Source organism: Nonomuraea sediminis, from assembly GCF_018531495.1.
GTDB lineage: Bacteria > Actinomycetota > Actinomycetes > Streptosporangiales > Streptosporangiaceae > Nonomuraea > Nonomuraea sediminis.
On record NZ_JAHDTI010000005.1, the window covers coordinates 55,817 to 111,088 of the forward strand.

The following is a 55,272-nucleotide window of genomic DNA, read 5'->3' on the forward strand; positions in this document are numbered from 1 at the left end:
GAGCGGGCTCGCTCTTTTCGTGGCACTCTACTTTACTGGTATCGCTACGTACAGATACGTAGCTCTAGTGAGCGCTTAGTAGTAGTACTTCTAGCGTCGTCTCCATGGAGTTTGGCCCTGATGACCAGATCGACTACGACGGTCCCGTCACGCCGTACAAGCAGCTCGCAGCGATCCTGAAGGCGCGGATTCTGCGCGGCGACTGGTTGCCGAACCGTCCAATCCCCTCTGAAGCCCGACTCGTGCAGGAGTACGGCTTGGCGCGCACTACAGTGCGGCGCGCAATCCAGGTGCTGGTCGACGAGGGGATCTTGTTCGTCATGCCGCAACGCGGGACGTTCGTCTCCCCACCTAGTACGCCTGCGCAGGGGTAACGCTACACGCGTGCACGGGCAACGCCCTGCGTGTTCCCGCAGGCCAGGATGACTTTGACCGCTCTAGGTTGCGTGTGTACAACCCGACTTCGTAGTCCACGTACACCGTTCGCGCTTCCGGCTGGAGCTGCCACGACGTCGACCGAGCGAAGCCACACTGCGAAGGCCAGCGAACGGTTCACAATAAGTCTCCATGAAGGAAGCGCTGTTGGCGATCCTCGGTGCCGCGTTGGGGTATGCCGGACATTGGGGTCAGACATGGCTCGCGCAGAGAACTGAAGAGAGGCAGGCACAGCGAGATCTCATCGCGGGGATGCGTAAGAAGCTGATCGAGTTGAGGGAGTGGCCTGCTGGCCACGACCGATGCAGGACGCTCATTAAAGAGACCGCCGCTGACGCTGGTCTCTTGGTGGACAAGAGGCTCCGCGAGCGGGTGGCGGAGGACATGCGCTACGCCCTCAGGGGCCGCACCGATGTGTGGGCTTTAGCGCCTTGGACGTTCGGCGGAGACGCCTTCGAGTGCCTCTCGGCGAGACTGCGTGGCGACCGCCGTCTCCCCGGGTTCAGCCCCAACAGGGAGATGAGTCAGTTCCTCATGGACCAGGAGCCGCCACATGCTCACATCGATGATCTGGCGCGCAGCCTCATGGTGAGGGAGGACGGGCGGGAAGTGTTCCTGGCTTGGAGGGCTCGCCGTACCAAAGGCTGGAGACGCGCCTTGCCCTCTGGATTCCGGCGCGGACGCCTGTAAGGCCGACTGCGACTCCGGCCAGGAAACCGGCAGCCCCCTCGCCGCTGTCTGGCCAGCCGCCAGAACGTGTCCGCGTTGGCCACTGGCGAATCTCACTGATCTCAACTCCATACAGGCTCTAGCCCTCTTGCGGTCCTGCTGCAAGAGACGGGCGTTGTCGGATCGTTTCGGAGCCAATCTCGCGGGACCCACCAAGATCACGTTCCGGGGGCCAGGAGGGTAGTTCTGGGGGCAGGGGCGATGCCCCTCCTCCATTGGCGGACCAGCGTAATGGCCCCCGGACCGTGATCTTGCCCACGAGATCAGCACCACCGCAACGATCCGTCAACGCCCTCGCGAAGTAGCTCATTTACTCAGGTCAAACCCCAATGCGGTTCATATCAAAGGCGTCACAATCCAGCAGTGGGCTTGCCCGCCCCGTTCGGCCCGAGCAGGCCGAAGATCTCCCCCTGGGCCACGGTCAAGTCCAGGCCGGCGACGGCCTCGGTCCTGCCGAAGGAGTAACGCAGGCCGGTGCAGGTCAGCGCGTCATCGCTCAACGAGAGTCGCCTCCAAACCATCAGCGAGCCTGCGCAGTGCGGGGATCGCGGCTTCCAGAGCGTCCCTGTCCTGTACGGCCAGCAGCTCCAACTGCTCCTTGACCAGCGTGATCCGCCGCTCGTGCCACAGGTTCAGCCGCGTCTCGGCCTCAGGGGTGAGCAGCAGGCGGGCCGACCTGCGGTCCTGGCCGGTCTCCCTGCGCAGGAGGCCGCGCCTGGTGAGCTGGTTCACCAGGGTGGAGACCGAGTTTCCCGCCAGGAACAGCTCGCGCGCCGCGGCGGAGACGCCGATGCCGGGGCTGGCGCGCACCAGGCGCAGCAGCTCGACCTCGGCGCCGCGCAGAGGCGGCTGTTCGACCCCTGTGCGCAGGTTGCGGCGCATCAGCCGCTGGATGCCGGACAGGAGCCCCGCGAGAGTCTCAGGAAGGTCGTCCGTCCCCATACCAACCACATTAGCTCTGCTAACGAGCTATTGGGAACCCCGGGCAGGTCAACCGCGCATCCGGCCGATCATCTGGCCGGCCACCCCGGTCAGGCGGCCGCAGCGCCGGATCGGGTCGGCGGAGCCCTCGGGCTGCTTCGGGTCGGACAGCGTCAGCGCCACCACGAAGCGGCCCTTCCTGAACACCAGCGTGCCGGGCGACCTGGCGAACTTGCGGGTGACGCAGTACGCCTCCTCCCCCACCTGACGGCCCACCGGCCTGCCGATGTCGATGCCCTTGCCGAAGTGCAGGTTGTTGGCGGCGGCGGCGTCCGCGGTGTAGCTGGTGACGTTGGCGGTCAGGACGTAGCGGTCGACGGAGTCGTCGCCGGTGAAGCGCTTGCAGGTGGTCTCGACGTAGGCGTACTGCTGCCTGTCCTTGATGTCGGTGTTGATGCTGAAGTCCACCCGGCCGACCGCGGTGGCCAGGTCCTCCTCGACGAACGGGGCGGCCGGCCGGTTGAAGACCGCGCGGAAGTCCGCGGCCCTGGTCAGCGCGCAGGCGGAGGCGGGCTGGGCGGGCAGCAGCGGGCTGTCGTAGCTCAGCGCCGGGTTGCCGATCGGGTGGGCGGTGCGCCGCTGCAGGTTCGCGGCGATGATCCTGAGCACCTTCCTCCTCGCGGGCTCGGGGAGCGAGGTGTGCACGGACACCACGGTCCGCCCCAGGCGCAGCGCGTAGGAGCCCATGTCGGAGCCAGAGCTCCTGCTCTGCAGGACCTTCACCCCGCCGATCGACGGCCTGGGCCGGTACCTGTCGAAGCTGTAGACCATCGCGCCGGGGTTGGTGTAGCTCTCCTGGAAGACGTCCATGCTGACCGAGTTCTTCGGCTCCAGCCCGTAGCTGCAGGAGTTGGACGGCCTGATCGGCACGAACAGGTCGCTGCCCCGCTCGACCTGCCCCGTGCCCTGGTTGTCGAAGTAGGCGCGCGAGTACGGCCCGGCCAGCGGGTTCGGGAACAGCCTCAGCCCCTTGCCCGCCAGGTCGGCGAACGTCAGCAGCGTGCACGCCGGGATGACGGGGGCGCCCGCGTGCCGTACCTGCGTGGTGCTCTCCTTCTCCACCAGCGGTGCCGGGTCGGCCACGCCGTCGCTCTGCTCGCCGTACCCCTTGCGTGGGACGTTCTTGAGCTCGCCGCCGCCCTTCCCCGTGGCGTCCTCGCCGGTGGCGATGGTCGGCGTGGACCTGGGCGACAGGAGGCGCGGGAGCAGCACGACGCAGGCCGCGGCGACGAGCGCGAGCACCAGCCCGATCACGAGGAACCATGGCCATTTCGGCTTCTTCGGCGGCGGGCCGTACCGCTGGTGCGGGTAGTAGGGCTGTGGATACTGCGGCGGCGGCGGATAGTGCTGGTACGGCCCGCCCTGTGGCGGCCAGGCCCCCTGCCCAGGCGGTGGCGGCTGAACCACGATGACCCCCCGTCCGTGATCGAAGGCAGAGCCTACTGATCCACCGCATGCGCGACCACGTCAGGTGGTGGACGTTGTCGTTTCCGTGACATCGACGAGGTCCGCGATGTGAGCGGCGAACTCGGGCCAGAGCTCCCTGGGCAGGCTGTGGCCCAGGCCCTCGATGATCACCAGTTTCGCGCCGGGGATGGCCGCCGCCGTGGCCCGGCCGCCGCTGACGTCGATCATGAGGTCGGCGGTGCCGTGGATCACCAGGGCGGGGACCCGCAGCCGCCGCAGCCGTGCGGTGCGATCCCCCGAGGCCAGGACCGCGACGCTCTGCCGCATCAGGCCCAGGGGGTCGAGCCCGCGGTCGTAGGCCTGTCGCGCCCGGGCGGCCACCGCGGCCTCGTCGAAGGCGAACGCCGGGGAGCCGACCGCCCGCAGGACGCGCACCTGCCATTCGACGTAGCCCTGGCGGTCCTCCGGCTGCGCCCCCAGCGGTCCGATCGCGGCGAAGTCCGGCCGGCCCACCGCGGGGTCGCCGGTGGTCGAACTCATCGACGTCAGCGACAGGACCCGGCCGGGGTGCTCGATCGCGATCGTCTGGGCGATCATGCCGCCCAGGGAAAGGCCGACGAGGTGGGCGCTGTCGAGGCCGAGCGCGTCGAGCAGCCCCACGGCGTCGGCCGCCATGTCCGACAGCGTGTAGGACGCCGACGAGACGTCCCCGGCCATCGCCGCCTGGATGTCCGGCACGGGCGCGTCAGGGAAGTGGGACGACCGGCCGGCGTCCCGGTTGTCGAACCGGATCACCTGCAGCCCGCGATCGACCAGCTCGGCGCAGAACCCCTCCGGCCAGTTGATCATCTGCCCGCCGCCGCCCATGATCAGCAGCACGGGCGGATCCGCCGGATCGCCGAACCGCTCGTAGGCCACCTCGATACCGCCCGGCCCGACATTCCGCGCGATCTCCTCGCCCATGCCCACCCCATCTCCTCGCCGCTGGTTCCCCCGTCGGTGTATCCCCTTCTGCCTGCGGGAATCATCTATCCGACGACGAATCTGGGACGCCGGAACGACGGCTGTGCCAGAGAGGGGGGCAGCCCTGATGTCATCGCAAACGACGTTCACCGTACGGCAGGCCGCGTTCATCGGCGTCGGCGCCATGGTGGGAGCCGGGATCTTCGCGCTCCTCGGCGCCGCCGGCGAGGTGGCGGGCTCGGCCGTGTGGCTCTCTTTCGTCCTGGCGGGCATCGTCGCGATCCTGCAGGGCTACTCGTTCGCCAAACTCGGCGCCAAGTACCCCTCCGCGGGAGGCCTGCTCGAGTACGTGGCCAAAGGCTTCGGCGAGGGCCACGTCACCGGTGTCACCGCCTGGCTCATCTACGTGGCCAACGCCATCGTCACCGCGATGGTGGCGGTGTCGTTCGGCAGCTACGCGAGCGCCATGTTCGCCGGCGGGAACGCGGGCTGGGCCAAGGCGTTCTCCGTGCTCATCCTGCTCGCGATGACGGCCGTGAACATCGTCGGCTCGAAGCTGGTCGCCAAGGCGCAGACGGTGATCGTGTACGTCGTGCTGGGGATCCTCGTCATCTTCGCGGTGGTGACGATCGCCAACATGCAGCTGTCGCTGCTGGCGCCGTCCGGCTACCCGCCGTTCCGCGACATCGTCTCCAGCGTCGCGCTGACGTTCTTCGCGTTCCTGGGATTCGGCATCATCACCTTCACGGCGAAGGATCTCCCCGATCCCGGGCGCCAGCTGCCGAAGGCCATGTTCCTCGCGCTCGGAATAGCCACCGTCATCTATGTCGCCATCGCGGTGGGCGTGTTCGGCACGCTCACGGCCGAGCAGGTCATCGCCTCCGGGGGCACCGCGCTCGCCGTCGCCGCCGAGCCGTCACTGGGCGCGGCCGGCTACTGGATGATGAGCGTGACCGCCCTGTTCGCCACCGCGGGCGCGACCAACGCCGGGCTCTATCCGGCACCGGGCCTGTGCGAGCGGCTCGCGCAGACGAGACAGTTCCCGCCGCTGATGGCGCGCAGGCTCGGCGGGCGCGCATCGGCCGGGCTCCTGATCGTGACGGCGATCTGCATCGTGCTCGCCCTGGCCTTCAACCTCGACGCGATCGCCTCCATCGGTAGCGCCGTCGCGCTCCTGGTCTTCATGTTCATCACGATCGCGCACTTCCGGGTGCGGGCCCAGACCGGCGCGAACGTCGTCATGCTGGCGCTGGCCGTCGGGACGGCCGGCGCCGTCCTGCTGACCTTCATCTTCACCACGCTCATCCACGAGCCCGCGTCGATCCTCACGCTGCTCGTGATCCTCGCGGTCAGCATCGCGCTCGATCTCGGCTGGAAATACAGGTACACCCACCGGGCGGGCCCGCTACCTGGGGCGCCCTAGCCCGGGCGAATCCGGTAAGGCGGCGTTCCCGAAAGTGAGCGAACCTCACAAAGTTGCCAAAACGGTACATATGTTACCGCGGGAAACACGTGACGGTGCTCGCGCGGAGACTTACCGTCACGTTTACCCGGATCGCACCGCGGACCAGCCCGACTCCCCCGGGTCGGACCTCTGAGATCGCCGAAGTCATGCTGGTGGGCCCGCTCAGCCGCGACGCGACATCCCGGGACACGACCTCCGGCCGGAGCAAGGCGGCCGGAGGTCATCGGGCCTCGTCTCGGAGCGGCGAGTCTGCGACCCCCGTCCCCGTGGGGGCGAGACGAGGCCCTCACGTGTCCAGGCGGCTCACGGCCTCCACCGTGTCGGGGAAGGTGTCGACGAACGCGTCGACACGGTACGGGTGGAAGTCGGCGGGCCGCCTGAGGCCGCTCTGCATGCAGGCGATGAAGCCCAGGCCCGCGCCGTTGGCCGCCTGCGCGTCGCCGGGTGAGTCGCCGACGTACACGCACTGCCGCGGCTGCAGGCCGGCCGCGCCGAGCAGCTCGTCGAAGGCCCGCGCGTCAGGCTTGCGGAAGCGGGTGTTGCCGGCGTGGTAGACCGCGTGCACGCGCCCCGCCAGCGCGTGGTCGGGGGCCATGAGGTGCGCCATCTCGGCCCCGGTGCGCGAGGTGAGCAGCATGACGGTACGGCCGGCCGCGGCGAGCCGGTCGATGGCCGCCAGGTTCTCCTCCGGGATGGCGTCGAGCAGCCCGGCGGCCACGTACCGCCGCAGCACGCCGTCGTAGGCGGCGGCGAACGCCTCCAGGTCGACGCCCGGCGAGCGCTCACGCATCGCCTCCAGCAGGGGCTGCCCCCAGGTCGCCACGTGGACCTCGCGCGACATCGGGCGCCGCCCCAGGCGCGCGAGGACCTCGTTCTCCAGCTCGAAACAGACGGCCTCCGTCAGGCAGAGGGTGTCGTCGACGTCGATGGCCACAGTACGGATCACAGTGGGCCATCATGCCCGGCAGGCGGAGGTGTGTCAGCGACGCTTGACGGCCTTCTTGACCTTCTCGACCGCCTGCCTCACCTTGCTCTCGGCCACGTCGAGGTGACCCTCGACCATCAGTTCCTTGTCGCCGGTCTCACGGGCGACCCTCTTCTTGGCCTTGCCCTTGAGTTCCTTTGTCTTGATGGCGATCTTCTTGTAGATGCCCACGGCGTCCCCCGTTGGGTGAATCGGTCAGAACCGATCTCTATCCGAGGCGTGCGCCGACCGACCTCCGGTTCAGTCGTCGACCGTCAGCTCCCGCAGAGCGAGTTCGTCGAGGTAGCAGTCGCAGTTGCCGCAGCCGGGCGTCTCAGTGATCATCATGGCATCACCGTAGATCACCCGTGCGACCGCGATCCCTCCCCGTAGGGGTAAGACCTCCCCTCCCGTCCTCCCGCACCAGCCGATGTGCGTCGGCTGGCACGAGACGGCGAGGACGGGTGTTCAGGTGCCACCCATGGCAGGACCACCCATGGCAGGACGCGCTCCCCCGGCGGGGATCTCGAGCTGCTCGCGGATGAGCAGCCAGCTGGCGGCCAGGACCCACAGCGCGGTCAGCACGCCCGCGATGATGGCGATGACCGGGCTGTCAGGTGCCAGCACGCCGCCCGTGCTCCCCACCGCGAACGCGGCCAGGAGCCTGACCGCGGCCACCACCATGGCGCACCAGCCCATCCACATGGGCAGGACGTGGCCGCGCATGATGGCCCAGCCGGTGACGGCGAACGTCGCCGCCACCGCGACACCCGTGATCGCCCCCACGACCACCAGCGCCGTGTACGGCCCCGCCGCGATGAGCAGCAGCGGTCTGTGCACGCTCACCGCGTACGTCATCCCCGCGAAGACGGAGATCCCCATGAACCCGATCGCCGAGACCAGGATGTACCCGGCCATGACCAGCGCGGGCAGGTCGCTGGTCTCGTCGGCACGCCGGAAGGCATGGGACAGTCCGACCCCGAACCACAGGAACAGCACCGTGGCGATGGCGAACAACAACGCCGCCATCAGTACCTGGGACCGGTACTGCGCCAGGTATGCCGCGATGGTCATCGGCGTGTCGGTGATCCGCGGTAGGTTCCCCAGTACCAGCCGGCCGATGATGGCCACTACCAGGGATCCGACTCCGGCTATGCCGGCCCAGCGAAAGTCGTGATTCTCTTTCACGTGAATCACCCCCGGATTCCATCATCCGCCCAAACCGTCACAACCCAAAGGGCTGGGGCTCCTGAGCTGCCGAAATGTTCACCCTTCGATCCCGAACGGGGCCGCGTAGCCGATCGTGCCGGCGGGCAGCGGGTCCGTGAAGGACGAGGACCATCAGCGCCTCATCGGGAACGTCGAAGCTCACCCTGATCCCGTGGGCGGAGGCACGCGTGAACCCGAAGCGCGGGTAGTACTCCGGGTGCCAGGCGCGCCTTAGGTATGGAAGTTCATACTTTGGTCTTCGATTCGGCGCCGGGCGACGCGGCGAGGGGCCCGGTCGCGATAGACACGTAGGTCATGAAGGCAGGTGAGCGTTCCGTCGTCCGCGAGTCGGCCACGGTCGTGCTGGTGGTCTGCGTCGGCGGCGGCGCCGTGGTGGGCTGGCTGGTGCGGCTGGTGGCACGGTGGTTCGTGACCCTGCCGTGGGCGCCGTTCCAGGGCCCTGCCAGGCTGCTCAACTCCTTCCCCGAGCCGTGGGTGACGCTCGGCCTGATAGCCGTGGGCGTCGTGGCGGGCGTGCTGCTCGCCCTGACCGCGCTGCACGAGTCGATCACCGTCGCCGTTTCCGACACCCAGGTGACGATCACCACCAGGGACGAGACCCAGGTCGTCGAGCGCGACGAGCTCACGCTGGCCTTCAAGGAGGGCAAGCAGCTCGTCCTGCTCGGCCGCCACGGCACGGAGCTGGCCAGGGAGGAGACCGACCTGAGCGCCAAAAGCCTGTCCAGGGCCTTCACCGGTCACGGGTACGGCTGGGCCGACGCGGACCCGCACGCGGGCGACTACCGGCTCTGGGTCCCCGACGCCTCGGGCCTCCCCGAGGGGGCGAACGCCGTCTTCGCGGCCCGCGAGCAGGCGCTGAAGGCGGGCAAGAAGGACGACCTCAGGGAGCTGCGCAAGGAGCTGTCCAGATTCGGCGTCTTCGTGCGCGACAAGGACAAGCGCCAGTACTGGCGCACTCCCTGAGAGATTCCCTCCACGGGCTCGATGAGTCGGGCCGATGCCGCCGGTATGTACGCGTGAGCATCGATCGAAGGGAACCTCGTCATGAGCGTCATCGTGATCCAGTTCATCACCCTGGACGGCATCGTCACCGACCCCGACGGCTCGGCGGGCACCCCGGGCGGCGGCTGGGCGTTCCGTCACGGGCCCGAGACGGTGGCCGGGGACAAGTTCCGGCTCGGCAGGATGATGGACGAGGGCGTCATGCTGCTCGGGCGGACGACCTGGGAGCTGTTCTCCAGGCTGTGGCCCGGGCGCGACGACCCGTTCTCCGCGCGGATGAACGCCCTGTCCAAGCTGGTGGCCACCCGCACGCTGACCGACACCTCGGCGTGGGCGAACTCCCAGGTCATCGACGGCGACCTGGTCGAGGCCGTCAAGCGCGAGGAGCGCGACGTGATCACCACCGGCAGCGTGAGCGTCGTGCGCGCGCTGATGGCCGCCGACCTCGTCGACGAGTACCGCCTGCTGACCTTCCCCACCGTCCTCGGCACCGGCGAGCGCCTCTTCCCCGCCGCGGACACCCCCGCCCACCTGCGCTGCCTGTCCGCCGAGCAGTCCGGCGCCGCCGTCTACACCAGGTACGGCAGACCCACCCGATGACCGCCCGCACCCCCGGTGCGCAGCATGATCTTTGCGGGGGAGGAGGTGTGAACGGGGTTACTGCTGGGTGAAGGCGAGTTTCGCGCCGAGGGCGAGGAAGGAGCCTGCGAAGATCCGGGCGATCCACGTCATCACGCGGGGGCGCGAGATCACGTGGTTGCGCACGGCGGCGGCGAAGATGCCGTAGCCGGCGAAGACCACGAGGGTGGCGAGCATGAAGACCGCGCTGAGTTCCAGCATCCTGGGCAGGGAGTCCGGCTCGCCGGCGCTCACGAACTGCGGCAGGAACGCCACGAAGAACATGGTCAGCTTGGGATTGAGCAGGTTGATCAGGACACCGCTCACGATCACCCGCCCGGCCGGCGGGCGAGCCGTGGCCCGCGTCTCCACGGTGATCGCGGTCTCGCTCCTCAGCATGGTCCAGGCCATGTACAGCAGATAGCCGACGCCGAGGTACTTCAGCACCTGGAAGGCGAGGGCGCTGGCGTGCAGGAGCGCGGCCAGTCCCGTGATCGTCGCCAGCATGTGCGGGACGATGCCCAGCGTGCAGCCGATCGCGGCGATCAGACTCGCCCGGGGGCCGTGGGAGAGCCCGGCCGACAGCGTGTAGACGACTCCCGTGCCCGGTGTGGCGACCACGATCAGCGTGGTCAGGAGGAATGCGAGGCTCACTGCCGCGTCCCTGGTTTGGTCATGAGTGAACCCTGCCGCCACAATGGCCCGATGGACAGGTCCAAAGATGATGAGGTCGGCAGGTCCATAACGTCGGGCTCGGACTTCCTGCAGCTCGACGCCGACCGTGCGCCCGCAGGCGGGCTGTCGAGCTGGCTGACGCGGCAGCTCCGGCTGGCGATGGCCGACGGCCGGCTGCCGGTGGGCAGCAAGCTTCCGGCAACGCGGGTGCTGGCCGCCGAGCTCGGGGTGTCCCGCGGCGTCGTCACCGAGGCCTACCAGCGCCTGCGGGAGGCCGGGCAGGTGGCGGGGCGCGGCAGGGCCGGGACCGTGGTGGTCGCCGCCCCCGTCACCGCGCGCTCCGTCGCGCCCTCGCCCGCCGTACCGGATGAGTTGTTCGGCGGCGAGCCCGGCGTGGACGTCTTCGACGCGCTGCGGGCGGCGCCGGCGCGCATCGACCTGTCGCCCGGGCTGCCCGACCTGAGCGCTTTCCCGCGTACGGCGTGGCTGCGCGGGGAGCGCGCGATGCTCGGGGAGCTGCCGGCGGCCGGCTTCGGATACGGCGATCCCCGCGGGGCTCCCCAGCTGCGGGTGGCGGTGGCCAACTGGCTGGCCCGCAATCGCGGCATCAGCGCGGACCCGAGCCAGGTGCTGATCGTCTCCGGGATCGCCCAGATGCTGAGCCTGCTGGCCCAGGTGCTCGGCAGGGACGGGGTGCGCGAGGTAGCGGTGGAGGATCCGGGGTCGCTGGGGGCCCGCCAGCACCTGCGCAACTGGCGGCTGGACACGCCGCCGATCCCGGTGGACTCCCGAGGGTTGCGCGTCGATCAGCTCCACGCCCAGGGTTCCGGGGTCGTTCTCGTGACGCCCGCCCACCAGTTCCCCAGCGGGGTGGTGCTGGACGGCCCGCGCCGTCGCGAGCTGCTGCGGTGGGCCGAGGAGGGCGGCCTGATCATCGAGGACGACTACGACGCCGAGCACCGCTACGACCGGCCGCCGGCCCCCGCCCTGCGGGCCATGCTCCCGGAGCGGGTCTGCTACGGCGGGAGCGTGTCCAAGCTGCTGGCTCCGGCGCTGCGGGTGGGCTGGGTGCTGGCGCCGCCCGGCTACCAGGAGGCTCTGGTGGAGGCCAAGCGGTTCGCCGATCTCGGCAACGCCGTGCTGCCGCAGCTGGTGCTGGCCCGGCTCATGGAGTCGGGCGAGCTCGAACGCCACCTGCGCGTGCTGCGCAGGCGGCACCGGCGCCGCAGGGATGCCATGATCGACGCGATCAGGCGGCACCTGCCGGGCGCGACCGTCCACGGCGCGGCGGCGGGCCTGCACCTGATGATCACCTTCGACACCGCGTTCGACGACACCGCCCTGGCCGCGGCCGCGCTCGCCCGCGGGGTCAAGGTGCAACCGCTGTCCTGGCACGCCCAGCGCCCGCAGCCGCCGGGGCTGCTCCTGGGCTACGCGGCCAACACGCTCACCCGGATCGGCGAAGGCGTGGCGATCATCGGTCAGGCCTACGGCGGTTAGATCGGGGTCTGGTGGATGAGGACGACGCGCCAGCCTTCCGGGGTGTGGCGGTACACCGTCGAGGCGTGCCACGAGGACGTCTCCCCGCCCGTCGTGCTGGTCAGGCGGTAGACGACGACCGCGCCGTCCTCGCCCAGCGCTTTCACCACCGGGTCGTTGACCCGGCTGCGCCTGTCCGGGTTCGCCGTCCCCTTGGCGTACATCTCGATCACCTGCTGCCTGGGGACGACGCCGTATCCGCCCATGGCCACGAAGTCCTCGGCGCAGTACTCCTCGAAGAACGCCTCGTCGTAGGCCGCGTCGGCGTCCAGCATCCGCTGCTCGAGGTCCAGCAGCGTCTTGTCCTGCTCGCTCATGGCGCGAGCTCCCTTCGATCGGTGACAGGGAGCATGCTGCCCGCCATACCTGACATCTATCGACAGGTACCCGGCGGCTTGGCCGCGCCGCACACCTATGCTCGCCACGACGGCCCGCGGGGCATGTCCGGCGATCGAGGAGGATCCGGGGTGGAGACGTTGACCGAGCGGTTGCGGCTGAGGATGTGGCGAGACGACGACCTCGAGCCCCTGGCCGCGATGGACGCCGACCCCGAGGTGATGCGGTACATCGCTGACGGGTCGCCACGCCCTCGTGAGCAGGCGGCCGGCACGCTGGTGAGGTTGCGCCAGGGATGGCAGGACCGCGGGTTCGGCCTGTTCGCGGTGGAGGTGCGTGAGACAGGGCAGTTCGCGGGCTGGGCAGGCCTGGCGGTCCCGGAGTTCCTGCCTGAGGTGATGCCCGCCGTGGAGATCGGCTGGCGGCTGGGGCGGGAACACTGGGGCCGCGGCTACGCCACCGAGGCGGCGCGCGAGGTGTTGGCCTTCGGGTTCGGGAAGCTGGCGCTGGAGGAGATCGTCAGCATCGCCCACGTGGACAACCACGCGTCCCTGCGCGTGATGGCCAAGCTCGGCATGCGCCCCACCAGCCGCACCACGGTGCCGGCCAGCGGCGCGCCCGTCGAGGTCACCGCCATCACGAGCGCGGAGTACGCGGCCGCCGAGGGCAGGTGAGCGGGAAGAGGAGGTCACGGTAGCTGGATCCTCGACCTGGCCGAGCAATCCTGACCGGCCCTCGCCCCACATTTGGTGTGCTGTGGGGTCTGATGTGCTCTATGACGCAGGAACCGGTGACGCTGCTCTTCACCTGGAAAGTCACGAAGGGCCGGCACGACGACTTCGAGCAGTGGCTGCGTGATGTCAACGAGGCGTCCAAGCTCTTCCCCGGCAATCTCGGGGTCACCTGGCTGCGCGGCGGCCACCACTACTACGCCGTTCTGCGCTTCAGCGACCACGAGAGCCTGCGGCGGTGGCTGAGCTCCGGCGAGCGGGCCGCGTGGGTGGACAAGCTGCAGGGCATGGCGACCGAGTCCGCGCCCCGGGTGACCACCACCGGCATGGAGACCTGGTTCAGCCTGCCGGGCCGGGTCGTGACGCCGCCGCCGAAGTGGAAGATGACGATCGTCTCGTTCGCCGCCGTCTACCCGTGCGGAGTGCTGTTCCAGTGGCTGGTCGCGGGGCACCTCCTGGCGCTTCCCCTGGCGCTGCAGGCGATGGTGCTTCCCCTGGTGCTGTCGCCGCTGCTCACCTACGTGCTCATGCCGAAGCTCAGCGTGCTGTTGCGCCGCTGGCTCTATCCCGGCAGCTTGTAAGTGGCACTACCGCCATGTGCTCCTTACAGCTAGGCTCAGGCGTCACTCGAACAAAGGAGCGCATGGTGGAGCACGTCGACCAGGCCGGTTCCACGCTGCGCCGGTTGCTCGCGCTGGCCGTGCCCGCGCTCGGCGTGCTGACCGCCGAGCCGCTCTACCTGCTCGTCAACACGGCGGTGGTCGGCCATCTGGGCGCGGTGCAGCTGGCGGGGCTCTCGGTCGGCGGGATCGTGCTGGCGCAGATCGCCACCCAGATGACGTTCCTGTCCTTCGGCACGACCGCGCGCGCGGCCCGGCTGCACGGCGCGGGACGCAGGGCCGAGGCCGTGGCGGAGGGCGTGCAGGCGACCTGGCTCGGCGCCGTCGTAGGGGTGGCGCTGGTGGTGGCCGGGGAACTGCTGGCCGTACCGATCGCCCGGCTGCTCGCGGGCGACGAGCAGGTCGCGCAGGCCGCGGCGGGCTGGCTGCGGATCGCCGTGCTCGGCGCCCCGATGATCCTGATCACCATGGCCGGGAACGGCTGGATGCGCGGCGTGCAGGACCTGCGGCGCCCGCTGCGCTACGTGCTCGTCGGCAACGGGCTGTCGGCCGTGCTGTGCCCGCTGCTGGTGCACGGCCTCGGCTGGGGGCTGAACGGCTCGGCCGTCGCCAACGTGGCCGGGCAGCTCGTCTCCGCGGGCCTGTTCGTGCGGGCGCTGGTGGCCGAGGGCGTGCCGCTCGCGCCGATTCCGGCCGCGATGCGCGCCCAGCTCGGTCTCGCGCGCGACCTGGTGCTGCTCGGTCTGGCCTTCCAGGCGTGCTGGGTGTCCGCGACCGCGGTGGCCGCGCACACCTCCCCCGCCGCCGGCGGCGCCCACCAGGTCGTCTTCCAGCTGTGGATGTTCCTGGCCTTCGTGCTCGACGCGCTGGCCATCGCGGCCCAGACGCTGGTCGGGGCGGCGCTGGGCGCGCACGACGGCGAGCGGGCGCGCCGGCTGGCCTGGCAGGTGGCCGCCTGCGGGGCGGTCTTCGGGGTGCTGCTCAGCCTGGTGTTCGCGGCGCTGGCCGGCCTGCTGCCGCACGCCTTCACCAGTGACGCGGCGGTGCTGGCCGAGATGCCCAAGGCGTGGTGGTTCTTCGTCGCGCTGCAGCCGATCTGCGGCGTGGTGTTCGCCCTGGACGGGGTGCTCATCGGCGCCGGGGACGCGGCCTACCTGCGCACCGCGACGTCGGGCGGCGCGGTGCTCGGCTTCCTGCCCGTGGTGTGGGCGTCGCTGAGCTTCGGCTGGGGCCTGGTGGGGATCTGGTCAGGCCTGTCGGTCTTCCTGCTGATCCGGATGATCACCGTGCTGGCCAGGCTCCGGTCAGGCCGCTGGGCGGTCCTCGGCGCGGTGCGCTGACCGGTTCAGGCGGGTGGCCAGCCAGGCGATGCCGATCGCCGCGGCGAAGAGGCCGGCCAGATAGACGGGCAGGGGTACGGCACTGCGGAGCGAGCCGGGGACCATCCCCGCCATGTAGAGCAGCACCGGCGCCACAGGAAGCAGGCGTGACCGCAGGACGGCGGCGCCGAACAGGATCACCCCGGCCAGCAGGAGCACGGAGGTGGCGAGGAAGGCCTTGCCGGTGCCCCCGCTCAGCAGCTGGGCGACCGTCGCCTGCCCGAGGTAGGGGAAGACGAAGTGCAGGGTGTACTCGATGGCGAAGGCTCCGGCCAGCCCGGCGGCGTTGAGCAGGTACCCCACGAAGGCCAGCCGGCCGGCCCGGGGACTGATCAGCAGGTAGAGCCCGGTGACGGTCAGCAGACCCGTCAGCGGGGCCAGCGGCGCGACGGCGTGGGTGAAGACGGTCTCAGGGAGCAGGCCGCCGCGGCGGGCCACGTTGACCAGGAGCACGATCGCGCAGGCGAACCCGGCCACGGCCGCGGCGCGGGTGAGGCGAGCTGTCATCTGGAATGCCTCCTTGACGAGGGATAACGCCCGTTATGATGGTCGTTATCGGCGTGAGGAGGAAGAACGTGGGCCAGGACGTAAGCACCACGAAAGAACTGCGCCTGGCGCTGATCCTGGCCGCCAACCAGGTGCTCCGCGACGAAGGGGCGGGCGCTCTCACCCTGCGCCGGATCGCCGAGGCCGCGGGCAGCTCGACGATGGGCATCTACACCTGCTTCGGCGGCCGGAGCGGGTTGCTCGAGGCCGTCTACCTGCACGGCTTCGAGCTGCTCCGGCAGGCCCTGCCGGACGGCGACGGCAGCGTCGAGCGCATCGTGTTCGCCTACCGGCGCTTCGCGCTGGCGGAGCCCGCCCTGTACGCCCTGATGTTCGAGCGGCCGCTGCCGGACTTCGACCCCCCGCCCGAACTGCGCAGCCACGCCATCTCCATGACCTTCCCACTGCTGGTCGACGCCACGGCCGCCCGGCTCGGCGCCGGCCACGAGGAGGCGACCCGGGCCGCCTACCTGATCTGGACCGCGGTGCACGGGCTGGTGAGCATCGAGCTGACCCACACCGCGCGCACCCCGCTGCCAGGTTGGCTGCTCGAGGCGCCGGACAGCGGCGAGCGCCTGCTCGCCGACGGCCTGTCGGCGCTTCTCGCCGGTCTCACAGCGAGTCCAGCCAGCTGATCAGCCGGGTTCCCTCGCGCGTCATGATCTGCGGATCCCGCAGCGCGTTGGCCAGCAACGACATCCCCTGGTAGGCCCCCACCAGGGTCAGCGCCTGCCCGTCGGGATCCGGCACGCCCATCTCGCGGAACTGGCGCTCCACCCAGTCGAGCAGCAGCCTGATGACCCGCCCCGCCTCCACGTCCAGTCCGCCTTCCGCGCGCTTGTCCAGCTCCGCGGCGAGCGTCCCCGTCGGGCAGCCGTAGCGGGCCGCCAGGTCGCGCTGGTCGATCCAGCCCTGCACCAGGCCCTTCAACCGCTCCTTCGGGTACGGCAGGCGGTCCAGCTCGCCGGTGACCACCTCCAGCTGCCGCGCGTGCTCGGCCAGCGCGGCCGCGACCAGCTCGTCCTTGGTCTTGAAGTAGTAGTACACGTTGCCCACCGGGACGTCGGCCGCACGTGCGATGTCGGCGATGGTGGTGCGCTCGGCGCCCTGCTGGTGCACGACGCGGGCGGCGGCGGACATCAGGCGCCGCCTCTTGGCTCCGGCCGCCTTCACCCTCTGTGAGTCAGTCACCCGACTAACTATAGCCGCCGAGGTGTGCTACGGTCGTTCTCAGTCAGCCAACTAACTCATTGCTGAGGAGTTCATCATGATCGTCGTCACGGGTGCCACGGGGAACGTCGGACGGAGCCTGGTCCGGATGCTGGCCGAGGCTGGTGAGCAGGTGACCGCCGTGGCCCGCCGCATCACCCCCGAGGACGTGCCTGCCGGCGTGCGCGCGGTCGCGGCCGACCTGGGGGACGCCGAGAGCATGCGCCCGGCCCTGGAGGGCGCGGACGCGCTGTTCCTGCTGGTCGCCGGCGAGGACCCGCGCAAGCTGCTGGGTACGGCGGGCCTGCGCAAGGTCGTCCTGCTCTCCAGCCAGGGAGTCGGGACCCGGCCGCAGGGCTACCAGCATGCCGCCTCGTTCGAGGAGGCCGTGCGGGAGTCGGGGCTGGAGTGGACGATCCTACGCTCCGGCGGCATGGCGTCCAACGCCTTCGCCTGGGCCGAGCCGGTGCGCCTCCACCGCACCGCCGCCGCGCCCTTCGGTGACGTCCGCCTGCCGTTCGTCGACCCCGACGACGTGGCGGCGGTCGGCGCCGCCGTACTGCGTGAAGACGGGCACGGCGGCGCGACCTACGTCCTGACCGGGCCCGCGGGGACGAGCCCGCGCGAGCGGGCGGCGGCGATCTCGGCGGCGCTCGGGGAGCCCGTCCGTTTCGTGGAGCAGACCCGCGAGGAGGCTTACGCGCAGATGGCGCAGTTCATGCCGCTGCCTGTCGTGGAAGGGACGCTGTCGATCCTCGGCGAGCCGGTCGAGGAGGAGCAGCGCGTCAGCGCTGACGTCGAGCGGGTCCTGGGCAGGGAGCCGCGGCCGTTCGCCGACTGGGCCGCCCGCAACCTCCCCGCCTTCCGCTGACCCCCTGCCCCGGTGCCTGCCGGCGCCGGGGCACCACCGATTTGAACGGATTTATCATGAAAATTCTTGACTCCACGATGTTCCACCGGGAGATGGGGACCGGACGGCCGACCGTCTTCCTCCACGGCAACCCGACGTCGTCGCATCTGTGGCGCGATGTGCTGCCCGCGATCACCACGGGGCGCCGCCTGGCGCCCGACCTGATCGGCATGGGCGAGTCCGGCAAACCCGACATCGCCTATACCTTCGCCGACCACGCCCGCTATCTCGACGCCTGGTTCGATGCCCTGGACCTGGACGACGTGACCCTCGTCGGCCACGACTGGGGCGGCGCGCTCGCCTTCGACTGGGCCGCCCGCCACCCGGACCGGGTCCGCGCCATCGCCTTCACGGAGACGATCGTCAAGCCCATGACCTGGGAGGAGTTCCCCGAAGGCGGCCGCGACCTCTTCCGCGCGATCAAGACGCCTGGCGTGGGCGAGGCCATGATCCTCGACGACAACGCCTTCCTCCTGGAAGGCCTCCCCGGTACGGTCGCCACCCCGATCACCGAGGACGACCTGGCCGCCTACACCCGCCCCTACCCCACCAGAACCAGCCGCTTGCCCCTGCTGCAGTGGGCCCGCTCGATGCCCCTGGACGGCGACCCCGCCGACGTCGTCGCCCGGGTCGAGTCCTACGACCACTGGCTCGCCACCACCCCCGAAGTCCCCAAGCTCCTGATCACCTTCGAACCCGGCCCCGGCACGATGATGACCCCCGACATGATCGCCTGGTGCGCCACCACCATGGCCTCCCTCCAGATAACCCACCACCCGACCCTCGCCGGCCACCACACCCCTGAAGACCACCCCCGAACAATCGCCTCCACCCTCAACACCTGGTCCGCCACCCTCCCCCACTAGGTAAGCGCCGACCTCCTCGAGTTCCGGCCGGAGCTCGAGGACTCCATCGAACGAGGAGGACCCGGATTTCCATCCGTCCCGGGTGGCTACTGGCCTGGGGAGATGAGGCGGGTGGTGAAACCGGCTTGGAGCAAGGAGTGGTAGGCGGCGAGGACGGTCGGGGGGACGGGTTGGTTGATGGCGTAGCCGCGGCTGGGGTATTCGATGATTCGCTGGAGGTCGCCTACGAGCATGTCGACGACCAGTTTTTCGTCGCCGATCGACTTGAGGTAGTGGTCGAGGTCCACGGGCTGGGAGGCGCACACGGCCTCCACCTCCGGCCAGAGTTTGCGGGTGGTGGCGTAGGTCCGGCGTTCCATGTAGGGCTTGGAGATCAGGAGGACGCTCGCCGGGATGATCCCGGCATCGGCCAGGACCTGGCGTGACAGGGTGATGTTGGCGCCGGTGTTGGTGGCGTGCGGCTCCAGCAGGATCGCCTCGTCGGGGACCCCGAGTTCGAGGGCGCGCTCCCGGTAGTGGACCGCCTCGCCGCGCGGGAACCTGGCCAGCGTGGTCGGGCTGTTCCCGCCGGTGAGCACCAGCACAGGGAACAAACCCGCGTGATACAGCTCCGCCGCGCGGTCGGCCACGCCGAGGTCGTGGCTGCCCAGCCCGATCGCCGCGTCACAGGGCCTGGCCTGGTGCCCCATCCGGTGGTACTCCCAGATCACCAGGGCTTGCCGCCGCTGCTCCTCGCCGAGGTGGTCGGTCACTTGCTGTCCTTTCTCCCCGCACAAGGTCCCTTACCCGCGAGCGACGGATTTCCGGGCGATGGCCGGTCTAGATAGGGACACGACTCGACTACCACTTCGGAGTATCCGATGTCCGATTCTTTCGAAACCGCCGTCGTCACGGGTGCCAGTCGCGGCTTCGGGCGGGCGATCGCCGCCGCGCTCGTCGCCGCGGGCACCAGGGTCGTCGGCATCGCCCGCCATGAGCAGGAGCTGCTCGCCGTACGGGACGAGCTGGGGGAAGGCTTCACCGCCGTCGCGGCCGACGCCGCCGACGAGGCGCTCGCGCGGAGCGTGATCCGCGAGCACCGGCCCGGACTGCTCGTCCTCAACGCGGGGGCGACGCCGCACACGGCGCCGTTGCACGAGCAGACCTGGGAGAGCTTCAGCCGCCACTGGCAGGCCGACACCCGGCACGTCTTCGCCTGGACGCGGGCCGCGCTGCGGGAGCCGCTGGCGCCGGGCGGCGTGGTCGTCGCGATGTCCAGCGGGGCCGCGCTGCGGGGATCACCGCTCAGCGGCGGCTACGCGGGAGCGAAGGCCGCCATCAGGAACATCAGCGCGTACGCTGCCGAGGAATCGGAGCGAGCCGGGCTGGGGATCCGGTTCGTCGCGCTGCTCCCCCAGCTGACTCCGGCCGGCGGCGTCGGCTCGGCCGGGGTCGCGGGCTACGCTGAGCGGCAGGGCGTCGACCGGGACACCTTCGTCGCGGGCATGCAGCCGATCCTCACCGCGGAGCAGGTCGCCAAGGCCGTCCTGGAGATCGCCGCGGATCCAGGCAGCGCTCCCGAATACCTGGTCAGCGGCGCCGGGCCGCGCCCGATCAGCTGACACGGGGAGAAGCCGCGATGGACGCCGAGTTCGCCGCCAGGACCGAGCCCTACCGGCCGGAGCTGCTCGCGCACTGCTACCGGATCCTCGGCTCGATCCACGACGCCGAGGACCTGGTGCAGGAGACCTACCTGCGCGCCTGGCGCGCGTTCGAGCAGTTCGAGGGGCGTTCGTCGGTGCGGCGATGGCTCTACAAGATCGCCACGATGGCCTGTCTGACGGCGCTGGAGACCCGGGCCAGGCGGCCGCTGCCGTCGGGGCTGGCCGCGCCGTCGGACGACCACCGGGTGGCCATGGCCGACAGGGAGCCGTCGGTGCCGTGGCTCCAGCCGGCGCCCGACGCGCTCTTCGGCGACCCGGCGGCGATCGTGGCCGGGAGGAGCGGGGTGCGGCTGGCGTTCATCGCCGCGCTCCAGCTCCTGCCCGCGCGGCAGCGGGCGGTGCTGACGCTGCGCGACGTGCTGGCGTTCCGTACGGCCGAGGTCGCCGAGATGCTGGAGACGACCACCGCGGCCGTCGACAGCACGCTGCGCCGCGCCCGGGCTCGCCTGGCGGAGGCGGGACCGGTCGAGGACGACCTGGCCGAGCCCGACGAGGAGATCCGCCGGACCCTGCTCGACGGGTATGTCGACGCGTTCACCCGGGCGGACGCCGACGCGCTGGTACGGCTGCTGCGGGCCGACGTCGAGATGGAGATGCCGCCGATCCCGACCTGGTTCACCGGCCAGCGGGCCGTCGCCGGTTTCCTGGCCAACCGGGTGCTGCGCAGGGATCTGTGGCGGTTGGTGCCCACCCGCGCCAACGGCCAGCCCGCGTTCGTCGTCCACCGCCGCGCGGGTCACGGCGGTCACGAGCCGTACGGCGTGCAGGTCCTGACCCTGGTCGGGGCCCGGATCGCCCGCATCACCGCCTTCAACGACCCGGGCCTGGTGCCGACCTTCGCGCCGCCGACGACCTCCCTGCCGCCCGGTCGGCTCTGCTCTCCGCCCTGGAGATCTGCACCCAGCTGAGCCACCCGGCGGCCCCCAGGATCACGGCGAAACTCCACGAACTACCGCCGAGCTCGGCCGAACCCTATGATCCGACCTCGTGATCATTCGTCTATTAGCGGGGACGGCCGCCGGCCTGATGCTGCTGTCCGGGGTGGCGTCCGCCGAGCCCGTGACCGGCGCCCCCGAGCTGACCGGCAACGAGCTCTACAAGGCGGCCAAGCTGCCCACGGTCGCCTGCAAGCCGGCCAAGGGCACGAGCAGCGCCTCGACCACCAAGTACGTCACCAAGCTCGTCGGCTGCCTGAACAAGGCGTGGAAGCCGGCGATCAAGGGCTTCCAGCCGGTGAAGGTGGTCTTCAAGGCGGCCGACGACAAGCAGTCCTGCTCCACGGGCCTGGACGTCTCCACCTCCTTCTCCGAGATCTGCGCCACCGAGATCCACGTACGGCTGGCCAACGACTGGATCAAGGCCAAGAGCGACATGAAGGTGTTCACCTCCATCGTCAGGACGTGGAGTGGCGTCGTCTCCGGGCAGAGCGGCATCGGCGAGGCCTGGTACTCGATGCAGAACGACGCCTCCGAATCCCAGATGAGCCAGCAGAACCGCCGGTACTACCTGCAGCTGGACTGCTTCATGGGCGTCTCCGAGAAGGCCCTGGGCCGCCAGGTGAAGGACTGGAAGCCCACCATCAGGGACAAGAACTTCTGGGAGAGCTTCCTCAAGAACAAGTACAGCGGCAAGCCCGCCAACCGGCTCTACTGGCTGCAGCAGGGCTATCAGGCCGGCAAGCCGGGCGCGTGCAACACCTGGAAGGCCGCCGACGCCAAGGTCGCCTGACCTCCCTGGGGATCACACGCCGCGTGCCCCGTCGATGCGTTCGCGGAGCAGGTCGGCGTGGCCGTTGTGGCGGGCGTACTCCTCGATCATGTGGATGAGCACCCAGCGCAGCGAGACGGGTCCGCGCCAGCCGTCGTGGCCTTCGACGTCGAGGTGGGGAGCGCCGGCGACATAGGTTTCCGCGAACTCCACCTCCTCGCGCCAGGCCTCCCAGGCGGCGGGGCCGGCCGCGGGTCCGGCCCCGTCGAAGTCGCCGTCCGGGTCGTCCGCGGAGGAGAAGCGGGCGGGCGCGTCCTGCCCGGCCAGCACGTGCCTGAACCAGCGGCGCTCCACGTCGGCGAGGTGCCGCACCAGGCCGAGCAGCGACAGCGTGGAGGGCTCCACGGAGCGCCGGGCCAGCTCGGCGTCCAGTCCCGCGCACTTCAGCTCCAGCGTCGCCCGCTGCGCCGCGAGGACGTTGACCAGCATGGCCCGCTCGTCCCCGGTGGCGGGGAAGGCGAATCGGCTGTCCTGATCGCCTCCGATGATGTCGCCCCTTCTCTGACGGGAGGCGCCGCCTGCCATCGTCCGGATGAGCACCGCTCTGACGGCCGGCCATTCGGCCGCGGTCACCGAGAACATGGCCGAGTCCCGCAGCGTTCCCTCCTCACCGGGCGCCCACGAGGGCGACCAGGCGCGCAGCACGCCCTCGAAGCGGACGCCGAGCCGCTCGATCGCCCGGCGCGATCTCTGGTTGCGGGCATCGGTCTTGAGGTCGACGCGGGCCACGTCCAGCGTCTCGAAGGCGTGGGTGAACAGCAGCAGCTTGGCCTCGGCGTTGATCCCGCGGCCCTGAGCAGAGGCCGCCAGCCAGGTCCACCCGACCTCGATCGCGCGCAGGTCGTCCCGGCCCGGCCAGGTCCGGGGGTCCCAGAACCCGGTGCACCCCACCGCCTTGCCGTCCTCCACCCGAACCTGCGCGAAAGGGGTCAGCCCGTCACGGGCGAGCTGTGCCCGCAGGTAGTCCTCCACTTCCCAGGCCCTGGGGACCAGGGTCTGGGAGTAGGAGGAGCGGTCCTCCTCCGCGGCCTGTGCCAGGTCCCGGGCGTGGCTCATCGTGAGCGGTTCCAGCCGTACGAGCGATCCCTGGAGGACGGGGACATCAAGCCTGCGGCTCATCGTGATTCCTTCTTCATGACGGCGGTCAGCAGCGGCGAGGCTAGCAGCGGTCGGCCGCGTCGCGTGCCGCGGCCACGACGGCCTGGCCGAGGCTGATGCCGCCGTCGTTGGGCGGGATCCGGCGGTGGGTCAGCACCCGGAAGCCGCGGGACTCGAGCCTGCCGGCGAGGGCGGCCAGGAACAGCTGGTTCTGGAACACTCCCCCGCTCAGCGCGACGGTGGACAGGCCCGTGGCGGCGCGCAGCCGCACGCAGCCGTCCGCGGTCGCGGCGGCCAGGCCGTGGTGGAAGCGCGCGGAGATGATCGCCGGGGAGACCCCGGCGCGCACGTCCTCCACGACGGCGCGGACGAGGTCGCCGCTGTCGATCGTCACGAGGTCCCCATCGAGCAGGCCGGCCGGGTAGGCGGCGTGCTCGGCGGGATCGGCACTCTGCTCGAGCGCGATCGCGGCCTGCCCCTCGTACGCCGCGGTGTCGCCGAGACCGAGGATCGAGGCCACCGCGTCGAACAGCCTGCCCGCGCTGGAGGCGAGGGGCGCGTTCGTCCCCGATCTGGCCAGCGCCGTCACGTCGGCCCAGCGCCCCTGGTTGCGTGAGCGCACCTGGAGGTCCTGCGGGGGCGCTCCGCCGTACGCGGAGTCGAGGTGTGCGGCGGCCATGCGCCAGGGCTGCCTGATCGCGGCGGTGCCGCCCGGCAGCGGCACGGGAGACAGCCGCCCCGTACGGGTGAAGTCGACGAGGTCGGCCACGAGCAGCTCGCCGCCCCACAGGGTGTCGTCGTCGCCGTAGCCGAGGCCGTCGAACGCCACCCCGATGACCGGCCCCCGCTCCTGGTTGTCGGCCAGGCACGAGGCGATGTGCGCGTGGTGGTGCTGGACCGCGACCAGATCGGCCCCTTCGGTGTCGAGGGCGTACTTGGTCGACAGGTATTCGGGGTGCAGGTCGTGCGCGACGAGTCGCGGAGTGATGCCGAACAACCGGCGGAAGTGCTCGACGCCCTCGATGAAGGACCACATCGTCTCGTAGTTCTCGAGATCGCCGATGTGCTGCGAGACGAAGGCCTGACGCTCGCGTACGACGCAGAAGGTGTGCTTCAGCTCGGCACCGCAGGCCAGCACGTGCCGGGGAGCCGGGTCGGACAGCATGACGGGCTGTGGCGCGTATCCGCGCGACCTCCGCACCACGATCGACCGCCCTCGCCCGGGCAGGATCACCGAGTCGTCGCCGCGGACGTGGATCGGCCGGTCGTGGACCAGGAAGCCGTCCGCGAGACCGCCGAGCCGGTCGAGCGCGTCGCCGTCCTGGTGAGCGATGGGCTCGTCGGACAGGTTCCCGCTGGTGAGCACGTACGGCCCGGCGAAGGCGCGGGCGAGGAGGTGGTGCACGGGCGTGTAGGGCAGCATGAGCCCGAGTCGGCGGTGACCGGGGGCGACCCCTTCCGCCACCGCGGCGCCCGGCCGCCTGGGCAGCAGGACGATCGGGCTCCGCGGCCCGGCGAGCAGCGCTTCGGCCTCGGAATCCAGCTCGCACAGGCCACGCGCGGCGTCGAGATCCGGCACGACCACCGCGAAGGGCTTCTCCTCGCGGTGCTTGCGCGTCCGGAGGGTGCGCACGGCGTCCTCGTCAGCGGCGCCGACCGCCAGGTGGTATCCCCCGAGCCCCTTGACGGCCAGGACACGGCCCGAGCGCAGCAGCCCGGCCGCCTCCTCGATCGGATCGCCGGGCAGCGACCGCCCTCCCGCCTCGAGCAGCCGCAGCGTGGGGCCGCAGTCCGGGCAGCAGATCGGCTGGGCGTGGAACCTGCGGTCCTCCGGATCGAGGTACTCGCGCTCGCACTCCCCGCACATGGCGAAACCGGCCATGGTCGTGGCCGGACGGTCGTAGGGGACGTCCTTGACGACCGTGAACCTCGGCCCGCAGTTGGTGCAGTTGATGAAGGGATGCAGGAACCGCCGGTCGGCCGGGTCGAAGAGCTCGGCCAGGCAGTCGCCGCAGGTCGCGGCGTCGGGCGAGACGAGCGTGGCGGGCGCGGAGCCTTGCGGGCTGCCGGCGATGCGGAAGCCCCGCTCGCCACGGGCGGGGATCGGCGTGGCCGTCATCCGGTGGATCGCCGCCAGCGGTGGCGCCTGCTCGCACAGGTCCGTCTGGAAGCGCGCGAGGTCCTCCGGCGAGCCCTCGGCCTCGATGAACACGCCCCCGCCGTCGTTGCCCACCCATCCCGCCAGCCGCAGCCGCCGGGCCAGCGCGTGAACGTGCGGGCGGAAGCCGACGCCCTGCACGATCCCCTCGACACGGACGCTGATCCGCGCTTTTCCGCTGCTCATGCCGCCATCCTCGCGAGCTACGGCGAACCGGCAGAGAAGGGCGCACACGAGCTAGAGGAGAAAGTTACCCCTGCGATCAGACCTTTACCGCAGATCGTGATCCCCCGGGTGTCGGACATGAAGTTTCGCATCGTAGCGTTATGACTACTTTGAGTGATGGGTGCGCGCATGTCATCGACAATGAGTGAGGCAGTCGGCGAAGCCTTCGCCCGGCGCGATCGCGCCGGGCGCGCACTGGCGGCCGACGTCGAGCTCATCGTGGGGGCCTGCCGCGACATGGCCGCCCGCTTCCGCCGCGGCGGCAAGCTGATCGTCTTCGGCGACGGAGGCGGATCGGACGCCGCGCACGTCGCGGTCGAGTTCATGCACCCGGTCATCGTGGGCAAACCCGCGCTGCCGGCGATCGCGCTGAGCCAGGACTGGCTCGGCGGCGACCAGGGACAGGCCGAGATCTTCGCCCATCACATCCGGCACTGGGCCGGCTCCGACGACATGGCGATGGGCATCTCCCGCGACAGCAGCAGCGCGAGCGTACGGCGCGGCCTGGAGACGGCACGCGGGCTCGGCCTGTGCACCATCGCCCTGACCGGCGGTGACGAACCGCGAGACCGGCCGGCCGACCACGTCCTGGTCGCCCGCTCCGACGATCCCGCCGTGATCAAAGAGGTCCACGTCACGATCTACCACCTGCTCTGGGAGCTGGTGCACGTCTTCATCGAGGGTGAGGCACACCGATGAACCGCCCCGGAGAGTGCTCCGCCGACGTCTGCGTGACCTGCGCCGACGAGGCCCTGCCGTACGTGGTCGTCAGCGTGGGCGAGGGCATGCTCGCGCAGGTCGACGTCGGCGGCGGCGCGCTGGAGGAGATCAGTGTGGCGCTGGTCGACGCCGCGCCGGGTGACACCGTGCTGGTGCACGCCAAAGAGGCCATCGCCGTCGTCAGCGACCCGCTGGGCGGGCTCTACCCCTTTCTGAACGGGGGCGCGGGCCCGGCACTTGAGGACGTCGGCCGCTCCACCGCGGAGAAGGCGGCCGAGATCGTCCGGCTGCGCGCGCGGGTGGCGGAGGAGTCGGCGCGGGCCCTGGTGGCGTGCGCGGAGGAGATGGCGGCCAGGTTCGCGGCCGGCGGCCGGCTGTTCACCTTCGGCAACGGCGGCAGCAGCACCGACGCCCAGGAGGTGGCGACCGTCTTCCTGCATCCCCACCGCGGCGTTCCCGTGCCCGCCCTCTGCCTGACCGGCGACAGCGCGGTGCTCACGGCGCTGTCCAACGACGTCGGCTTCGACGTCGTCTTCGCCCGCCAGCTCGCCGCGCTGGGCAGGCCGGGCGACGTGGCGCTCGGGCTGTCGACGAGCGGCGGCTCCGCCAACGTCGTCCAGGCCTTCGAGACCGCGGCCAGGCAGGGCATGCTCACGGTCGGCCTGGCCGGCGACAAGGGCGGCAGGCTGGCCGAACTCGACGTGCTCGACCACCTTTTCGTCATCCCCTCCTCGTCCGTGCACCGGATCCAGGAGGCCCAGACGACGGTCTACCACGTGCTGTGGGAACTCACCCAGCACGCGCTCGATCCCGGCTGAACGACAGGAGACACCGACCACCCGAACCGACCCCCCACCGATCACGACCAACGGACGCGAAAAGGATGGGGGAGGCGACATGACCGCGCCGCCGCAGGACGAACCGGTCCTGCACATTCTCTGGATCAACGCCGGGCTGAGCTGCGACGGTGACTCCGTCGCGCTGACCGCGGCGACCCAGCCGAGCATCGAGGAGATCGTGCTCGGCGCACTGCCCGGCCTGCCGAAGATCGCGGTGCACTGGCCGTTGATCGACTTCGAGTGCGGGCCCGTGGAGGGCGCCGACGCCTTCATCGAGTGGTTCTACAAGGCCGACCGTGGCGAGCTCGAGCCGTTCGTGCTGGTCATCGAGGGGTCGATCCCGAACGAGTCGATCAAGGAGGAGGGCTACTGGTGCGGGTTCGGCAACAACCCTGAGACCGGCCAGCCGATGACCACCAGCGAGTGGCTGGACCGGCTGGCGCCCAAGGCGATCGCGGTCCTGGCCGCGGGCACCTGCGCGACCTACGGCGGCATCCACGCGATGGCGGGCAACCCGACCGGCGCGATGGGCGTGGCCGACTACCTGGGCTGGGACTGGAAGTCCAAGGCTGGGTTGCCGATCGTGAACGTGCCCGGCTGCCCGATCCAGCCGGACAACCTGTCGGAGACGATCCTGTACCTGCTGTACCAGGTGGCCGGGCAGGCGCCGATGATCCCGCTGGACGAGGCGCTGCGGCCCAAGTGGCTGTTCAGCCAGACGGTGCACGAGGGCTGCGACCGGGCCGGGTACTACGAGCAGGGCCAGTTCACCACCGAGTACGGAAGGCCGGAGTGCCTGGTCAAGATCGGCTGCTGGGGGCCGGTGGTGAAGTGCAACGTGCCCAAGCGCGGCTGGATGAACGGGATCGGCGGCTGCCCGAACGTCGGAGGCATCTGCATCGCCTGCACGATGCCGGGCTTCCCGGACAAGTTCATGCCGTTCATGGACGAGCCGCCCGGGGCGCGGGTGTCGTCCACGATCAGCGGGGGCTACGGCCGGGTGATCCGGTCCCTGCGCAGCATCACCCTCCACACCGTCGACAAGGAGCCGAAGTGGCGCAAGAAGGGCCGCGAACTGCTCACCGGATACCGCGCGCCATGGAGATGACATGACGACAACCAACAAGGACCGCGAACTGGTCGAGATGGCCTGGGATCCCATCACCCGGATCGTCGGGAGCCTGGGCATCTACTGCAAGATCGACTTCAAGCAGAAGGAAGTAGCCGAGTGTTACAGCACCTCCTCGGTGTTCCGCGGCTACAGCGTGTTCATGAAGGGCAAGGACCCGCGCGACGCGCACTTCATCACCAGCCGGATCTGCGGCATCTGCGGCGACAACCACGCCACCTGCTCGGTCTACACCCAGAACATGGCCTACGGGGTGAAGCCGCCGAACCTCGGCGAGTGGATCATCAATCTCGGTGAGGCCGCCGAGTACATGTTCGACCACAACATCTTCCAGGAGAACCTGGTCGGGGTGGACTACTGCGAGAAGATGGTCCGCGAGACCAACCCCGGCGTGCTCGAGCTGGCCGAACGCACCGAGGCGCCGCACGCGGCCGACCACGGTTTCAAGACCATCGCCGACATCATGCGCTCGCTGAACCCGCTCGAGGGCGAGTTCTACCGGGAGGCGCTCGCGGTCAGCCGCAGCACCCGGGAGATGTTCTGCCTGATGGAGGGCAGGCACGTGCACCCCTCCACGCTGTACGCCGGCGGCGTGGGCACGGTGGCGACCGTCCAGCTGTTCACCGACTACCTGAGCCGGCTGATGCGCTACGTGGAGTTCCTCAAGCGCGTGGTGCCGATGCACGACGACCTGTTCGACTTCTTCTACGACGCCCTGCCCGGCTACGAGCAGGTCGGCCGCAGGCGGGTGCTGCTGGGCTGCTGGGGCAGCTTCAACGACCCTGAACACTGCGACTTCACCTACCGGAACATGAGCGACTGGGGTCGCAAGATGTTCGTCACGCCGGGCGTGATCGTCGACGGCCGGCTCGTCACCAACAACCTGGTCGACATCAACCTCGGCATCCGGATCCTGCTGGGCAGCTCCTACTACGACGACTGGGTGGGGCGGGAGCAGTTCGTCACCCGCGACCCGCTGGGCAACCCGGTCGACGGGCGCCACCCGTGGAACCAGCACACGATCCCGCAGCCGCAGAAGCGCGACTTCACCGACAAGTACAGCTGGGTCATGTCGCCCCGCTGGTTCGACGGGGAGAAGCTGCTCCCCCTCGACACGGGCGGCGGGCCCCTCGCCCGGCTGTGGTCGACGGCGCTGTCCGGCCTGGTGGACATCGGCTACGTCAAGGCGACGGGCAACAGCGTCGAGATCAACCTGCCGAAGACGGCCACGAAGCCGGAGAAGACGTTCGTCTGGAAGATCCCCGAGCGCAACGGGGAGCTGCTGTCCAACGCGCTGGAGCGCAACCGGGCCCGCACCTACTTCCAGGCCTACGCCGCGGCGTGCGCACTGCACTTCGTCGAGCAGGCGCTGGAGGAGGTGCGGGCCGGCCGTACCCAGACGTGGGCGCCGTTCAAGGTGCCCGAGGAGGCGATCAGCTGCGGCTTCACCGAGGCGGTGCGTGGCGTGCTGTCGCACCACATGGTGATCCGCGACGGCAAGATCGCCAACTACCACCCGTACCCGCCGACGCCGTGGAACGCCAGCGTGCGCGACAGCTACGGCACGCCGGGCCCGTACGAGGACGCGGTGCAGAACACGCCGATCTTCGAGGAGAACTCGCCGGACAACTTCAAGGGCATCGACATCATGCGTGCCGTACGGAGCTTCGATCCCTGCCTGCCGTGCGGGGTGCACATGTACCTCGGCGGCGGCAAGGAACTGCGCAAGCTGCACACCCCGCACGCCTTCAACGGCGCGTGATCGGAGGGATGATGCCGCACGCTCACGATGTCCAGGCGGCCGGTGACCGCGTCGAGGCGCTGCTCGCCGACCTGGGCGGCCTCACCGACCCGGCGGCGCGCGCCAAGGCCGAGGAACTGGTCAGGACGCTGGTCGAACTGTACGGTTCCGGCCTGGAACGCCTCATGGAGATCCTCGTCGAGTCCGACGCCGGGCAGGCGCTGCACCGCGTGGCCGCCGATCCCCTGGTCTCCGGCCTGCTGGTGCTGCACGACCTGCACCCGCTGAGCACGCGGGAGCGCGTCGCCGCCGCGCTGGAGGAGGTACGGCCCCTGCTCGGCTCACACGCGGGCGGCGTCGAGCTGCTCGAGCTCGACACCGACGGGGTGCTGCGGCTGCGCCTGGAGGGCAACTGCCACGGCTGCCCCTCCTCGCGGATCACGGTCACGGACGCCATCGAGCGTGCGGTCGCCCAGGCCGCGCCCGAGGTGTCGCGGGTGGAGGTCGACGGGCTGGTCACGGCGCAGAACGAGGTCCTGCAGATCCAGCGGCGCCCGCCGGGTCCCTGCCCGGTGCCGGAGCCCGCGTCGTGACGGCCACCGGGCTGCGCAGGTTCCTCGAACCCAGGGCCCCTGACGTGGCCCGGTGCGAGCTGTGCGCGGCGCCGGCGGGAGCCGGCCACGGGCACGTCGTGAACACCGAGAGCCGGGCCCTGCAGTGCGCGTGCAGGGCCTGCTACCTGCTGTTCAGCCATGAGGCGGACACGGCGCGGCGCTTCCGCGCGGTGCCGGAACGGTACCTGTACCTGCCGTCGTTCCGGCTGTCGGCGGCCGACTGGGAGGCGCTGCGGATCCCGGTCCGCACGGCGTTCTTCTTCCACAATTCGGTGCTCGGCCGGGTCGCCGCCTTCTACCCGAGCCCAGGCGGGGCCACGGAGTCCGAGCTCCCGCCGGCCGCCTGGGAGCGGGTGCTGGCCGCCAACCCCGGGCTGCCCGAGGCGCTGCCGGACGTGGAGGCGCTGCTGGTGGACCGCGGGCCCGACGGCTCCGGGTGCTATTTGGTGCCGATCGACGCCTGCTACGAGCTGGTCGGCCTGGTCCGCACCCGGTGGAAGGGCTTCGACGGCGGCCAGGACGCGTGGGAGGCGATCGAGGGCTTCTTCGCCGAGCTGCGCGGGCGTTCGAAGACCGGAGGCGGGGATGGCTGAGCTCGGCTTCGCCTGCCTGGGGTCGCGGGTCAAAACCCATGCCGCGTTCCCCACGCTGCTGTTCCGGCTGCGCGTCACGTCGCAGGCCGACGTGCACGCGATCCTGCTGCGCTGCCAGATCAGGGTGGAGCCGCACCTGCGGCGGTACGGCCCGGACGAGGCCGAGCTGCTCGGCGACCTCTTCGGCGACCCCTCGCGCTGGGGCGACACGCTCAAGCCGCTGCAGTTCGCCGACGTGGCCGTCACGGTCCCCGGCTTCACCGGGGCCACGGAGATCGACGTGCCCGTGCCGTGCGGCTACGACCTGGAGGTGGCGGCGGGCAAGTACTTCGCCGCGCTCGACGACGGCGAGATCCCGCTGCTCATGCTCTTCAGCGGCACCGTTTTCACCCGGGCGGACAACGGCTTCGCCGTCCAGCAGGTGCCGTGGCACTGCGAGGCCCGCCACCGGCTGCCGGTCGCCGTCTGGCGGGAGCTGATGGACCACTACTTCCCCGGGACGGGATGGCTGCGGCTCAGCCGCGGCACGCTGCGCGACCTGCACCGCTTCAAGTCCGCGCACGCCCTGGCGACCTGGGACGACGTCATGCAGGCGCTGCTGAAGGAGGCATCGGGATGAGCGGACCGATGGACATCGCGCGCAGGGTCGCGGACACGGTCCTGTACGAGGGCTACCTGCTGTATCCCTACCGGGCCTCGGCCGCCAAGAACCGGATGCGCTGGCAGTTCGGCGTGCTCGTGCCGCCGGGCTTCACCGCCACCGAGGAACCGTCGGCGAGCATGACGGAATGCCTGGTCGAAACGGCCGCGACGGCCAACGTGCGGCTGATCCTGCGCTTCCTGCACGTCAGGGAGCGGCGGGTGGAGCGCACCGGCGCGGGCGGATACGAGCCGGTCGCCGAGCTGAGGACAGGGGACAGCACCTTCATCACCTTCGACGAGGCGACCGAGCGGGAGGTGGAGACCGTCCTCCCCCTCGCCGACCTGGTCGGCTCCGAGCGCGTCGTCGAGGTGGACGTCCCCGGCGACCGATGCGAGGAGCCGATCCCCGCACCGACCGGGGAGGTCGAAGGGCGGGTCATCGCGGAACATCTGCCGCTGCACGCCGTGCTCAGGGTCGGGGCCGAACGGATCGCCGGGCCGTACGGGCTGATCAAGCTGCGCGCCCGGGTGGAGAACGTCGACGGGTGGGATCCCGGTGACGCGACGCGCGAGCAGGCGCTACGGCGCTCGCTCGTCTCGGCGCACCTGCTGCTCGCCGTGGACGGCGGGGCGTTCGTATCCATGACCGACCCGCCGGAGTGGGCGCGGCCGGTCGCGCGGACCTGCCGCAACGAGAACACCTGGCCGGTGCTCGTCGGCGAGCCCGGGCACCGCGACGTCGTGCTGTCCTCGCCGATCATCCTGTCCGACCATCCCGCCATCGCGCCTGAGAGCCCGGGCGACCTGTTCGACGCGACCGAGATCGACGAGATCCTGCACCTGCGCACGCTCACCCTCACCGAGGAGGAGACGCGCGAGGCCAGGGCGACCGATCCCCGCGCGGCACGGCTCATCGACATGGTCGGCGACCTGCCCGCCGAGTGGGTGGAGCGGCTGCACGGCGCGATCAGGTATCCGGAGCCGGCGGCGCCGACACCCTGGTGGGACCCGGGATCCGACCCCGGCGTGTCGCCCGGCACCGACAGCGTGGTGATCTCGGGGGTGGCGGTCGCCCAGGGCAGCCGCGTCCGGCTCAACCCGGGCAGGCGGCGCGCCGACGCCCACGACATGTTCCTGGCCGGCCGTGCCGCCACGGTGGAGGCGGTGCTGCTCGACGTCGACGGGGCCCGCCACCTCGCCGTGACCCTCGACGAGGACCCGGGGGCAGACCTGCACCGGTCGCACGGCCGGTTCCTGTACTTCGCCCCCGACGAGGTCGAGCCGATCGGCGATGACGCGTGAGGATCCTGGTGGCCGGAGTCGGCAACGTCTTCCTCGGCGACGACGGCTTCGGCGTCGCCGTGGCCAGGAAGCTGGCCGGCACCGCCCTGCCCGAGGGCGTGCACGCCGCCGACTTCGGCATCCGCGGCGTGCACCTCGCCTACGAGCTGACCGGCGGCGGCTACGACGCCGCGATCCTGGTCGACGCCGCGTCGAACGGCGGGCGGCCCGGCACGCTGTACGTGCTCGAGCCGGAGCCCGGCGGCCCCGCGGAGATCCTCGACGCCCACTCCATGACGCCCGAGGCGGTTCTCGCGCTGGCGGGCACGCTCGGCGCCGGACCGCCGCCGGTCCTGGTCGTCGGCTGCGAGCCCGAGGACATCTCGCCCGGCATGGAGCTCAGCGCGACCGTGGCCGGCGCCGTCGCCACCGCGGCCGACCTGGTACGCGACCTGATCGACGAACTCAACGAGAAACAGGCTGTGGGGTGACGAACATGATGAAACGCCTGATCATCGCGGCTGCCCTGGTGGGCGCCGCGATCCTGATCTATCAGTCCCTGCCCGACATCAAGCGCTACATGGAAATCAGGAAGATGTGAGGGAGACGACCTTGCACGAGTTCGGAATCGCCGAGGCGATACTCACCGCGGTCGAGAACCGCGCGGACGGCCGGCCGGTACGGCTGGCCCGGGTACGGGCGGGCGCCATGCTCCGCATCACGGAGCCGGTGATCAACCAGGCGTTCTCCATGGTGTCCGAGGGGTCGCCGGCCGAGGGTGCCCGCGTGGAGCTGGTCGTCATCCCGGTCAGCCTCGCCTGCGGGTCCTGCGGGCACACGGACGTGTCCACCGACCCCTTCGCCGTCTGCCCCGCGTGCGGCGGCACCGATATCGACACCGAGGGCGGCGACGAGCTCGTCCTCGAATCCATCCAGCTGGCGGAGGCCGCTCATGTGCCTGGGCATTCCCGGGGAGATCGTGGAAATCCTGTCGGACCGGCCTGACCTGGCCATGGTCGACGTCAGCGGGGTACGGCGGGCGATCAACATCGGGCTGCTCGAGGGCGAGACGCTGACGCCGGGCGACTGGATCCTCATCCACGTCGGCTTCGCCCTGTCGAAGATCGACGAGGCGGAGGCCAAGGCGGCGCTCGACTTCCTGGAGAGCATCGGGCAGGCCTACGAGGACGAGATCGAGGCCCTGCGCGAGTCCATGATCGAGGAGGTGTGAGCCCGATGCGGTTCGTCGACGAGTACCGCGACGCCGGCATGGCCAGGTCGCTCGCCACGCGCATCGCGGCGCTGTGCGAGCCGGGTCGGGAGTACAAGTTCATGGAGGTGTGCGGCGGGCACACCCACACGATCTACAAGCACGGGCTGGAGGACTACCTGCCGCCGTCCGTGACGCTGGTGCACGGCCCGGGCTGCCCGGTCTGCGTCATCCCGATGGGGCGGGTGGACGACGCCATCCACATCGCCTCGCAGCCGGACGTGATCATGACGTCGTTCGGCGACATGATGCGCGTGCCCGGCGGCGCCGGGTCCTTCCTCGACGCCAAGGCCAGGGGTGCGGACATCCGCATGGTGTACTCGCCGCTGGACGCGCTGAAGATCGCCAGGGAGAACCCGGCCAAGCACGTGGTGTTCATGGCCATCGGCTTCGAGACGACCGCGCCCTCGACCGCGATGACCGTCCTGCGCGCCGAGGCGGAGGGCATCGCCAACTTCTCCGTCTTCTGCAACCACGTGACGATCATCCCGGCGATCAAGGCCATCCTGGACTCCCCCGACCTGCGCCTCGACGGGTTCATCGGGCCCGGCCACGTCTCCACCGTGATCGGCTGCCGGCCGTACGGGTTCATCGCCTCCGAGTACGGCAAGCCGCTGGTGGTGGCCGGGTTCGAGCCGCTGGACGTGCTCCACACCGTCTACCGCATCCTGCTCCAGTTGAGCGAGGGCCGCTCGGAGGTGGAGAACCAGTACGCCAGGGTCGTCCCGTGGGAGGGCAACCTGAAGGCGCTGAACGTCATCAGCCAGGTGATGGAGCTGCGCCCCTACTTCGAGTGGCGCGGGCTGGGCTTCATCTCGCACTCGGCGCTGAGGATGACCGAGCGCTACGCCGCCTACGACGCCGAGCGCGTCTTCGAGATCCCGGGCGGCCGGGTGGCCGATCCCAGGTCCTGCCAGTGCGGCGAGGTGCTGAAGGGCGTGCTCAAGCCGTGGGAGTGCAAGGTGTTCGGCACCGCCTGCACCCCGGAGACGCCGATCGGCACCTGCATGGTGTCCTCGGAGGGGGCCTGCGCGGCCTACTACAACTTCGGCCGGTTCACGCGCGAGCGCGTCAAGGAGGCGACCCGGACATGACCCGCGAGGAGCTGGTCCTGGAGCGGATCGAACGCTCGCGCCGCCGCAAGGCCCGCGTGCGGGAGGAGCGCATCACCCTGGCGCACGGCGCCGGCGGCAAGGCCACCCAGTCACTGATCGAGGCGGTGTTCCTGGAGTCCTTCCGCAACCCGCCGCTGGAATCCCTGGAGGACGGCGCGGTCATCGACCGGCTGGCCTTCACCACCGACTCCTACGTCGTGACGCCCCTGTTCTTCCCCGGCGGCGACATCGGCGACCTGGCGGTCAACGGGACCGTCAACGACCTGGCCATGTGCGGGGCCACGCCGCGCTACCTGTCCGCCGGGTTCATCCTCGAGGAGGGCTTTCCCGTCGACGACCTGCGGCGCATCACCGCGTCCATGGCGGCCGCGGCGCGCGCGGCCGGCGTCTGGATCGTCACCGGCGACACCAAGGTCGTGGAGCGGGGCAAGGCCGACGGCTGCTACATCAGCACCTCCGGCGTCGGGACGCTGGAGCGGACGACCCGGCTGAACTCGGCTGCCGCCAGGCCCGGCGACGCCGTCATCGTGTCGGGGCCGATCGGCGAGCACGGCATCACCGTCATGCTCGCCCGCGGCGAGCTCGACATCGCGGCCGACCTCGCCTCCGACACCGCTCCGCTGAACGACCTGGCCGGGCTGCTGCTCGACGCGTGCGGCGACGGGCGGGTGCGCTGCCTCAGGGACGCCACCCGGGGCGGGGTGGCCACGGTCGTCAACGAGATCGCCCAGGCCTCCGAGGTCGCGGTCGTGCTCGACGAGGACGCGGTGCCCGTACTGCCCGCCGTACGGGGAGCGTGCGAGCTGCTCGGCATCGACCCGCTCTACGTCGCGTGCGAGGGACGGATGGTGGCGGTGGTCGACGGCGAGTGCGCCGAGCGGGCGCTGGCGGCCCTGCGGTCGCATCCGTACGGCGAGGCGGCGGAGGTCATCGGGCGTGTCAACGACGACCCGCCCGGGCTGGTCCTGCTGAAGACGTCCTTCGGCGGCACCCGCATCGTCGACCTGCTGGTCGGCGACCCTCTCCCCCGCATCTGCTGACGTCGTGCAACCGCCGGCGCGATATACAGGCCCAAAAGCGCTGGAAAGGCATGCAGATAGTTTGACGCCTCCCCGAGGGGGACTACAGTACTGCCAAACAGATGGCGAAATTTGGAGTTCCAGCATGGCTAAGCAGATTGTGACGTCCTTCGTGGACGACATCGACGGCACGGAAGCCGAAGGAACAACGTCCTTCGCGATCGACGGCACGAATTACGAGATCGACCTGTCCGGCACGAATCGCGACAAGCTGGAGAAGGCCCTGGCGCCCTACATCAACAAGGCGCGCGCCGTCCGTGCGGAGCGCCCTCGTGGCCGTCGGTCGGCCGCCGCCGATCGTGCGATGACCCGCGAGAAGTCCACGGAGATCCGGCAGTGGGCCAAGGCCAACGGTTTGCCTGTCAGCGAGCGCGGCCGTATCGCCGCGACGCTCGTTGAGCAGTATGAGGCATCCCACTAGCGAACATCCGTCGCACGAAGGACTCTCCCTACTATGGGGAGAGTCCTTCTCTGTTTCGTGATGTCATTGGATTCGTCTGGAATTCCCGCGGCAGGCGGGTATTCGTCCCGGACTTAATTACTTTCCACGCCCTGCCCCCGGCGCGCCTGGGCACGGGTGGCGGGGCGCAAATATCTTCAAGACCGGGTGGGCGGGTACGGCCGATGCTGAAGGAATGATCCCTCTTGCTCCTTCGACGACGGGTGTCCGTCGTGGCCGGATGCTGGCCGTCCTGCTCGCCGGTCAGGTCATGGCGTCCATGGACGGCTCGATCGTATCGGTGGCGGCCGAGACCATGCGCGAGGAGCTGAACGCCGGCGGCGGCGCGATCCAGCTCATCGTGTCGGGCTACCTGCTGACCACCGGCGTGCTCCTGGTCACCTGCGCGCGGATCGGCGACATCGTCGGCCGGCGGCGCGCGTTCCTGCTCGGGCTCGGCTGGTTCACCGGCGCGTCCCTGCTGTGCGGGCTGGCCCCTGACGCGACCGTTCTGGTCGTCGCCCGGATCGTGCAGGCCGTGGGGGCGGCGCTGCTCACGCCGCAGATCTTCTCGCTCATCCAGGTGCACTGGGACGGGGCGGCACGTCGCAGGGCGATCGGCCTCTACAGCATGGTGCTCGCCCTGGGAGTCGCGCTCGGGCAGGTCATCGGGGGGCTGGTCGCCGGGGCCGACCTGTTCGGCCTGTCGTGGCGGCCCATCTTCCTGATCAACGTCCCGCTGGGCGTGCTCCTGCTGGCGGTCGGCCCGCGCGTCCTGCCGCGTTCCCCTGCGGCCGAGCGGCCCCGCCTCGACCTGGCCGGAGTGGCGGTGCTGACCGTGGCCATGACCGCGCTCACCGTGCCGCTCATCTTCGGCAGTGACCAGGGCTGGCCCGCCTGGGCGTGGATCTCGCTGGCGTGCGGCGCCGTGCTGCTGGTGGCCTTCGTCCGCTACGAGACCAGGGTGCGGGACCCGCTGCTCGACCTGGCGGCGCTACGGCCGGCCGGGGTGAAGCCCGGGCTGGCGGCCTGCTGGATCATCATGGGCTGTTACACCGTCTTCCTGCTCACCCTGACCCTGCACCTGCAGGCCGCGCTGGGCTACTCGCCGCTGCGGGCGGGGCTGGCGTTCGTACCGTACGCCCTGGGTTTCGGGGCGCTCAGCCTGAGCTGGAGCCGCTACCCCCGGCGGCTGCTCGGCGCCCTGCCCATCGCAGGCCCGATCGCCTTCGCCGCCGGGGCGGCCGTGCTCGTGCTTCTTTACCGTGACCGGTGGGACCCCGTCGGCACCGTGCCGCTGCTGCTCCTGGCCGGAGCCGGGCACGCCGCCGGGTACAGCCCGCTGATCGCGCGGATCACGTCCCTGGTGGAGCCGCGGCAGGCGTCCGCGATCTCGGCGTTGAACGCCACCGGCCCCGTGCTCGCCGGGGTGACCGCGGTCGCCGGGCTCGGGACGGTCTACTTCGCCGCGCCCTCCTCCGCCGAAGGCCTGCTGCGGGTCGTCACCGCTGTCGCCGTCCTGCTCGCGATCGGTACGGCGTGCGCCACGCGGGCCGCGCTGGCCCGCCGTACCGTGAAGATCACTGAGCGACGGTCAGTTCAGGCTTCGGCCGACGGAAGCCGCGGGTGAGCCAGACGAGATAGGCGAATCCCGCGGCCAGCCAGCACAGGCCGATGGTGAGCGCGGCCGGGCTGAGCCGGGTCATCAGGTAGACGGTGACGACGGCGCCGAGCGCCGGGGCGACGACGTAACCGAGCACCTTGGCCCGGCCGGTGCGGCGGTTGCGGACGAAGTAGACGATGACGCAGGCGTTGACGACGGTGAAGGCGAGGAACGCGCCGAAGTTGATGAACGACGTCGCGGTCTCGAGGGAGATGTTCAGCCCGAGCAGGCAGACGGCCCCGGTGAGGAGGAGGCAGAAGACCGGCGTCTTCGTCCGCGGGTGCAGCACTCCGAAGATCCGCCTGGGCAGCACGCCGTCCCGGCCCATGGTGTACAGCAGGCGGCTGGAGCTGAGCGGCCATCCTCGCCGCGGCCGAGCGCACGGCGGCGGGCAGCTAGCTATTTCACCGTCAAGCTGGTCTCCATGCCCAACCCTCGATGGTCGTCGATGGGACACCACACGTCGTAGGTTCCCGGCTTCAGCGTGACGGTGAGCGTGGTCGTGCCTCCGCTGTCGACCGACCCCGATGTCTGGTTGACGCCTGGACCGCTGATCGCCAGGGCGTGCGTCGTCTTTCCGACGTTCTTCAGCATGAACGTGTACGTGCCAGGTGACAGGTTCGACTTGCCGAGGGCGATGTTGTACTCGGCCAAGCGCACCGCGACCTGTTTCCCCTTCACCTGGCCGGCGGCGTGCGGAGCCGAGTAGGACGGCTGGGAGCTCGTCGTTCCGTACCCGCATGCCGCGGCGGTCGTCAGCGTGGCCGCGAGCGCGCCCACGAGCGCCGCCCGTCCACAGCGACTGATCATGACGATCACCACCTCTCCCTCCAGTCTCCCGCCACACCCTGGACGAACAGGTAAAACACTCATAGATCAACGCCGGGTACGGGACTCCAGGCCGGGTCAGGCGCCGCTGACCTGGAAGACGCCGTAGGCGAAGCCGTCCGCGGTCACCTCGCCGGGGACCAGCTTCACGCCGTCGCCGCCGATCAGGCAGCGTGCCCGCGACAGGTCGAGGTCCGGCGGCAGCGGGGCGGTCACCGTACCCTGGCTGGGGTTGACGACGACCAGGTGGGTGCCGCCGCGGAGGTAGACCAGCGGATAGCCGGCGTGCAGGACGCGCAGCGACCCTGCCGCGCCGAGCGCGGGCGTGGTACGGCGAGCCGCGATGAGCGCCCTGACCTGGTGCAGGAGCGAGGCAGGATCCGCCTGCTGTGCCGCGACGGTGGGACGCGCCGGGTCGGGGTCGACGGGCAGGTACAGCGCCTCGGCGGGCGCGGTGGAGAAGCCGGCGTTGGCGGAGGAGTCCCACTGCATCGGGGTGCGCGAGCCCTGCCTGGCCTCGGGCCCGCACTGGCTGCCCTCCTTGTCCGGCAGCCCCGGCAGGTAGCGCATGCCGATCTCGTCGCCGTAGTAGACGGTGGGCAGCGACGGCCAGGTGAGCAGGAACGCGAACGCCGGCGCGACCATCGACGCGGTACGGCTGCCGCACACCAGCCGCGAGAAGTCGTGGTTGGCGGTGGGCAGTGCGACGTGGCCGGCGCCGTCGATCGCCCCCCTGGCCTCCTCCCAGGCGGCCAGGAACCGTGACGGCGAGCCCCGCCCCGCGGCGTCGAAGAAGCACGGCTGCGTGCCCCATTCCGGACGGTGGCTGCCCTCGGCGTTGCCCCACAGCGACCGGAAGACGTCCCCAACCGCGTGCAGGAAGAAGTCGGCGTGGAACCCGGCGGGGACCGCCGTCTTCGGGTCGCCCCACTCGGCGAGCAGGGCGCGGCCGGGGTACTCGGTGTCGATCCAGGCGCGCAGCTCCCCCCACAGCCTGGCGGTCTCCAGGCGCCCGGGATCGTCCTTGACCAGGGAGAAGGCCATGTCGACGCGGAATCCCGAGACGCCCAGGTCGAGCCAGTGGGCCATGATCTGCCGCAGGGCGGCGCGGTTGGCGGCGGGGCCGGGGGCGTTCACGGGGCTGCGCCACGGCTCGTCCGGGTGCGTCCGCGCGTAGCCGAAGTTCAGCGCGGGCTGCACCGGATAGAAGTTCGGCAGGTAGAACCCGGGACGGGCGCCCGGCGACGGCACCCACTCCTCCGACGGCCGGGTCGGCGACCAGATGTAGCGGTCGTCGTACGGGTCGGCGGCCGAGGCGCGGAACCAGGCGTGCTGGTCGGAGGTATGACCGGGGACCAGGTCGAGCATGACCCTGATGCCGCGCTCGCGGGCCGCCTCGACGAGCGCGACGAGGTCGGCCTCGGTGCCGTAGCGGGGCGCGATGGTGAGATAGTCGGACACGTCGTAGCCGGCATCCCCGAACGGGGAGGCGAACAGCGGGTTGAACCAGATCACGGTTATGCCCAGCCAGCTGAGGTAGTCCAGGCGGCCGAGCACGCCCCGCAGGTCGCCGACCCCGTCCCCATCGGAGTCGGCGAAGGACTGCGGGTAGATCTGGTAGATGACGGCGTCGCTGAGCCAGCCGGGGGTGGATCTTCTCACGAGCCGCCCATCGCGTCGCGCACGGTGGCGTACCACGAGGCGGGGCCGGGCAGGCCGTTGAAGTACTCCCAGCCGGCGGCGCCGCCGAAGCCCGGATACTTGGCAACCAGCTTGCGCAGCGTGCTCGCGAGCCTGCTCGGCTCGACGTACCCGGAGCAGTTGGCCGGGTTGGTGACGGCGCCGGTGAGCACCCTGGAGGGGCTGAACCCGTTCCTGACGATCGCGTCGTAGCTGGCCGTACTGCGGAGCGATCCCCACCCGCAGTAGAACTGGCCGGTGTACCAGGAGATCTGGCCGCCGAGGTCCTGCTCGAGCTGCCGGTAGCTGAAGCCGCCGGAGAAGGAGCTGGTCCCGGCCAGGTCCGTGGCCACGGGCGTCAGGATGACGGTGAACCCGGAGCCGAAGTCGGCCCGCAACTGCCTGATCAGGCGTTCGGTGTCGGCGAGCGAGAACGTCTCCTCGATGTCGAGGTCGACGCCGTCGAAGTGGTAGGTCCGCAGCACGTCCCTCAGCAGCCCGTAGAACCGGGTGAAGTCGTTGTGCAGGTTGGCGAAGCTGCCCCGGCCCGCGCCCCCGAGCAGCGCGTGCACCTTGATCCCCGACGAGCGGAGGGCGGCGACGTCGGCCCACATCCGGTCGAACTTCGGGTCGCCGGGCGGGTCGTCGTTGAGGTGGACCGACCCGTCGGCGTTGAGGTGGAAGGCGGCGACCTCGACGTCGGTGGCGATGCCCCGCAGCGGCAGCGGGGAGACGTAGGCGCCGTTGGAGTACTGGGTCTGGTAGTAGGCCAGCGTGTGGTGGCCGGTCGCGGCCTGCGCGGTGTGCGCCGGCAACCCGGCAGCGACCAGGACGGCCGCGCCGGCCGCCACGAGGGTCTTCCTGACACGCGTCTTGGGGGACGTCGGTAACACGTTGCCTCCATGCAGCCGGAATGTCTCGGTGCCGGACACTAAACCGCTTTAATAGGAGTGTCAACGCCTCCGGGCGGCGCCGTGCTCTCCCTGACGGTGAGCCGCGGCGTGGTGGCCTGGATGTCCCGCACCGAGCCCGGATCGTCGATCGCGGCCAGCAGGGTCCGCGCCACCTGCTCGCCGAGCGCGAAGGTGTCGCGCGACAGCGCGGTGATCGACGGGTGGACGATCCTCGTCAGCACCGAGTCGTCGAACGACGCGATGGACAGCTCGCGCGGCACCGAGACGCCCATCTCCGCGGCCACGCCGAGCCCGGCGACCGCCATCACGTCGCTGTCGTAGATGATCGCGGTCGGGCGCTCGGGCCGCGACAGCAGCGTCCTGGTGGCCGCGGCGCCCTGCGCGTCGCTGAAGTCCGTGGGCACCGAGACGGCCTCGTCCAGGCCGTGCCGCTTGGCGGAGTCCTTCAGCGCCCGGATCCGCCGCCGGGTGTGCTGGAAGGTCGGCAGCCCCGCCAGGTGGGCGATGCGCCGGTGACCGAGCGCGGCCAGGTAGTCGACCAGGGAGAGCATGGCCTCCCTGTCGTCGGCCCAGACACTGGGCAGACCGCCGTGCCTGCCGGGGCCGCCGAGCACGACCGCGGGGACGCCGAGCTCCTCCAGCGCCGCGATGCGCGCGTCGCGCACCTGCAGGTCGACGACGACGAACCCGTCCACCCGGTGCTCGGCCACCCAGCGCCGGTGGATCTCGATCTCGGCCGCGGTGTCCTCGACGACGATCACGTGCAGGGCGGTGGAGGTGATCGACAGCCCGGCCTGGAGACCGGCCATGAGCTGCATGAAGAAGGGCTCGGCTCCTATCGTGCGGGCGGGCCTGGCCAGGACCAGGCCGACGGCCTCGGCCCTGGCGCCGCCCAGCGCCCGCGCCGCGCTGTGCGGCCGCCAGTTCATCTCCTCAACGATCTTGAGGATGCGCTGCCTGGTCGCGTCGCTCAGGCCGGGCCGCCCGTTCAGGGCGAACGACACGGCCCCGGGGGACACACCCGCCCGTTTGGCGATGTCGGCGATCGTCGGTCTGGTCACGTCTCGGTGTACCTCTCTTGACAGCGGCCTTGCGCCAAATCATAGTTCACACTCACTAGAGCGCTTTAGTGAATCTGATGGCGACAACGATCAGGAGAACATCCCTCATGCGAATCCCCGCTTCGCTGGTCGCGGCCGTCATGGCGGTCACCGCGCTCTCAGCCTGTGGCATCGGCGGCGGCCAGTCCAACGACGCGGCCCAGCAGAAGGTCGACACGACCGACCAGCTCAAGGGCACCATCACGTTCCAGACCTGGTCGCTGAAGAACGACAAGTTCACGCCGTACTTCGAGAAGCTGATGGCCGACTTCAAGGCCCAGCATCCGGGAACCACCATCAACTGGATCGACCAGCCGGGCGATGGCTACCCGACCAAGCTGAACGCGCAGGTCGCCGGGAACACCCTGCCCGACGTCGTCAACCTTCCCATGGACCTCGCCTATCCGCTGGCCAAGACCGGCAACCTGCTCGACCTGTCGGCCAACGTGCCGACGCTGGAGTCGGAGTGGGTCAAGAGCGTCGTCGACGCCTACAAGTACACCGACGTGAACGGCGGCAACTCCGCCTTCGGCTTCCCCTGGTACACGGGCACGGACGTCCTGTACTGGAACAAGGAGATGCTGCAGAAGGACGGCCTGGATCCGCAGAACCTGCCCAAGAGCCGCGAGGACCTGCTGGCCGCGGCCAAGGTCATGCACGACAAGTCCGGCGGCAAGGACTTCCTGCTGAGCAGCTTCCCCGGCGCGTCCGACATCACCTCCACCGGGACCTCGTGGATGAGCCCCGACGGCAAGAAGTTCGCCTTCAACACGCCCCAGGCCGCCGCGCTGCTGGACAAGTACCGGCAGGCCTACAAGGACGGCCTCTTCCCGCCCGGCATCCTGACCAGCGACTACCAGGGCAACGCCGAGCTGTTCAAGAAGCGGGTGGTGGCGATGACCACCGCGGGCGGCGACGCCATCACCAACATCAACAAGGACACCCCGTCGCTGAAGGACAAGGTCGTCCCGTCGGAGAACTTCTTCACCCCGCCGCTGTACACGCAGGGCCTGTCGGTCTCGGCCAAGAGCAAGAACCTCCCGCTGGCGCTGGCCTTCGCGAAGTTCGCCACCAACAACGACAACCAGATCGCCTTCATCAAGCTGGCCCCCGGATTCCTGCCTGGATCGGCCGCGGCGGCCAACGACCCCGTCTACAGCAAGAGCGACGGCACCCCGCAGGGAGACGCCTCGGTCTACGCCTTCCGCGCCCTGCAGAAGGCCAAGCTGGCCACGCCGCCGCAGTGGAGCTCCGAGATGAACGACTACCTGAAGCAGCAGATCACGCTGGCCATGACCGGGAAGCAGACCTCCCAGCAGGCGCTCGACAAGGGCGTCGACAAGGCCAACTCGATGCTGGAGCAGTGACCCGGATGAACGCCCACCGGTGGTACACGCCCTGGCTGATGCTCGCCGTACCGCTGATCCTGCTGGCGGTGTTCAGCCTGTGGCCGGCACTCAACACCATCGTGCTGTCCTTCACCAACGTGCGGATGCTCAGCGGTGGGCACTTCATCGGCCTGCGGAACTTCTCGCTCATCTTCGAGGACGAGCGGCTGCGGGACGCGCTGCTCAACACCGCGATCTTCGTGGTGCTCTGCGTCCCGCTGCTGACGTTCCTGCCGCTGTTCCTGTCGCTGCTGGTGCACAGCCGGCTGCCGTTCATGGGGTTCTTCCGTACCGTCTTCTACTTCCCCGTCATCGCCTCGGTGGTGGCGGTCGCGCTGATCTGGCAGTGGCTGCTCGACGACCGCGGCCTGGTCAACCAGCTGGCCCAGCAGATGGGTGTGATCCAGCAGGCGCTGCCGCTCCTCACCGACCGCTGGCTGCTCATCCTCAGCGTCACCGCACTGACGGTGTGGCGGGGGCTCGGCTTCTACATGCTGCTGTACCTGTCGGCCCTCGGCAACGTGCGGCGCGAGCTGCACGAGGCGGCGTCGGTCGACGGCGCGGGACGGCTGCGGCGGTTCTGGTCGATCACCGTCCCCAGCATCCGCGGCCGGATGGTGCTGGTCGCGGTCCTCATCGTCATCGCCGCGATGCGGATCTTCACCGAGATCTACATCCTGGGCGGGCCCCAGGGAGGTGTCGGCGGTCAGAACGTGACGGTCGTGATGCTCATCCAGCAGGCCGTGCTGGGGGCCGACGGGCGGATCGGGTACGCCTCGGCGCTGAGCCTGTTCCTGTTCGCGCTCACCATCGGGCCGCTGCTGTTGCTGGCCTACCTGAACAAGAGGAGCGAGGCCTGACATGCTGACCGTCACCGATCGCGCCAGGCCCGCCGTCCATGCCAAGGCCAGGCGGCGGCATCGGTCCCCCGTCTACGACGCGCCCACGCCGGCCGGGGTGGTGGGACGCTACGCCGCCCTGATCTTCATGGTCGTCGTGTCCGTCGGGCCGATGCTGTGGCAGCTGTCGACCTCGCTGAAGAGCCCGGCCGAGGACGTCTACGCCGCGACGCCGCGGCTGCTGCCCGAGCACCCGACGCTGGCGAACTACGCGGAGGTCCTGCGGCAGGTCCCCGTGCTGGACTTCGCCTCGAACTCGCTGCTGGTGGCGGTCATGGGCGTGGCCGGCAACGTGGTGTTCGCCACGCTGGCCGGGTTCGCGCTGGCGCGCATGCGGTTCAGGGGCGCCAAGCTCGTGCTCGGCCTGCTCATGGCCACGCTCCTGCTGCCCAACGAGGCCACGATCATCTCCCAGTTCCAGACCGTCAACAACCTGGGCCTGACCAACACCCTTTTCGGCGTCGCCCTGCCCGGCCTGGCCGGCACGGTGAACATCCTGCTGATGCGCAACGCCTTCCAGGCGATCCCGCGGGAGATGGACGACGCGGCGATCATCGACGGCGCCACCGCCTGGCAGCGCCTGCTGCACATCGGGCTGCCCGCGGTGAAGGGCACGATGGCCATCGTCGCCGTCATGACGTTCATCGGCGCCTGGGACGACTTCCTCTGGCCGCTGCTGGTACTGCAGGACCCCGGCGACCTCACGCTCACCGTGGGGCTGGCCTACCTGGACGGCCACTTCGCGGGCGACCCCCGGACCATCGCGGCCGGGCTGATGATCTCCCTCATCCCGATCCTCGTCCTGTTCGTCGCGCTCCAGCGGTACTTCTTCCGCGGCCTGCAGGAGGGCGGCGTCAAGGGGTGACGGCCACCGCCGCACCTGACCATCTCATCACTCGGGGGGACACGCCGTGCGTTTCGGCGTCAACTACACACCCAGCACGGGCTGGTTCCACCACTGGCTCGACTTCGACATAGACACGGTCCGCGCCGACCTGGACTCGATCGCCGCGCTCGGCTTCGACCACATCAGGGCCTTCCCGCTGTGGCCGGTCTTCCAGCCGAACAGGACCCTGATCCGGCCGAAGGCGGTCGAGCAGCTCGTCGCCCTGGCCGACGCCGCCGCCGAGCGCGGGCTGGACGTCAACGTGGACGGGCTGCAGGGCCACCTGTCGAGCTTCGACTTCGTGCCGTCGTGGCAGGTCACCTGGCACCGCCGCAACCTGTTCACCGATCCCGACATGATCGCGGGCGAGGCCGCCTACCTGCGGACGCTGGCCCAGGCGCTCGCCGACCGGCCCAACTTCATCGGCATGACGCTGGGCAACGAGATCAACCAGTTCTCCGGCGAGCCGCACCCCGACCCCGACCGCATCACCCCTGAGCAGGCGCAGGCGTGGCTGACCACGATGCTGGCGGCCTGCGCGGAGGGCGCGCCCGACCACCCGCACCTGCACGCCTGCTACGACGCCGCCTGGTACCTCGACGACCACCCCTTCACCCCGGCGCACGCCGCCCGGCACGGCTTCGCGACGGCGATCCACTCCTGGGTCTTCAACGGTACGGCGCAGCGGTACGGGAGCCGGTCCACGCCCACCGGGCAGCACGCCGCCTACATGATCGAGCTGTCGAAGGCCTGGGCGCTGGACGCGCACCGCCCGGTGTGGCTGCAGGAGGTCGGCGCCCCCGAACCGCACATCGCCGCCGACCAGGCCGCGGACTTCACGCGCGTCACCGTCGAGGCGGCGCTGGACTGCCCGGACCTGTGGGGTGTCACCTGGTGGTGCTCGCACGACGTCGACCGGTCGCTGGCCGACTTCCCCGAGCTGGAGTACAGCCTCGGCGTGCTGACCAACGACCGTAGGCCCAAGCCGGCCGGGCTCGAGCTGGCGCGGATCATCGAGGAGGTCCGCGCGCGCGGCCACCGTCCCGCGCCGCGGACGACCGCGCTCGCCCTCGACCTGCCCGAGGACTCCCCCAAGCGCTCGACCTGCGCCCCCGGCGGCACGTTCTTCGAGGCGTTCATGCGCCTGACCGAGGCGGGGGCGCGCCCGGCCGTCGTGCTCGCGGAGCGGGCCGGCGATGCCGCCTATCTGGACTCCCGCGGGATCACCGAGGTGGTCACCGTGGACGACGCACTGTGTGAGGACTCCCGTGCATGACGACCGCAAGCTCCTGGAATCCCGGCTCAAGCGGGTGCTCGACGAGCGGATCCGCCCGGCCGTGTACCCCGAGTCGGTGCCGCTCCAGGTCGAGGTGTGGGTCGCTCCCGACGAGCCGGTCCCCGTCGCGGAGGGCATCGCCGCGCCCCGCTCCCCCATCGCCGTGGGCGAGCGCTGGGGCAGGCCGTGGGGAACCAGCTGGCTCACCGTGAGCGGCACGGTGCCGGACGCGTGGGCCGGCCGTACCGTGGAGGCGATCCTGGACCTGGGGTTCGACAGGAACATGCCGGGCTTCCAGTGCGAGGGGCTGGTGTACCGGCCCGACGGTTCGCCGGTCAAGGGGCTGAACCCGTGCAACTCCTGGGTGCCGGTCGCCTCGCCCGCGCGCGGCGGCGAGGAGGTCCTGCTGCACGTCGAGGCCGCCTCGAACCCGGTCATCCTGGACTATCACCCCTTCCTGCCGACCGACCTGGGCGACAAGGACACCGCCGGGGACGAGCCGCAGTACACCCTGGCAAGGATGGACCTGGCCGTCCTCGACGAGGAGGTCTGGAACCTGGTCATGGACCTGGAGGTGCTCGGCGAGCTGATGGCCGAGCTGCCCGTCGAGGGCGCCCGGCGCTGGGAGATAGCGCGCGCGATCGAGCGCGCCCTGGACGCCGTCGACCTCCAGGACGTCAACGGTACGGCTGCCGCCGCCCGTGAGCGGCTCGCCGGGGTGCTCGCGACGCCCGCCGAGCCGTCGGCGCACCGGCTGACCGCGGTCGGCCACGCGCACATCGACTCGGCCTGGCTGTGGCCGCTGCGCGAGACCGTCCGCAAGGTCGCGCGGACCACCGCGAACATGACGGCGCTGCTGGAGCAGGAGCCGGGCTTCGTGTACGCGATGTCGCAGGCGCAGCAGTACGCGTGGATCAAGGAGCACCGCCCCGAGGTGTACGAGCGGGTCAAGAAGGCCGTGTCGGAGGGGCGGTTCGTCCCGGCGGGCGGGATGTGGGTGGAGTCCGACACCAACATGCCCGGCTCGGAGGCGATGGCGCGCCAGTTCGTCCACGGCAAGCGGTTCTTCCTCCAGGAGTTCGGCGTCGAGAACGAGGAGGCGTGGCTGCCGGACACCTTCGGCTTCGCCGCGGGCCTGCCGCAGATCATCAAGGAGGCGGGAAGCAGGTGGCTGCTCACCCAGAAGATCTCCTGGAGCCAGGTCAACACGTTCCCGCACCACACCTTCTCGTGGGAGGGCATCGACGGCACGCGGATCTTCACCCACTTCCCGCCGGTCGACACCTACAACTGCTCGATGAAGGGCAGCGAGATCGCGCACGCCGCACGGAACTTCAAGGACAAGGGCGTCGCGGGCAGCTCGCTCGCGCCGACCGGCTGGGGTGACGGCGGGGGCGGCACGACGAGGGAGATGGTCGCCAAGGCGGCCAGGATGCGCGACCTGGAGGGGTCGGCGCGCGTGGAGTGGGACAGGCCCGCGGCCTTCTTCGCCAGGGCCCAGGCCGAGTACCCCGACCCGCCGGTGTGGGTGGGCGAGCTCTACCTGGAGCTGCACCGCGGGACGCTGACCAGCCAGGCCAGGACCAAGCGCGGCAACAGGCGCAGCGAGCACCTGCTGCACGAGGCCGAGCTGTGGGCGGCCACCGCCGCCGTGCGGACCGGCTTCCCCTATCCGTACGCGGATCTCGACCGGATCTGGAAGACGGTGCTGCTGCACCAGTTCCACGACATCCTGCCCGGCTCGTCGATCGCGTGGGTGCACAGGGAGGCGGAGCTGACCTACGCGGCCGTGGCCGCCGAGCTGGAGGCGATCATCGATGCGGCGCAGCGGGCGCTGGCCGGTGACGGGCCCGGCTCGGTGACCTTCAACGCCGCCCCGCACGCCCGCCGGGGCGTCCCCGCCGGAGGCGCGGCTCCGGCCGGATCTCGCGGCGGCGCGACCACGGTGACGCCGGCCGAGGACGGCTACGTCCTCGCCAACGACCTGATCCGGGTCACGGTCGACGGCCGCGGCCTGGTCACCTCGGTCTACGACCTGGCCGCCGAGCGGGAGGCGATCGCTCCGGGGCAGGCGGCCAACCTGCTCCAGGTCCACCCGGACTTCCCGAACATGTGGGACGCCTGGGACGTCGACCGGTTCTACCGCAACACCGTCACCGACCTCACGGACGCCGACGAGGTCTCGCCCGTGCCTGACGGGGTGGCGGTGCTGAGGTCCTTCGGCTCGTCGAAGGTCCGGCAGAGGCTGGTGCTGCCGCCAGGCGCCGCCCGGCTCGAGATCCACACCGAGGTCGACTGGCACGAGACCGAGAAGTTCATGAAGCTGGCCTTCCCGCTGGACGTCCACGCCGAGCGCTACGCCGCCGAGACCCAGTACGGCCACGTCTTCCGGCCCACGCACACCAACACCAGCTGGGAGGCAGCCAAGTTCGAGGCGTGCAACCACCGCTTCGTGCACCTGGAGGAGCCTGGCTGGGGCCTCGCCCTGGTCAACGACTCCACCTACGGCCACGACGTGACAAGGACCGTCCGCGCTGACGGCGGCACGACGACGACGGTCCGCGCCTCCCTGCTGCGCGCGCCGCGCTTCCCCGACCCGCAGACCGACCAGGGCACGCACCGTTTCAGCCACGCGCTCGTCGTCGGCGCCGCGGTGGGCGACGCGGTCCGCGAGGGCTACGCGATCAACCTGCCCGAACGTACGGTGCCCGGCGGCAACCCGGTCGAGCCACTGGTCACCGTCGACGACGACGCCGTCGTCATCACGGCGGTGAAGCTCGCCGACGACGGCAGCGGCGACGTCGTCGTCCGCCTCTACGAGTCGCGCGGCGGCCGGGTCCGCGCCCGGCTGACGCCGTCGTTCCCCTTCGACGGCGTCACGGAATGCGACCTGCTCGAGCGGCCCCGCGGTGAGGCCGGCCTCGACCTGCGGCTGCGCCCGTTCCAGTTGCGGACGCTGCGTTTCTCCATCGTGTGACGGGGTGAGCCGGACACGCCGGGCGAGTTGCCCGGCGTGCACGGACCGTGCACATAAGGTCACAGTGTGGAGGCAGACGCGATCATCAGGGTCGCGACGCGACTGTTCGCCGAGCTGGGCTACGACGAGACCGAGCTCGGCCTCATCGCTCGCGCCGCCGACGTCCAGCCGTCGGAGATCACCGCGCGGTTCGGCGGCAAGCAGGAGTTGTACAGGGCGGTGATGCGGCGGGCGGACGACCTCGAGGGCGCCGCCCTCCGCGCGACCCTCGCGGACCTGGCCGCCCCCACCCCTGAGGCGATCAAGCAGCTGGCCGATGCCTACCTCGACTTCTTCGCCGACAACCCGCAGATCCTCCAGCTGTGGATGCACCGGTGGATGGGGGACGCCGCGGACGTTCCCGAGCTCGAGGAGGGCTACACCCGGCCGCTGGTGCAGGAGGTCGTCGCGGAGATCGCCCCGCTCCTCCCGCCCGGGGTGGACGCCCGCTTCGTCGTCTGGACGATCGTCTGGTGCGTGTACGGATTCCTCACCGGCGGAGTGCTCGACCGGCCGCGCAACGAACGCCGGGTCAGGCCCGGCGACCTGGTGCAGTTCAGGACCTACATTCATTGGATGCTCGACCGCCTCCTCGAAGAGTCGTGACGCGTCGCGCCGCCTGCTTGAATGAGGTCAGGGGCGGCCGTCATCGAGTTCTCGTGCGGACGGTTGCCCGGGGATGGGTGAGCTCATGAGCGATGCAGACGGACTGGAACGCATGCTGACCGGGCTGCTGGAGGCCAGCCATCAGGCCTCCTTCGAACAGCTGCCCCGCCTGGTCGAGGAGCACGCCGCCCGCGCCGGGCTCGACGAGGTGCGCATCTACGTCGCCGACATCCAGCGGGCCACGCTGCGATTGATGGGCTCGCGCACGACCGCGGAGCGCGCGAGCGCGGAGCGCGCGACCGCGGAGCCCGCGGCCGAGTTGCGGGTCGACAGCACCCTCGCGGGGCGTGCCTTCCAGGAGGTGCGGATCCTGCAGCAGGGCGAGCACTGGTGGGTGCCGATGCTCGACGGCACCGAGCGCCTGGGCATGCTGCGGGTGAGCGGCAGGTCCGAGCGCACGCCCGCGATCGGCGTCCACCTGGCCTCCCTGGTCGCGCTGCTGCTGATCAGCCAGCGCGCCCACAGCGACACCTACCCACGCCTGATCCGCTCACGGCCGATGAACGTGGCCGCCGAGATGCAGTGGCAGCTGATGCCGCCGTCGACCTTCGCCACACCGGAGGTGACCGTCGGCGCCGTGGTCGAGCCCGCGTACGAGGTGGGCGGCGACGTCTACGACTACGCGCTGGAGGGCGACACGCTGCACCTGGCCGTCTTCGACGCGATGGGCCACGACGTCTCGGCCGGGCTCACCGCGAACCTGGCGATGGCCTCCTGCCGCAACCACCGCCGCCACGGCCTGGACCTGGTCGCCAACGGCGAAGCCATCGAGGGCGTGCTGATCAGGGAGTTCGGGCGCGCCACCCGCTTCGTCACCGCGATCATGGCCGAGCTCGACATCCGGACGGGCATGCTCACCTGGATCAACCGCGGCCATCCGCTCCCCATCGTGGTCCGGGGCGGCCGCTGGAGCTCGACGCTCGCCTGCCCACCCGCTCACCCGCTCGGGCTCGACCTTCAGATGCCGGTGACCGTCTGCCACGAGCAGCTTGAGCCCGGCGACCGGCTGCTGATCTACACCGACGGCATCGTCGAGGCCGGTGCCCCGGACGGCGCCGAGTTCGGGCTGGACCGGTTCGTCGACTTCATCATCCGCCACAACACCGCCGAGCTGCCCGTGCCGGAGACCTTGCGCCGCCTGGTCAGGAACGTCCTTGACTACCACGACGGCCGCCTGAACGACGACGCCACCGTCCTGCTGGTCGAGTGGCACGGCTCCGCGCACGAGCCGCTGGCCCTGCGACCGCCGCCGGCGTGATCCAAAGATATGCGGGCGTCGACCTTCGGCGGATGAGGCCACCCGGGTGACGCCCCTAGCGTGACGCGTCATGGGTCTGAGATCCGCCTCGCGCCGCATCGCGCCGGCGCTCGGTCTGTTCCTCCTGGCGCCGCTCGTCGGCGAGTGGCTCCTGGGCAACCAGCCGCTCGCGGCGCTGCCGTACGTCCTGCTGCTTGCTCCCATGTACGGCGGCGGCGCGCTGCTGATCAGGGAGGTCGCCCGGCGGGCGGGGCGGGGGTGGCCCACCATGGTGGTCCTGGCGATGGCCTACGCCCTGCTCGAAGAGGGTCCGATCGACCAGATGCTGTGGAATCCGGCCTACGGCGGGTTCGACCTCGGCCTCGCTTACGGCGAGACCTACGTGCCCGCGCTCGGCACCAGCCTCTCGCTGCTGCAGGACGTGATGATGATGCACACGGTCTGGAGCATCTGCGTGCCGATCGCGCTCATGGAGGCGTTGGGCCGCGGCGACACCCGGCCGTGGCTGGGCAGGTTCGGACTGGCCGTCACCTGCGTGGTGTTCCTCGCCGGGTCCGCCCTGCTCGCCTTCGAGCAGGCCGAGCAGTTCATGGCCCCGCCCGGGCGGCTGATCGGCGCGGGCGTGGTCATCGTGGCGCTGATCGCGCTGGCCTTCGTCGTCGGCCGCCGTCCCGCCGCGCCGGTGGACGCCGACGCGCCCGGCCGGCTGACGGTGGGCGTCGTGGCGTTCGCCGCGTCCGGCCTGTACTGGGGTCGCGAGTTCCTGCCCGAGGAGATCTCACAGTGGCTCGTGTCGGGGGCGGTGCTCGGGCTGACCCTCGTGTTCGTGGCGCTGTTCGCCCGCTGGTCACGCAGCCGCGGCTGGGGCGCCGGGCATCGCCTCGCGGTGGCGGGGGGCGCGCTGCTCACCTATGTCTGGGAGGGGTTCGTCCACGCCCAGGAGACCGGAGCCTCGTTGCCCGCCGCGCTGATGGGCACCGTGCTCCTCGGTGGGGGTGCCGTCATCCTCCTGTGGGCCGCCGCACGCGGTGTGCGTTCCGCGGCACCGGACCTGAGCTGACGTTCGATCCGGCGGCCGGGAAAAAACTTCCGGGCGGATGTCCATTCGTCCAGACCTCGCTCGTCGTCATGGCGTAAGGAGACCAGCCGAGGCTCGAAGGCCTCGGCCGACACGAGGGGGATCCCCATGGACGTGACATCGACCGCCACCGTCGGGACACTGCGGGTTCCGGACGCTCAGCTGCACTATGAGGTGCGCGGCGAGGGTCCGCTGGTGGCGCTCGTCGGCGCCCCGATGGACGCGGGCGCGTTCGCGCCGCTCGCCGACCTGCTCGCGACCGGCTTCACCGTGCTCACCGCCGACCCGAGGGGCATCAACCGCAGCCTCTTGGACGACCCCGGCCAGGACTCGACGCCGCAGTCGCGCGCGGACGACCTGTCCAGGCTGCTGGCCCACCTGGACGCGGGCCCTGCCGCGGTGCTGGGCTCGAGTGGTGGCGCGGTCACCGCGCTGGCGCTCGCGCAGGCCCACCCCGAGCAGGTCCACACCGTGATCGCGCACGAGCCGCCGCTGATGGAGCTGCTCGACGACCGCGATCAGCTCCGCGCGGGCACCGAGGACATCATCGCCACCCACGTCTCGGGGGACCTCGCGGGGGCCTGGCGCAAGTTCCTGGCGCAGGCGAACATCTTCATGCCTGAGCCCGTGTTCGAGCTCATGTACGGGGGCGAGCGCGATCCGCGGCAGCTCGCCGACGAGCACCGCTTCTTCACCCACGAGCTGCGCGCGACCACGGGCTGGCAGCCGGACCTCGCGGCGCTGCGCGCGGCCGGGCCCCGCATCATGCTCGGCCTCGGCCGCGAATCGACCGGCCAGCTCTGCGACCGCACCACCACCGCGCTCGGCGAGCTGCTCGGCATCACCCCCACGCTCTTCCCGGGCGGCCACGTGGGCTTCGTCGAGGACCCCGACGGTTTCGCCCCCCGTCTCCGTGAGGTCCTCAACGACAGGTGACCCTCGTCGGGGCGTGTTTGCGGTCTGCCTCTTGGCGTTGACCGTAGTGAGTCGCACCATCGGTGCATGTCGGCACTCGTGGCGGGGGATCCGCGGCAGCTGGGCGAGTTCTGGCTCGCGGGGCGGCTGGGAGAGGGCGGTCAGGGCGTCGTCTACGAGGGCTACGGCCCTGCCGGGCAGCGCGTGGCGATCAAGGTGCTGCACCCGGGGGCGGGGGCCGAGCTGCGGCGCAGGTTCGCCAAGGAGGCCGCCGCCACGCGCAGCGTCTCGGCGTTCTGCACGGCGCGGGTGCTGGCGGTCGAGCTCGACGGAGCCAGGCCCTTCATCGTCAGCGAGTACGTCGGCGGCCCCAGCCTGCGCCGCGCCGTGGAGACCGGCGGCCCGTACGGGCCCGACGACCTGTACCGGCTGGCCACCGGGATCGCCACGGCGCTGACCGCGATCCACGAGGCCGGCGTGATCCACCGGGACCTCAAGCCGGACAACGTGCTCATCGGGCCCGACGGGCCGCGCGTGATCGACTTCGGGATCGCCAGGACCTCGGAGATGTCGCTCACCCCCACCGGTCAGACGGCGGGCACGCCCGCGTTCATGGCGCCGGAGAGCGTCATCGGGGAGCGGGCGGGCCCGCCGGTGGACGTGTGGGCGTGGGGCGCGGTGACGTTG

General features: G+C 70.6%; 59 protein-coding genes and 1 pseudogene (1 of these 60 running past the window's edge). 41 read left to right on the plus strand and 19 right to left on the minus strand.

Going from position 1 to position 55,272, the window contains the following annotated elements:
• The first annotated feature begins 104 nt into the window (after positions 1–104).
• Together KIK09_RS24775 and KIK09_RS24780 are read left to right on the plus strand one after the other, a co-directional pair.
• Positions 105–374, plus strand: coding sequence for a GntR family transcriptional regulator (locus tag KIK09_RS24775; RefSeq protein ID WP_214321729.1), 270 nt, complete (start codon positions 105–107; stop codon positions 372–374).
• 193 nt (positions 375–567) lie between these two features.
• Positions 568–1,125, plus strand: a complete 558-nt coding sequence (locus KIK09_RS24780; protein ID WP_214321730.1) for a hypothetical protein — start codon at positions 568–570, stop codon at positions 1,123–1,125.
• A 398-nt stretch (positions 1,126–1,523) separates the two neighbouring features.
• Here KIK09_RS24780 and KIK09_RS24785 read toward each other — a convergent pair.
• From KIK09_RS24785 to KIK09_RS24800, 4 genes and pseudogenes are all read right to left on the minus strand, one after another.
• Positions 1,524–1,685: pseudogene (locus tag KIK09_RS24785) on the minus strand (daunorubicin/doxorubicin resistance ABC transporter ATP-binding protein DrrA); the annotation flags it as partial.
• Positions 1,654–2,106, minus strand: coding sequence for a MarR family winged helix-turn-helix transcriptional regulator (locus KIK09_RS24790; RefSeq protein ID WP_214321731.1), 453 nt, complete (start codon positions 2,104–2,106; stop codon positions 1,654–1,656). The gene KIK09_RS24790 and the pseudogene KIK09_RS24785, both read right to left, overlap by 32 nt.
• A gap of 48 nt (positions 2,107–2,154) precedes the next feature.
• A complete protein-coding gene (locus KIK09_RS24795; RefSeq protein WP_214321732.1) occupies positions 2,155–3,552 on the minus strand; it encodes a hypothetical protein in 1,398 nt (465 codons plus the stop codon).
• Between the two features lie 60 nt (positions 3,553–3,612).
• Positions 3,613–4,515: an alpha/beta fold hydrolase gene (locus tag KIK09_RS24800; RefSeq protein ID WP_214321733.1), complete on the minus strand. Its 903-nt coding sequence runs from the start codon at positions 4,513–4,515 to the stop codon at positions 3,613–3,615.
• Positions 4,516–4,642: 127 nt separating this feature from the next.
• Here KIK09_RS24800 and KIK09_RS24805 point away from each other — a divergent pair, with 127 nt between their 5' ends.
• Positions 4,643–5,938, plus strand: coding sequence for an APC family permease (locus KIK09_RS24805; protein WP_214321734.1), 1,296 nt, complete (start codon positions 4,643–4,645; stop codon positions 5,936–5,938).
• A gap of 328 nt (positions 5,939–6,266) precedes the next feature.
• Here KIK09_RS24805 and KIK09_RS24810 read toward each other — a convergent pair whose 3' ends face one another.
• The 3 genes from KIK09_RS24810 to KIK09_RS24820 all read right to left on the minus strand — a co-directional run bounded on the left by KIK09_RS24810 (position 6,267) and on the right by KIK09_RS24820 (position 8,132).
• Complete coding sequence (locus KIK09_RS24810; RefSeq protein ID WP_214321735.1) at positions 6,267–6,926, minus strand: HAD family hydrolase; 660 nt, start codon at positions 6,924–6,926, stop codon at positions 6,267–6,269.
• 33 nt (positions 6,927–6,959) lie between these two features.
• The gene (locus KIK09_RS24815) at positions 6,960–7,136 is read right to left on the minus strand and encodes a CsbD family protein (RefSeq protein WP_214321736.1); all 177 of its coding nucleotides are present in this window, start codon (positions 7,134–7,136) and stop codon (positions 6,960–6,962) included.
• 276 nt (positions 7,137–7,412) lie between these two features.
• Entirely contained in the window at positions 7,413–8,132 is a 720-nt protein-coding gene (locus tag KIK09_RS24820; protein WP_214321737.1) for a hypothetical protein, read from the minus strand.
• Between the two features lie 336 nt (positions 8,133–8,468).
• Here KIK09_RS24820 and KIK09_RS24825 point away from each other — a divergent pair, with 336 nt between their 5' ends.
• On the plus strand, positions 8,469–9,137 hold the full coding sequence (locus KIK09_RS24825; protein WP_214321738.1) for a YqeB family protein: 669 nt from the start codon (positions 8,469–8,471) through the stop codon (positions 9,135–9,137).
• Between the two features lie 81 nt (positions 9,138–9,218).
• Positions 9,219–9,776 (plus strand): dihydrofolate reductase family protein, encoded by a 558-nt coding sequence (locus KIK09_RS24830; RefSeq protein ID WP_214321739.1) that lies wholly within the window; start codon positions 9,219–9,221, stop codon positions 9,774–9,776.
• Between the two features lie 57 nt (positions 9,777–9,833).
• Here KIK09_RS24830 and KIK09_RS24835 read toward each other — a convergent pair whose 3' ends face one another.
• Complete coding sequence (locus KIK09_RS24835; RefSeq protein WP_214321740.1) at positions 9,834–10,448, minus strand: LysE family translocator; 615 nt, start codon at positions 10,446–10,448, stop codon at positions 9,834–9,836.
• A 51-nt stretch (positions 10,449–10,499) separates the two neighbouring features.
• Here KIK09_RS24835 and pdxR point away from each other — a divergent pair, with 51 nt between their 5' ends.
• Positions 10,500–11,969, plus strand: coding sequence for a MocR-like pyridoxine biosynthesis transcription factor PdxR (gene pdxR / locus KIK09_RS24840; RefSeq protein ID WP_214321741.1), 1,470 nt, complete (start codon positions 10,500–10,502; stop codon positions 11,967–11,969).
• On the opposite strand, the gene KIK09_RS24845 is transcribed toward pdxR, so the two are convergent.
• Complete coding sequence (locus tag KIK09_RS24845) at positions 11,966–12,325, minus strand: nuclear transport factor 2 family protein (protein WP_214321742.1); 360 nt, start codon at positions 12,323–12,325, stop codon at positions 11,966–11,968. The genes pdxR and KIK09_RS24845 overlap by 4 nt on opposite strands.
• 150 nt (positions 12,326–12,475) lie before the next feature.
• Between KIK09_RS24845 and KIK09_RS24850 the strand changes: the two genes are divergently transcribed.
• From KIK09_RS24850 to KIK09_RS24860, 3 genes are all read left to right on the plus strand, one after another.
• A complete protein-coding gene (locus KIK09_RS24850; RefSeq protein WP_308164267.1) occupies positions 12,476–13,018 on the plus strand; it encodes a GNAT family N-acetyltransferase in 543 nt (180 codons plus the stop codon).
• 101 nt (positions 13,019–13,119) lie between these two features.
• Entirely contained in the window at positions 13,120–13,656 is a 537-nt protein-coding gene (locus KIK09_RS24855) for an antibiotic biosynthesis monooxygenase (RefSeq protein WP_250573756.1), read from the plus strand.
• Between the two features lie 62 nt (positions 13,657–13,718).
• The gene (locus KIK09_RS24860) at positions 13,719–15,035 is read left to right on the plus strand and encodes an MATE family efflux transporter (RefSeq protein ID WP_214321744.1); all 1,317 of its coding nucleotides are present in this window, start codon (positions 13,719–13,721) and stop codon (positions 15,033–15,035) included.
• On the opposite strand, the gene KIK09_RS24865 is transcribed toward KIK09_RS24860, so the two are convergent.
• Positions 15,000–15,581: a hypothetical protein gene (locus KIK09_RS24865; RefSeq protein WP_214321745.1), complete on the minus strand. Its 582-nt coding sequence runs from the start codon at positions 15,579–15,581 to the stop codon at positions 15,000–15,002. The two genes, KIK09_RS24860 and KIK09_RS24865, sit on opposite strands and share 36 nt — an antisense overlap.
• 68 nt (positions 15,582–15,649) lie before the next feature.
• Here KIK09_RS24865 and KIK09_RS24870 point away from each other — a divergent pair, with 68 nt between their 5' ends.
• The gene (locus KIK09_RS24870; protein WP_214321746.1) at positions 15,650–16,255 is read left to right on the plus strand and encodes a TetR/AcrR family transcriptional regulator; all 606 of its coding nucleotides are present in this window, start codon (positions 15,650–15,652) and stop codon (positions 16,253–16,255) included.
• Here KIK09_RS24870 and KIK09_RS24875 read toward each other — a convergent pair.
• Positions 16,233–16,811 carry a TetR/AcrR family transcriptional regulator gene (locus KIK09_RS24875; RefSeq protein ID WP_308164268.1) on the minus strand — a complete coding sequence of 193 codons (579 nt, stop codon included), beginning with the start codon at positions 16,809–16,811 and terminating at the stop codon, positions 16,233–16,235. The genes KIK09_RS24870 and KIK09_RS24875 overlap by 23 nt on opposite strands.
• Before the next feature lie 76 nt (positions 16,812–16,887).
• Here KIK09_RS24875 and KIK09_RS24880 point away from each other — a divergent pair, with 76 nt between their 5' ends.
• Both KIK09_RS24880 and KIK09_RS24885 read left to right on the plus strand, forming a co-directional pair.
• On the plus strand, positions 16,888–17,700 hold the full coding sequence (locus tag KIK09_RS24880; protein ID WP_214321747.1) for an NAD(P)H-binding protein: 813 nt from the start codon (positions 16,888–16,890) through the stop codon (positions 17,698–17,700).
• Between the two features lie 56 nt (positions 17,701–17,756).
• Entirely contained in the window at positions 17,757–18,605 is an 849-nt protein-coding gene (locus KIK09_RS24885) for a haloalkane dehalogenase (protein WP_214321748.1), read from the plus strand.
• Positions 18,606–18,691: 86 nt separating this feature from the next.
• On the opposite strand, the gene KIK09_RS24890 is transcribed toward KIK09_RS24885, so the two are convergent.
• Positions 18,692–19,357 carry a YdcF family protein gene (locus tag KIK09_RS24890; RefSeq protein WP_308164271.1) on the minus strand — a complete coding sequence of 222 codons (666 nt, stop codon included), beginning with the start codon at positions 19,355–19,357 and terminating at the stop codon, positions 18,692–18,694.
• A 108-nt stretch (positions 19,358–19,465) separates the two neighbouring features.
• Between KIK09_RS24890 and KIK09_RS24895 the strand changes: the two genes are divergently transcribed.
• From KIK09_RS24895 to KIK09_RS24905, 3 genes are all read left to right on the plus strand, one after another.
• A complete protein-coding gene (locus KIK09_RS24895) occupies positions 19,466–20,206 on the plus strand; it encodes an SDR family oxidoreductase (RefSeq protein ID WP_214321749.1) in 741 nt (246 codons plus the stop codon).
• Between the two features lie 17 nt (positions 20,207–20,223).
• Positions 20,224–21,216: an RNA polymerase subunit sigma-70 gene (locus tag KIK09_RS24900; RefSeq protein ID WP_214321750.1), complete on the plus strand. Its 993-nt coding sequence runs from the start codon at positions 20,224–20,226 to the stop codon at positions 21,214–21,216.
• 79 nt (positions 21,217–21,295) lie between these two features.
• The gene (locus tag KIK09_RS24905) at positions 21,296–22,036 is read left to right on the plus strand and encodes a hypothetical protein (RefSeq protein ID WP_214321751.1); all 741 of its coding nucleotides are present in this window, start codon (positions 21,296–21,298) and stop codon (positions 22,034–22,036) included.
• 12 nt (positions 22,037–22,048) lie between these two features.
• Here the strand turns inward: KIK09_RS24905 and KIK09_RS60125 are convergent, their stop codons facing one another.
• Both KIK09_RS60125 and hypF read right to left on the minus strand, forming a co-directional pair.
• Entirely contained in the window at positions 22,049–23,194 is a 1,146-nt protein-coding gene (locus tag KIK09_RS60125; RefSeq protein ID WP_214321752.1) for a GNAT family N-acetyltransferase, read from the minus strand.
• Between the two features lie 40 nt (positions 23,195–23,234).
• On the minus strand, positions 23,235–25,517 hold the full coding sequence (hypF, locus tag KIK09_RS24915) for a carbamoyltransferase HypF (protein ID WP_214321753.1): 2,283 nt from the start codon (positions 25,515–25,517) through the stop codon (positions 23,235–23,237).
• Between the two features lie 180 nt (positions 25,518–25,697).
• On the opposite strand from hypF, the gene KIK09_RS24920 reads away from it, so the two are divergent.
• From KIK09_RS24920 to KIK09_RS24995, 16 genes are all read left to right on the plus strand, one after another.
• Entirely contained in the window at positions 25,698–26,255 is a 558-nt protein-coding gene (locus tag KIK09_RS24920) for a D-sedoheptulose-7-phosphate isomerase (protein WP_250573757.1), read from the plus strand.
• Complete coding sequence (locus KIK09_RS24930; protein WP_250573758.1) at positions 26,252–27,094, plus strand: SIS domain-containing protein; 843 nt, start codon at positions 26,252–26,254, stop codon at positions 27,092–27,094. The genes KIK09_RS24920 and KIK09_RS24930 overlap by 4 nt, the downstream gene beginning before the upstream one ends.
• A 79-nt stretch (positions 27,095–27,173) precedes the next feature.
• A complete protein-coding gene (locus tag KIK09_RS24935) occupies positions 27,174–28,223 on the plus strand; it encodes an NADH-quinone oxidoreductase subunit B family protein (RefSeq protein ID WP_214321755.1) in 1,050 nt (349 codons plus the stop codon).
• Position 28,224: 1 nt separating this feature from the next.
• Entirely contained in the window at positions 28,225–30,006 is a 1,782-nt protein-coding gene (locus tag KIK09_RS24940; RefSeq protein ID WP_214321756.1) for a nickel-dependent hydrogenase large subunit, read from the plus strand.
• Between the two features lie 8 nt (positions 30,007–30,014).
• Complete coding sequence (locus KIK09_RS24945; RefSeq protein WP_214321757.1) at positions 30,015–30,578, plus strand: NifU family protein; 564 nt, start codon at positions 30,015–30,017, stop codon at positions 30,576–30,578.
• Positions 30,575–31,192 (plus strand): DUF5947 family protein, encoded by a 618-nt coding sequence (locus tag KIK09_RS24950; RefSeq protein ID WP_214321758.1) that lies wholly within the window; start codon positions 30,575–30,577, stop codon positions 31,190–31,192. Before KIK09_RS24945 ends, KIK09_RS24950 begins: the two co-directional genes overlap by 4 nt.
• Positions 31,185–31,811, plus strand: coding sequence for a DUF6084 family protein (locus KIK09_RS24955; protein WP_214321759.1), 627 nt, complete (start codon positions 31,185–31,187; stop codon positions 31,809–31,811). Before KIK09_RS24950 ends, KIK09_RS24955 begins: the two co-directional genes overlap by 8 nt.
• Positions 31,808–33,136, plus strand: a complete 1,329-nt coding sequence (locus KIK09_RS24960) for a hypothetical protein (RefSeq protein WP_214321760.1) — start codon at positions 31,808–31,810, stop codon at positions 33,134–33,136. The genes KIK09_RS24955 and KIK09_RS24960 overlap by 4 nt, the downstream gene beginning before the upstream one ends.
• Positions 33,133–33,606 carry a hydrogenase maturation protease gene (locus tag KIK09_RS24965; RefSeq protein WP_214321761.1) on the plus strand — a complete coding sequence of 158 codons (474 nt, stop codon included), beginning with the start codon at positions 33,133–33,135 and terminating at the stop codon, positions 33,604–33,606. The genes KIK09_RS24960 and KIK09_RS24965 overlap by 4 nt, the downstream gene beginning before the upstream one ends.
• Before the next feature lie 5 nt (positions 33,607–33,611).
• Positions 33,612–33,716 carry a DUF6893 family small protein gene (locus KIK09_RS60635; RefSeq protein WP_372455678.1) on the plus strand — a complete coding sequence of 35 codons (105 nt, stop codon included), beginning with the start codon at positions 33,612–33,614 and terminating at the stop codon, positions 33,714–33,716.
• 11 nt (positions 33,717–33,727) lie between these two features.
• Entirely contained in the window at positions 33,728–34,120 is a 393-nt protein-coding gene (locus KIK09_RS24970) for a hydrogenase maturation nickel metallochaperone HypA/HybF (RefSeq protein ID WP_214321762.1), read from the plus strand.
• Positions 34,095–34,346 carry a HypC/HybG/HupF family hydrogenase formation chaperone gene (locus tag KIK09_RS24975; protein WP_372455679.1) on the plus strand — a complete coding sequence of 84 codons (252 nt, stop codon included), beginning with the start codon at positions 34,095–34,097 and terminating at the stop codon, positions 34,344–34,346. Before KIK09_RS24970 ends, KIK09_RS24975 begins: the two co-directional genes overlap by 26 nt.
• Before the next feature lie 5 nt (positions 34,347–34,351).
• Positions 34,352–35,479, plus strand: a complete 1,128-nt coding sequence (gene hypD, locus KIK09_RS24980; RefSeq protein ID WP_214321764.1) for a hydrogenase formation protein HypD — start codon at positions 34,352–34,354, stop codon at positions 35,477–35,479.
• Entirely contained in the window at positions 35,476–36,540 is a 1,065-nt protein-coding gene (gene hypE, locus KIK09_RS24985) for a hydrogenase expression/formation protein HypE (protein ID WP_214321765.1), read from the plus strand. The genes hypD and hypE overlap by 4 nt, the downstream gene beginning before the upstream one ends.
• Positions 36,541–36,664: 124 nt before the next feature.
• Positions 36,665–37,000, plus strand: coding sequence for a histone-like nucleoid-structuring protein Lsr2 (locus tag KIK09_RS24990; protein WP_214321766.1), 336 nt, complete (start codon positions 36,665–36,667; stop codon positions 36,998–37,000).
• A gap of 214 nt (positions 37,001–37,214) precedes the next feature.
• Positions 37,215–38,648, plus strand: a complete 1,434-nt coding sequence (locus tag KIK09_RS24995) for an MFS transporter (protein ID WP_214321768.1) — start codon at positions 37,215–37,217, stop codon at positions 38,646–38,648.
• Here the strand turns inward: KIK09_RS24995 and KIK09_RS25000 are convergent.
• The 5 genes from KIK09_RS25000 to KIK09_RS25020 form a co-directional block, all read right to left on the minus strand.
• Positions 38,599–39,141, minus strand: coding sequence for an APC family permease (locus KIK09_RS25000; protein ID WP_308164274.1), 543 nt, complete (start codon positions 39,139–39,141; stop codon positions 38,599–38,601). The two genes, KIK09_RS24995 and KIK09_RS25000, sit on opposite strands and share 50 nt — an antisense overlap.
• Positions 39,081–39,491 carry a hypothetical protein gene (locus KIK09_RS25005; protein WP_214321771.1) on the minus strand — a complete coding sequence of 137 codons (411 nt, stop codon included), beginning with the start codon at positions 39,489–39,491 and terminating at the stop codon, positions 39,081–39,083. Before KIK09_RS25005 ends, KIK09_RS25000 begins: the two co-directional genes overlap by 61 nt.
• Before the next feature lie 96 nt (positions 39,492–39,587).
• Entirely contained in the window at positions 39,588–41,171 is a 1,584-nt protein-coding gene (locus KIK09_RS25010) for an alpha-amylase family glycosyl hydrolase (RefSeq protein ID WP_214321772.1), read from the minus strand.
• The gene (locus KIK09_RS25015; RefSeq protein WP_214321773.1) at positions 41,168–42,082 is read right to left on the minus strand and encodes a glycosyl hydrolase family 18 protein; all 915 of its coding nucleotides are present in this window, start codon (positions 42,080–42,082) and stop codon (positions 41,168–41,170) included. The genes KIK09_RS25010 and KIK09_RS25015 overlap by 4 nt, the downstream gene beginning before the upstream one ends.
• 38 nt (positions 42,083–42,120) lie before the next feature.
• Complete coding sequence (locus tag KIK09_RS25020; protein WP_214321774.1) at positions 42,121–43,164, minus strand: LacI family DNA-binding transcriptional regulator; 1,044 nt, start codon at positions 43,162–43,164, stop codon at positions 42,121–42,123.
• A gap of 107 nt (positions 43,165–43,271) precedes the next feature.
• Between KIK09_RS25020 and KIK09_RS25025 the strand changes: the two genes are divergently transcribed.
• From KIK09_RS25025 to KIK09_RS25070, 10 genes are all read left to right on the plus strand, one after another.
• A complete protein-coding gene (locus tag KIK09_RS25025) occupies positions 43,272–44,570 on the plus strand; it encodes an ABC transporter substrate-binding protein (RefSeq protein WP_214321775.1) in 1,299 nt (432 codons plus the stop codon).
• Positions 44,571–44,575: 5 nt separating this feature from the next.
• On the plus strand, positions 44,576–45,451 hold the full coding sequence (locus tag KIK09_RS25030; RefSeq protein WP_214321777.1) for a carbohydrate ABC transporter permease: 876 nt from the start codon (positions 44,576–44,578) through the stop codon (positions 45,449–45,451).
• Position 45,452: 1 nt separating this feature from the next.
• Entirely contained in the window at positions 45,453–46,355 is a 903-nt protein-coding gene (locus KIK09_RS25035; RefSeq protein ID WP_214321778.1) for a carbohydrate ABC transporter permease, read from the plus strand.
• Between the two features lie 46 nt (positions 46,356–46,401).
• Positions 46,402–47,652, plus strand: coding sequence for a glycoside hydrolase 5 family protein (locus tag KIK09_RS25040; RefSeq protein WP_214321779.1), 1,251 nt, complete (start codon positions 46,402–46,404; stop codon positions 47,650–47,652).
• A complete protein-coding gene (locus KIK09_RS25045; protein ID WP_214321780.1) occupies positions 47,645–50,629 on the plus strand; it encodes an alpha-mannosidase in 2,985 nt (994 codons plus the stop codon). The genes KIK09_RS25040 and KIK09_RS25045 overlap by 8 nt, the downstream gene beginning before the upstream one ends.
• 66 nt (positions 50,630–50,695) lie before the next feature.
• Positions 50,696–51,274 carry a TetR/AcrR family transcriptional regulator gene (locus KIK09_RS25050; RefSeq protein WP_214321781.1) on the plus strand — a complete coding sequence of 193 codons (579 nt, stop codon included), beginning with the start codon at positions 50,696–50,698 and terminating at the stop codon, positions 51,272–51,274.
• A gap of 85 nt (positions 51,275–51,359) precedes the next feature.
• Positions 51,360–52,592, plus strand: a complete 1,233-nt coding sequence (locus KIK09_RS25055) for a PP2C family protein-serine/threonine phosphatase (RefSeq protein WP_250573759.1) — start codon at positions 51,360–51,362, stop codon at positions 52,590–52,592.
• Positions 52,593–52,662: 70 nt separating this feature from the next.
• The gene (locus tag KIK09_RS25060) at positions 52,663–53,652 is read left to right on the plus strand and encodes an AF_0692 family protein (RefSeq protein ID WP_214321783.1); all 990 of its coding nucleotides are present in this window, start codon (positions 52,663–52,665) and stop codon (positions 53,650–53,652) included.
• 126 nt (positions 53,653–53,778) lie between these two features.
• Entirely contained in the window at positions 53,779–54,606 is an 828-nt protein-coding gene (locus KIK09_RS25065) for an alpha/beta fold hydrolase (RefSeq protein WP_214321784.1), read from the plus strand.
• A 66-nt stretch (positions 54,607–54,672) separates the two neighbouring features.
• A protein-coding gene (locus KIK09_RS25070; protein ID WP_214321785.1) for a serine/threonine-protein kinase crosses the window boundary here: on the plus strand, positions 54,673–55,272 show its 5' portion. It continues 2,838 nt past the right edge of the window; only the first 600 of its 3,438 coding nucleotides appear in the window; its start codon is at positions 54,673–54,675; the stop codon falls past the right edge of the window.

What these genes read in the sequence shown, in the direction of transcription:
- KIK09_RS24800 (WP_214321733.1), bottom strand. Translation starts at nt 4,515, where the DNA reads ATGGGCGAGGAGATCGCGCGGAATGTCGGGCCGGGCGGTATCGAGGTG.
- KIK09_RS24775 (WP_214321729.1), top strand. Translation starts at nt 105, where the DNA reads ATGGAGTTTGGCCCTGATGACCAGATCGACTACGACGGTCCCGTCACG.
- KIK09_RS24990 (WP_214321766.1), top strand. Translation starts at nt 36,665, where the DNA reads ATGGCTAAGCAGATTGTGACGTCCTTCGTGGACGACATCGACGGCACG.
- KIK09_RS24920 (WP_250573757.1), top strand. Translation starts at nt 25,698, where the DNA reads ATGAGTGAGGCAGTCGGCGAAGCCTTCGCCCGGCGCGATCGCGCCGGG.
- KIK09_RS25035 (WP_214321778.1), top strand. Translation starts at nt 45,453, where the DNA reads ATGCTGACCGTCACCGATCGCGCCAGGCCCGCCGTCCATGCCAAGGCC.
- KIK09_RS24960 (WP_214321760.1), top strand. Translation starts at nt 31,808, where the DNA reads ATGAGCGGACCGATGGACATCGCGCGCAGGGTCGCGGACACGGTCCTG.
- KIK09_RS25030 (WP_214321777.1), top strand. Translation starts at nt 44,576, where the DNA reads ATGAACGCCCACCGGTGGTACACGCCCTGGCTGATGCTCGCCGTACCG.
- KIK09_RS24855 (WP_250573756.1), top strand. Translation starts at nt 13,120, where the DNA reads ATGACGCAGGAACCGGTGACGCTGCTCTTCACCTGGAAAGTCACGAAG.
- KIK09_RS24930 (WP_250573758.1), top strand. Translation starts at nt 26,252, where the DNA reads ATGAACCGCCCCGGAGAGTGCTCCGCCGACGTCTGCGTGACCTGCGCC.
- KIK09_RS24805 (WP_214321734.1), top strand. Translation starts at nt 4,643, where the DNA reads ATGTCATCGCAAACGACGTTCACCGTACGGCAGGCCGCGTTCATCGGC.
- KIK09_RS24830 (WP_214321739.1), top strand. Translation starts at nt 9,219, where the DNA reads ATGAGCGTCATCGTGATCCAGTTCATCACCCTGGACGGCATCGTCACC.
- KIK09_RS24880 (WP_214321747.1), top strand. Translation starts at nt 16,888, where the DNA reads ATGATCGTCGTCACGGGTGCCACGGGGAACGTCGGACGGAGCCTGGTC.
- KIK09_RS24995 (WP_214321768.1), top strand. Translation starts at nt 37,215, where the DNA reads ATGATCCCTCTTGCTCCTTCGACGACGGGTGTCCGTCGTGGCCGGATG.
- KIK09_RS60635 (WP_372455678.1), top strand. Translation starts at nt 33,612, where the DNA reads ATGATGAAACGCCTGATCATCGCGGCTGCCCTGGTGGGCGCCGCGATC.
- KIK09_RS24955 (WP_214321759.1), top strand. Translation starts at nt 31,185, where the DNA reads ATGGCTGAGCTCGGCTTCGCCTGCCTGGGGTCGCGGGTCAAAACCCAT.
- KIK09_RS25055 (WP_250573759.1), top strand. Translation starts at nt 51,360, where the DNA reads ATGAGCGATGCAGACGGACTGGAACGCATGCTGACCGGGCTGCTGGAG.
- hypF (WP_214321753.1), bottom strand. Translation starts at nt 25,517, where the DNA reads ATGAGCAGCGGAAAAGCGCGGATCAGCGTCCGTGTCGAGGGGATCGTG.
- KIK09_RS24900 (WP_214321750.1), top strand. Translation starts at nt 20,224, where the DNA reads ATGGACGCCGAGTTCGCCGCCAGGACCGAGCCCTACCGGCCGGAGCTG.
- KIK09_RS25025 (WP_214321775.1), top strand. Translation starts at nt 43,272, where the DNA reads ATGCGAATCCCCGCTTCGCTGGTCGCGGCCGTCATGGCGGTCACCGCG.
- KIK09_RS25065 (WP_214321784.1), top strand. Translation starts at nt 53,779, where the DNA reads ATGGACGTGACATCGACCGCCACCGTCGGGACACTGCGGGTTCCGGAC.
- KIK09_RS24885 (WP_214321748.1), top strand. Translation starts at nt 17,757, where the DNA reads ATGAAAATTCTTGACTCCACGATGTTCCACCGGGAGATGGGGACCGGA.
- KIK09_RS24940 (WP_214321756.1), top strand. Translation starts at nt 28,225, where the DNA reads ATGACGACAACCAACAAGGACCGCGAACTGGTCGAGATGGCCTGGGAT.
- KIK09_RS25005 (WP_214321771.1), bottom strand. Translation starts at nt 39,491, where the DNA reads ATGATCAGTCGCTGTGGACGGGCGGCGCTCGTGGGCGCGCTCGCGGCC.
- KIK09_RS24825 (WP_214321738.1), top strand. Translation starts at nt 8,469, where the DNA reads ATGAAGGCAGGTGAGCGTTCCGTCGTCCGCGAGTCGGCCACGGTCGTG.
- KIK09_RS25060 (WP_214321783.1), top strand. Translation starts at nt 52,663, where the DNA reads ATGGGTCTGAGATCCGCCTCGCGCCGCATCGCGCCGGCGCTCGGTCTG.
- KIK09_RS24845 (WP_214321742.1), bottom strand. Translation starts at nt 12,325, where the DNA reads ATGAGCGAGCAGGACAAGACGCTGCTGGACCTCGAGCAGCGGATGCTG.
- KIK09_RS24945 (WP_214321757.1), top strand. Translation starts at nt 30,015, where the DNA reads ATGATGCCGCACGCTCACGATGTCCAGGCGGCCGGTGACCGCGTCGAG.
- pdxR (WP_214321741.1), top strand. Translation starts at nt 10,500, where the DNA reads ATGGACAGGTCCAAAGATGATGAGGTCGGCAGGTCCATAACGTCGGGC.
- KIK09_RS24780 (WP_214321730.1), top strand. Translation starts at nt 568, where the DNA reads ATGAAGGAAGCGCTGTTGGCGATCCTCGGTGCCGCGTTGGGGTATGCC.
- KIK09_RS24935 (WP_214321755.1), top strand. Translation starts at nt 27,174, where the DNA reads ATGACCGCGCCGCCGCAGGACGAACCGGTCCTGCACATTCTCTGGATC.
- KIK09_RS60125 (WP_214321752.1), bottom strand. Translation starts at nt 23,194, where the DNA reads ATGAGCCGCAGGCTTGATGTCCCCGTCCTCCAGGGATCGCTCGTACGG.
- KIK09_RS24895 (WP_214321749.1), top strand. Translation starts at nt 19,466, where the DNA reads ATGTCCGATTCTTTCGAAACCGCCGTCGTCACGGGTGCCAGTCGCGGC.
- hypE (WP_214321765.1), top strand. Translation starts at nt 35,476, where the DNA reads ATGACCCGCGAGGAGCTGGTCCTGGAGCGGATCGAACGCTCGCGCCGC.
- KIK09_RS24865 (WP_214321745.1), bottom strand. Translation starts at nt 15,581, where the DNA reads ATGACAGCTCGCCTCACCCGCGCCGCGGCCGTGGCCGGGTTCGCCTGC.
- hypD (WP_214321764.1), top strand. Translation starts at nt 34,352, where the DNA reads ATGCGGTTCGTCGACGAGTACCGCGACGCCGGCATGGCCAGGTCGCTC.
- KIK09_RS24860 (WP_214321744.1), top strand. Translation starts at nt 13,719, where the DNA reads ATGGTGGAGCACGTCGACCAGGCCGGTTCCACGCTGCGCCGGTTGCTC.
- KIK09_RS24790 (WP_214321731.1), bottom strand. Translation starts at nt 2,106, where the DNA reads ATGGGGACGGACGACCTTCCTGAGACTCTCGCGGGGCTCCTGTCCGGC.